The sequence below is a fragment of the Castellaniella sp. GW247-6E4 genome (genome assembly GCF_040276065.1).
GTDB lineage: Bacteria > Pseudomonadota > Gammaproteobacteria > Burkholderiales > Burkholderiaceae_B > Castellaniella.
In genome coordinates this window covers 1-57325 of the sequence record NZ_JBELOI010000006.1, presented here as the reverse complement: position 1 = coordinate 57325, position 57325 = coordinate 1, and the positions used below count along the sequence as shown (strand labels likewise).

At 66.4% G+C, this 57325-nt stretch carries 51 protein-coding genes and 2 pseudogenes (1 of these 53 cut by a window edge); 23 read left to right on the top strand and 30 right to left on the bottom strand.

Going from position 1 to position 57325, the window contains the following annotated elements:
- Positions 1–575: the 3' end of a methylenetetrahydrofolate reductase C-terminal domain-containing protein gene (locus ABS761_RS08850; protein WP_350407860.1), read on the top strand. Its footprint begins 982 nt before the window's first position; only the last 575 of its 1557 coding nucleotides appear in the window; its start codon lies off the left edge, out of view; the stop codon is at positions 573–575.
- On the opposite strand, the gene ABS761_RS08845 is transcribed toward ABS761_RS08850, so the two are convergent.
- Complete coding sequence (locus ABS761_RS08845; RefSeq protein WP_350407858.1) at positions 570–1514, bottom strand: LysR family transcriptional regulator; 945 nt, start codon at positions 1512–1514, stop codon at positions 570–572. The genes ABS761_RS08850 and ABS761_RS08845 overlap by 6 nt on opposite strands.
- Before the next feature lie 126 nt (positions 1515–1640).
- On the opposite strand from ABS761_RS08845, the gene ABS761_RS08840 reads away from it, so the two are divergent.
- The 6 genes from ABS761_RS08840 to ABS761_RS08815 all read left to right on the top strand — a co-directional run bounded on the left by ABS761_RS08840 (position 1641) and on the right by ABS761_RS08815 (position 6407).
- A complete protein-coding gene (locus tag ABS761_RS08840; protein ID WP_350407856.1) occupies positions 1641–2495 on the top strand; it encodes an ABC transporter ATP-binding protein in 855 nt (284 codons plus the stop codon).
- 11 nt (positions 2496–2506) lie between these two features.
- On the top strand, positions 2507–3340 hold the full coding sequence (locus tag ABS761_RS08835; protein ID WP_350407855.1) for a thymidylate synthase: 834 nt from the start codon (positions 2507–2509) through the stop codon (positions 3338–3340).
- Positions 3341–3405: 65 nt separating this feature from the next.
- Entirely contained in the window at positions 3406–4167 is a 762-nt protein-coding gene (locus ABS761_RS08830) for a sulfite exporter TauE/SafE family protein (RefSeq protein WP_350407853.1), read from the top strand.
- Positions 4168–4263: 96 nt separating this feature from the next.
- Complete coding sequence (locus tag ABS761_RS08825) at positions 4264–4683, top strand: group III truncated hemoglobin (protein WP_350407852.1); 420 nt, start codon at positions 4264–4266, stop codon at positions 4681–4683.
- Positions 4661–5923 (top strand): NnrS family protein, encoded by a 1263-nt coding sequence (locus ABS761_RS08820; RefSeq protein ID WP_350407850.1) that lies wholly within the window; start codon positions 4661–4663, stop codon positions 5921–5923. The genes ABS761_RS08825 and ABS761_RS08820 overlap by 23 nt, the downstream gene beginning before the upstream one ends.
- A gap of 25 nt (positions 5924–5948) precedes the next feature.
- Positions 5949–6407, top strand: a complete 459-nt coding sequence (locus tag ABS761_RS08815; protein WP_350407849.1) for an RrF2 family transcriptional regulator — start codon at positions 5949–5951, stop codon at positions 6405–6407.
- A 19-nt stretch (positions 6408–6426) separates the two neighbouring features.
- On the opposite strand, the gene ABS761_RS08810 is transcribed toward ABS761_RS08815, so the two are convergent.
- From ABS761_RS08810 to serA, 7 genes are all read right to left on the bottom strand, one after another.
- Entirely contained in the window at positions 6427–7173 is a 747-nt protein-coding gene (locus tag ABS761_RS08810; protein WP_350407847.1) for a peptidylprolyl isomerase, read from the bottom strand.
- Between the two features lie 18 nt (positions 7174–7191).
- Complete coding sequence (gene narI, locus ABS761_RS08805; protein WP_350407846.1) at positions 7192–7878, bottom strand: respiratory nitrate reductase subunit gamma; 687 nt, start codon at positions 7876–7878, stop codon at positions 7192–7194.
- Between the two features lie 9 nt (positions 7879–7887).
- Positions 7888–8592: a nitrate reductase molybdenum cofactor assembly chaperone gene (gene narJ, locus ABS761_RS08800; RefSeq protein ID WP_350407844.1), complete on the bottom strand. Its 705-nt coding sequence runs from the start codon at positions 8590–8592 to the stop codon at positions 7888–7890.
- Between the two features lie 10 nt (positions 8593–8602).
- A complete protein-coding gene (gene narH / locus ABS761_RS08795; RefSeq protein WP_350407842.1) occupies positions 8603–10147 on the bottom strand; it encodes a nitrate reductase subunit beta in 1545 nt (514 codons plus the stop codon).
- A gap of 10 nt (positions 10148–10157) precedes the next feature.
- The gene (locus ABS761_RS08790) at positions 10158–13913 is read right to left on the bottom strand and encodes a nitrate reductase subunit alpha (protein WP_350407840.1); all 3756 of its coding nucleotides are present in this window, start codon (positions 13911–13913) and stop codon (positions 10158–10160) included.
- Between the two features lie 51 nt (positions 13914–13964).
- Complete coding sequence (locus tag ABS761_RS08785; RefSeq protein WP_350407839.1) at positions 13965–15371, bottom strand: NarK family nitrate/nitrite MFS transporter; 1407 nt, start codon at positions 15369–15371, stop codon at positions 13965–13967.
- A gap of 217 nt (positions 15372–15588) precedes the next feature.
- Entirely contained in the window at positions 15589–16788 is a 1200-nt protein-coding gene (gene serA, locus ABS761_RS08780; protein WP_350407837.1) for a phosphoglycerate dehydrogenase, read from the bottom strand.
- 262 nt (positions 16789–17050) lie between these two features.
- Between serA and ABS761_RS08775 the strand changes: the two genes are divergently transcribed.
- Both ABS761_RS08775 and ovoA read left to right on the top strand, forming a co-directional pair.
- Positions 17051–17770, top strand: a complete 720-nt coding sequence (locus ABS761_RS08775; protein ID WP_350407835.1) for a ferredoxin--NADP reductase — start codon at positions 17051–17053, stop codon at positions 17768–17770.
- A 102-nt stretch (positions 17771–17872) separates the two neighbouring features.
- Positions 17873–20044, top strand: a complete 2172-nt coding sequence (gene ovoA / locus ABS761_RS08770) for a 5-histidylcysteine sulfoxide synthase (protein WP_350407834.1) — start codon at positions 17873–17875, stop codon at positions 20042–20044.
- Positions 20045–20083: 39 nt separating this feature from the next.
- Here the strand turns inward: ovoA and ABS761_RS08765 are convergent, their stop codons facing one another.
- The 3 genes from ABS761_RS08765 to ABS761_RS08755 form a co-directional block, all read right to left on the bottom strand.
- Entirely contained in the window at positions 20084–22108 is a 2025-nt protein-coding gene (locus ABS761_RS08765; RefSeq protein ID WP_350407832.1) for a TonB-dependent copper receptor, read from the bottom strand.
- Positions 22109–22196: 88 nt separating this feature from the next.
- Positions 22197–22589 (bottom strand): DUF2946 family protein, encoded by a 393-nt coding sequence (locus ABS761_RS08760; protein WP_350407831.1) that lies wholly within the window; start codon positions 22587–22589, stop codon positions 22197–22199.
- A gap of 72 nt (positions 22590–22661) precedes the next feature.
- On the bottom strand, positions 22662–23537 hold the full coding sequence (locus ABS761_RS08755; RefSeq protein WP_350407829.1) for a DMT family transporter: 876 nt from the start codon (positions 23535–23537) through the stop codon (positions 22662–22664).
- A 126-nt stretch (positions 23538–23663) separates the two neighbouring features.
- On the opposite strand from ABS761_RS08755, the gene ABS761_RS08750 reads away from it, so the two are divergent.
- Together ABS761_RS08750 and ABS761_RS08745 are read left to right on the top strand one after the other, a co-directional pair.
- The gene (locus ABS761_RS08750; protein WP_350407828.1) at positions 23664–25124 is read left to right on the top strand and encodes an aminotransferase-like domain-containing protein; all 1461 of its coding nucleotides are present in this window, start codon (positions 23664–23666) and stop codon (positions 25122–25124) included.
- On the top strand, positions 25121–25924 hold the full coding sequence (locus tag ABS761_RS08745) for a uracil-DNA glycosylase (protein WP_350407826.1): 804 nt from the start codon (positions 25121–25123) through the stop codon (positions 25922–25924). Before ABS761_RS08750 ends, ABS761_RS08745 begins: the two co-directional genes overlap by 4 nt.
- Here the strand turns inward: ABS761_RS08745 and ABS761_RS08740 are convergent.
- On the bottom strand, positions 25883–27085 hold the full coding sequence (locus ABS761_RS08740; RefSeq protein ID WP_350407825.1) for a GGDEF domain-containing protein: 1203 nt from the start codon (positions 27083–27085) through the stop codon (positions 25883–25885). The genes ABS761_RS08745 and ABS761_RS08740 overlap by 42 nt on opposite strands.
- Positions 27086–27208: 123 nt before the next feature.
- On the opposite strand from ABS761_RS08740, the gene ABS761_RS08735 reads away from it, so the two are divergent.
- Both ABS761_RS08735 and ABS761_RS08730 read left to right on the top strand, forming a co-directional pair.
- Positions 27209–28129 carry an EamA family transporter gene (locus ABS761_RS08735; RefSeq protein ID WP_350407823.1) on the top strand — a complete coding sequence of 307 codons (921 nt, stop codon included), beginning with the start codon at positions 27209–27211 and terminating at the stop codon, positions 28127–28129.
- Between the two features lie 96 nt (positions 28130–28225).
- Complete coding sequence (locus ABS761_RS08730) at positions 28226–28453, top strand: hexameric tyrosine-coordinated heme protein (protein ID WP_350407821.1); 228 nt, start codon at positions 28226–28228, stop codon at positions 28451–28453.
- Positions 28454–28459: 6 nt separating this feature from the next.
- Here ABS761_RS08730 and ABS761_RS08725 read toward each other — a convergent pair whose 3' ends face one another.
- Positions 28460–29374, bottom strand: coding sequence for a DMT family transporter (locus ABS761_RS08725; protein ID WP_350407820.1), 915 nt, complete (start codon positions 29372–29374; stop codon positions 28460–28462).
- Between the two features lie 158 nt (positions 29375–29532).
- On the opposite strand from ABS761_RS08725, the gene ABS761_RS08720 reads away from it, so the two are divergent.
- Genes ABS761_RS08720 through clsB form a run of 3 tightly spaced genes read left to right on the top strand, consistent with a single transcriptional unit; the run spans position 29533 to position 31802 of the window.
- Positions 29533–30222: an AzlC family ABC transporter permease gene (locus tag ABS761_RS08720; RefSeq protein WP_350407819.1), complete on the top strand. Its 690-nt coding sequence runs from the start codon at positions 29533–29535 to the stop codon at positions 30220–30222.
- Positions 30219–30539 carry a branched-chain amino acid transporter permease gene (locus tag ABS761_RS08715; protein WP_350407817.1) on the top strand — a complete coding sequence of 107 codons (321 nt, stop codon included), beginning with the start codon at positions 30219–30221 and terminating at the stop codon, positions 30537–30539. The genes ABS761_RS08720 and ABS761_RS08715 overlap by 4 nt, the downstream gene beginning before the upstream one ends.
- 27 nt (positions 30540–30566) lie before the next feature.
- Positions 30567–31802: a cardiolipin synthase ClsB gene (gene clsB / locus ABS761_RS08710; protein ID WP_350407815.1), complete on the top strand. Its 1236-nt coding sequence runs from the start codon at positions 30567–30569 to the stop codon at positions 31800–31802.
- A gap of 28 nt (positions 31803–31830) precedes the next feature.
- Here clsB and ABS761_RS08705 read toward each other — a convergent pair whose 3' ends face one another.
- A complete protein-coding gene (locus tag ABS761_RS08705; protein ID WP_350407813.1) occupies positions 31831–33045 on the bottom strand; it encodes an MFS transporter in 1215 nt (404 codons plus the stop codon).
- 164 nt (positions 33046–33209) lie between these two features.
- On the opposite strand from ABS761_RS08705, the gene ABS761_RS08700 reads away from it, so the two are divergent.
- Together ABS761_RS08700 and ABS761_RS08695 are read left to right on the top strand one after the other, a co-directional pair.
- Positions 33210–33581, top strand: coding sequence for an MbcA/ParS/Xre antitoxin family protein (locus ABS761_RS08700; RefSeq protein ID WP_350407812.1), 372 nt, complete (start codon positions 33210–33212; stop codon positions 33579–33581).
- Entirely contained in the window at positions 33578–34333 is a 756-nt protein-coding gene (locus tag ABS761_RS08695) for an RES family NAD+ phosphorylase (protein WP_350407810.1), read from the top strand. The genes ABS761_RS08700 and ABS761_RS08695 overlap by 4 nt, the downstream gene beginning before the upstream one ends.
- 107 nt (positions 34334–34440) lie before the next feature.
- Here ABS761_RS08695 and ABS761_RS08690 read toward each other — a convergent pair whose 3' ends face one another.
- The 5 genes from ABS761_RS08690 to ABS761_RS08670 all read right to left on the bottom strand — a co-directional run bounded on the left by ABS761_RS08690 (position 34441) and on the right by ABS761_RS08670 (position 38958).
- Positions 34441–35268, bottom strand: a complete 828-nt coding sequence (locus ABS761_RS08690) for an ABC transporter permease (protein WP_350407809.1) — start codon at positions 35266–35268, stop codon at positions 34441–34443.
- Positions 35269–35283: 15 nt separating this feature from the next.
- Complete coding sequence (locus ABS761_RS08685) at positions 35284–36360, bottom strand: extracellular solute-binding protein (protein ID WP_502881401.1); 1077 nt, start codon at positions 36358–36360, stop codon at positions 35284–35286.
- Between the two features lie 10 nt (positions 36361–36370).
- Positions 36371–37432 carry an ABC transporter ATP-binding protein gene (locus tag ABS761_RS08680; protein ID WP_350407808.1) on the bottom strand — a complete coding sequence of 354 codons (1062 nt, stop codon included), beginning with the start codon at positions 37430–37432 and terminating at the stop codon, positions 36371–36373.
- A gap of 21 nt (positions 37433–37453) precedes the next feature.
- On the bottom strand, positions 37454–38227 hold the full coding sequence (locus ABS761_RS08675) for an ABC transporter permease (RefSeq protein WP_350407806.1): 774 nt from the start codon (positions 38225–38227) through the stop codon (positions 37454–37456).
- Positions 38228–38301: 74 nt separating this feature from the next.
- On the bottom strand, positions 38302–38958 hold the full coding sequence (locus tag ABS761_RS08670; protein ID WP_350407804.1) for a TIGR00725 family protein: 657 nt from the start codon (positions 38956–38958) through the stop codon (positions 38302–38304).
- A 61-nt stretch (positions 38959–39019) separates the two neighbouring features.
- Between ABS761_RS08670 and ABS761_RS08665 the strand changes: the two genes are divergently transcribed.
- Positions 39020–39859, top strand: a complete 840-nt coding sequence (locus tag ABS761_RS08665; RefSeq protein WP_350407803.1) for a DeoR/GlpR family DNA-binding transcription regulator — start codon at positions 39020–39022, stop codon at positions 39857–39859.
- 1 nt (position 39860) lies between these two features.
- On the opposite strand, the gene ABS761_RS08660 is transcribed toward ABS761_RS08665, so the two are convergent.
- The 4 genes from ABS761_RS08660 to ABS761_RS08645 form a co-directional block, all read right to left on the bottom strand.
- The gene (locus ABS761_RS08660) at positions 39861–40430 is read right to left on the bottom strand and encodes a DUF924 family protein (protein WP_350407801.1); all 570 of its coding nucleotides are present in this window, start codon (positions 40428–40430) and stop codon (positions 39861–39863) included.
- A 105-nt stretch (positions 40431–40535) separates the two neighbouring features.
- Complete coding sequence (locus tag ABS761_RS08655; RefSeq protein ID WP_350407800.1) at positions 40536–41840, bottom strand: TRAP transporter large permease; 1305 nt, start codon at positions 41838–41840, stop codon at positions 40536–40538.
- Positions 41840–42391 (bottom strand): TRAP transporter small permease, encoded by a 552-nt coding sequence (locus ABS761_RS08650; protein ID WP_350407798.1) that lies wholly within the window; start codon positions 42389–42391, stop codon positions 41840–41842. Before ABS761_RS08650 ends, ABS761_RS08655 begins: the two co-directional genes overlap by 1 nt.
- A gap of 68 nt (positions 42392–42459) precedes the next feature.
- A complete protein-coding gene (locus ABS761_RS08645) occupies positions 42460–43431 on the bottom strand; it encodes a TRAP transporter substrate-binding protein (protein ID WP_350407797.1) in 972 nt (323 codons plus the stop codon).
- Between the two features lie 235 nt (positions 43432–43666).
- On the opposite strand from ABS761_RS08645, the gene ABS761_RS08640 reads away from it, so the two are divergent.
- The 3 genes from ABS761_RS08640 to lhgD are packed head-to-tail and all read left to right on the top strand — an operon-like array spanning position 43667 to position 46238.
- Positions 43667–44359, top strand: coding sequence for an MBL fold metallo-hydrolase (locus ABS761_RS08640; RefSeq protein WP_350407795.1), 693 nt, complete (start codon positions 43667–43669; stop codon positions 44357–44359).
- Positions 44356–45018 carry a GntR family transcriptional regulator gene (locus tag ABS761_RS08635; RefSeq protein WP_350407793.1) on the top strand — a complete coding sequence of 221 codons (663 nt, stop codon included), beginning with the start codon at positions 44356–44358 and terminating at the stop codon, positions 45016–45018. Before ABS761_RS08640 ends, ABS761_RS08635 begins: the two co-directional genes overlap by 4 nt.
- 35 nt (positions 45019–45053) lie before the next feature.
- Positions 45054–46238: an L-2-hydroxyglutarate dehydrogenase gene (gene lhgD / locus ABS761_RS08630; protein ID WP_350407792.1), complete on the top strand. Its 1185-nt coding sequence runs from the start codon at positions 45054–45056 to the stop codon at positions 46236–46238.
- Positions 46239–46261: 23 nt separating this feature from the next.
- Here lhgD and ABS761_RS08625 read toward each other — a convergent pair whose 3' ends face one another.
- Positions 46262–47524, bottom strand: a complete 1263-nt coding sequence (locus tag ABS761_RS08625) for an MFS transporter (protein ID WP_350407791.1) — start codon at positions 47522–47524, stop codon at positions 46262–46264.
- 120 nt (positions 47525–47644) lie between these two features.
- Here ABS761_RS08625 and yghX point away from each other — a divergent pair, with 120 nt between their 5' ends.
- Positions 47645–48538 (top strand): YghX family hydrolase, encoded by an 894-nt coding sequence (yghX, locus tag ABS761_RS08620; protein WP_350407789.1) that lies wholly within the window; start codon positions 47645–47647, stop codon positions 48536–48538.
- A gap of 23 nt (positions 48539–48561) precedes the next feature.
- On the opposite strand, the gene ABS761_RS08615 is transcribed toward yghX, so the two are convergent.
- The 6 genes and pseudogenes from ABS761_RS08615 to ABS761_RS08590 form a co-directional block, all read right to left on the bottom strand.
- Complete coding sequence (locus tag ABS761_RS08615) at positions 48562–49650, bottom strand: lipocalin-like domain-containing protein (RefSeq protein ID WP_350407787.1); 1089 nt, start codon at positions 49648–49650, stop codon at positions 48562–48564.
- A complete protein-coding gene (locus ABS761_RS08610) occupies positions 49650–52163 on the bottom strand; it encodes an ABC transporter permease (protein ID WP_350407786.1) in 2514 nt (837 codons plus the stop codon). The genes ABS761_RS08615 and ABS761_RS08610 overlap by 1 nt, the downstream gene beginning before the upstream one ends.
- Before the next feature lie 3 nt (positions 52164–52166).
- Positions 52167–52859, bottom strand: coding sequence for an ABC transporter ATP-binding protein (locus ABS761_RS08605; protein WP_350407784.1), 693 nt, complete (start codon positions 52857–52859; stop codon positions 52167–52169).
- 300 nt (positions 52860–53159) lie between these two features.
- Positions 53160–53267: pseudogene (locus tag ABS761_RS08600) on the bottom strand (molybdopterin adenylyltransferase); the annotation flags it as partial.
- 5 nt (positions 53268–53272) lie between these two features.
- Positions 53273–53962, bottom strand: coding sequence for an IclR family transcriptional regulator (locus ABS761_RS08595; protein WP_350408115.1), 690 nt, complete (start codon positions 53960–53962; stop codon positions 53273–53275).
- Between the two features lie 925 nt (positions 53963–54887).
- Positions 54888–55910: pseudogene (locus tag ABS761_RS08590) on the bottom strand (helicase C-terminal domain-containing protein); the annotation flags it as partial.
- Positions 55911–57325: the final 1415 nt, after the last annotated feature.

The window sequence follows — 57325 nt, the reverse complement described above, 5'->3', positions numbered from 1 at the left end:
GCGGCCTGTACATGTTCAACGGCGAGCGCCCCGCCCCTGGCAGCCTGGATGCCCTGCCCGACCTGGGGCAAGTGGGCCCCTCCGGGGAGGAAATGGCCAAGTACACGCGCATGTCGCGGATCCACCAGGCCATGTTCGACCCGGACGCGATCGGCGCCAAGGTGCTCAAGCCCCTCATGCGCGCGGTCAACTCGACGCAGCCCGGCAAACGCGCGCTGCTGAAGTTCGAGCACATGACGAAATCGGCCGCGCTCGGATGCGAGACCTGCGGATTCTGTCGCATCGAGCACCTGAACTACGTGTGCCCGGAGACCTGCCCGAAAGGCCTGGCCAACGGCCCCTGTTCGGGAACGGACGATAACGTTTGCGAGTTCAAGGACCGCGAATGCGTCCACAACCGGAAGTACCGCCTCGCCAAGGCGACCGGCCGCCTCAAGGAACTGGAAGAGGTCCTGGTGCCGGCGGTCGATGGCACGCGCGGCACCTCGTCCTGGATCAACTACTACGAGGGCACCGATCCAAAGGTCGTGCGCATCAAGCCCCGGGCCCGGAAAAAACCCAAGCCCGGCTCATGAAGCGGGCCGCCGGGCGACGCGTTTTGTTGACTGCGGCATTTCCTCGAGCGCGTACTGGATGAAGCGCTCGGCCGCCGGAGAGCGCATCCGCTCTTTGGGAACGACGATGCCGAAATGTGTGTATATCTGGAGCGGGGGGTTCAGCTTGATTTCAACCAGCCTGTTTTCACCACCACGCGCCCGGAAGGCTGAGGCGGGCCCGAGGACGATGATGTCGGTCGACAGCGCCACTTGTTCGAGCACCAACAGATTGTCACATTCGAAGCCGAGGAGTGTGCGAGGATCGCTCTTGAAGCGGAGCCCCTCCATCACCTCATTGACCCAGATATCCGGAAAACGGAACGCCCCCATGGGATATTCGTGCAATTTCTCGACCGGGACTTTGTGGCCGGATTTCAGGATCGGATGGCCGGCGCGGCAGAAACAGCCGATGTGCAATTCCGGCAGCGGGATGATCTCGAGGTTGTCGCTGCTCATCAATTCCCGGGTATCGGCGATGAACAGGTCGAGCTGCTCGGCGTCGAGCAGGCGCAACAGATTGCGCCAATGGGTGATCTCGACATGAGTGCGGATCTTTGGATGCTCGCGCACCATCCTGGAGACCATGGGGATCAGCAACATCCCCGCGGGGACCGGACCCATGCCGATCATCACCTCGCCGTACTCATGGGCCTTCATCAGCTCGACGTCGCGTCGCAGCCCCCGGGCCTCCTGGAGGATCTTGGTCGCGCGCGCGATGACGATCTTGCCGTAGGGTGTCGGGACGATTTTGCGCGTGCTGCGCTGGAAGAGCTTGACGTCGTACTCCTCCTCGATCGACTGGATGCTGCGGCTGAAGGCCGGCTGGCTCAGGTGCACCGCGTCGGCGGCCTGCGCGAATGTTCCGTATTTTCCAAGAGCCACCACATGGCTCAGTTTTCGCAGGTTCGCAGTCGTCATGTTCGTCGTATTCGAGTCTCGTTCGATCCAGGGAGGCTTTCGATATGATCCGATAAATCCAATGCAAAGTACACCCGATCACAAGAATAAGAGCATTGACTTCAACTGGAGGCTGGAGAAATGAAAATGAACGACTTGAAGCAGACTCGCCCATCTGGACACAACACCCCCGCGGACGGGGATCTCCGCAAGGACATGGTGGTTTTCGAGAACGTCTCGAAGACCTATCCCCGGCAAGGCAACAGCGGCGAATCGACCCTGGCCGTCGATTCACTGAACGTCCGGATCAAGGCGGCGGAGATCATCAGTATCCTGGGCCCCACGGGCTGCGGAAAATCGACCGCGATGAACATGATCGCGGGCTTCGAGAGCCCCTCCAGCGGCACCGTGCTGCTGGATGGCTCGCCGGTCTCCAAGCCCGGCCCGGACCGCTCGATCGTGTTCCAGCAGGCGTCGCTGTTCCCGTGGCTGACGGTGCTCGATAACATCACCCTGGGCGTGAAGTCCCGAGGCATGCCCGAGGACACCTATATGAAGCGCGCGCGCCAGCTCTTGCAGGCGGTGCGCCTGACGGGATTCGAGAAGCACTACCCGTACCAGTTGTCGGGCGGGATGCAGCAGCGCGTGCAGATCGCCCGCGCGCTGATCTCGGAGCCCGGCGTCCTCCTGATGGACGAGCCCTTTGGCGCGCTAGACTCGCAGACCCGCCTGATGATGCAGGAACTGGTCCTCGAGCTCTGGCAGCAATACCAGCCGACGATCATTTTCATCACCCACGACGTGGCCGAAGCCGTATTCGTATCCGACCGGGTGCTGTTGATGAGCCGGCGGCCGGGCCGGGTGAAGCTCGCGGTCGAGATCGACGAGCCCAAGCCCCGGGCCCAGGAATTCATCAGCAGCCCGCGCTTCATCCAGGTGCAAGGCGAGCTGCTGCACGCGCTCAGAAGCGAAGTGCAGGATGCGGTCAACCCCGCGGCATAAGGAGGCCAGCGGTGACGACGGAAAGCCACGAGGGGCGGCCCAATCCCGCCGAGAGTCAGTATCTCGAACGGCTGGCGGACATCCTGGCCCGGGGCGCGCGCAAGGCCGACCGCACGGGCACCGGCACGCTGTCCCTGTTCGGCATGCAGATGCGCTTCTCACTCGAGCGGGACTTCCCGCTGCTGACGACCAAACGCCTGCACCTGAAGTCCATCATCTATGAACTGCTGTGGTTCCTGCGGGGGGATACGAACGCCCGCTGGCTGCAGGAGCGCGGCGTCACGATCTGGGACGAATGGGCGCCCGAGGACGGCGACCTGGGCCCGATCTACGGCCATCAGTGGCGGCACTGGAAGGCCGCCGATGGCCGCGAGATCGATCAGATCGCCCGATTGCTGGAATCCCTGCGCAACGATCCCGATTCGCGCCGCCACATGGTGCTCGCCTGGAATCCGGGCGATATCGGCCGCATGGCGCTGCCCCCATGCCATGCCCTGTTCCAATTCTATGTGTCCGATGGTCGCCTGTCCTGCCAGCTCTACCAGCGCAGCGGCGATTTTTTCCTTGGGGTGCCTTTCAACATCGCCTGCTATGCCCTGCTGACCTTGATGGTGGCACAGGCCACCGGCCTGCAGCCCGGCGAGTTCGTGCATACACTGGGTGACGCGCACATCTATCTGAACCACCTCGAGCAAGTACGCGAGCAGCTCGGACGAACACCGCGGTCCTTTCCGCTCATGCACCTGAATCCGACGGTGGCCGATCTGTTCGCCTTCGAGTATGAGGACTTCACGCTGAGCGGCTACAATCCCCACCCGAAGATCATCGCGCCGGTCGCGATCTAGGACTCATCAACACCACGCAAGGAGCCGCAAAGCATGGTACTGGGTTCCCGCAAGCGGTGCCGGCCATGATCCCGGATTGGCTGATCACGCAGTTCCCAGCCTGGCCGGTCTTTCTCGCCCTGGCCGCGGCAAGCTTCGCCGGCTGCATGCTGCTCGGCTTCTCCGGATTCGGGGCCGGCCTGCTGATGGCGCCGATCTTCAGCCTGCTGATGCCTCCCACGGACGTCCTGGTGCTGGTGCTCGCCATCAGCCTGATCGTCTATTTCCCGATCCTGCCCGACGCCATGCGCCAAGTGGACTGGCGACTGGTGCTGCGCCTGCTCATCCCCTCGCTGTTCGGCATGCCGGTCGGGTTGGCCATGCTGCATTGGGTGGATCCCGCCACCATGCGCAAGACCGTCTCCCTCATGGTCGTCATTCTCGCGCTGCTGATGCTGGTCGGCTGGCACTACCGGGGGCGGCGCGGCCCCCTGCAGGACATCCTGGCTGGCCTGCTGAGCGGCACGATGACGGCGATCGCCGGCATCGGCGGCCCACCCGTGGTGCTGTACATGCTGTCGGACCGTGGCCTGGCCCACGCCGCCATGCGCGCGGCCAACATCGTGTTCTTCGTCCTGGGGCAGTCGGCCGCCCTGGTCCTGCTGGGCTTCGGCGGCGGCCTGACCCTGCAACAGGGCGTCTGGACCCTCATGCTGCTGCCCTTTGCAATCGCGGCAACCCTGCTGGGCGCCCTGCTGAACCGCAAAGCCGGCAAGCGCCAAGCCTTCCTCAGGCGGGTTTCCCTATTCGCCCTGCTGGGCATCGGGGTCCTGGCCTTTCTCGTTTAGAGCCACCGCCCCGGCAAGACGCTGCCCCGCTTTGCAGAGCGCATTAAGATAACTATAATATGAATCTTTAAAATTCACCGACCCGACGCCCTCCCCATGCCTGCCAACGACATCTGTACCGAGGACGAAATCACTGCGCTCGTCCACCGCTTCTACCGCAGGGTCCGCCGGGACGACGTCCTGGGCCCGATCTTCGACGCCCACATCGACGACTGGGACGAGCACCTCGAGCGCATGGTGCGCTTCTGGTCCTCGCTGCTGCGGCGCACCGGGTCCTACAGCGGCACCCCCATGCCCCGCCACATCGCCCTCCCCGACCTGCGGGGCGATATGTTCACGCGCTGGCTGGACCTGTTTCGCCAGACCACCGACGAATTCGACAACCGGCCCTTTGCCGCGCAGGCCAACGAGTTCGCCCACCGCGTCGCACGCAGCCTCTGGTACGGTTACCAGATCAGCCACGCGCCGGACCGGAACCCCACGGAGTTCGACCATGTCCCGACTGATGCAAATTGAAGAGACGCCGGCGGCCACGCCCACGCGGCCCTCGATGGAGGCTTTCCTCGCGCTGGGCTTCCGGCCGCTGTACCTCGCCGGGACGGTCTGGGCCCTGGTCTCGATCGCCCTGTGGGTTTATGCGCCCCAGCTCCTCGAGGCCCCGCTCGGGGGCGTGGTCTGGCACGCGCATGAGATGCTGTGGGGCTTCATCATCACCATCGCGGTGGGTTTCCTGCTGACCGCCAGCGCGACCTGGACCGGTTTCAATCCGCTCGAGGGCCGGGCGCTCGGCGCCCTGTGCGTGCTGTGGATCATCGCGCGCATCGGTTTCCTGGCGGGCGGCATGACCGGCTTCTGGATCGCCACGGCCGCCGAGCTGCTGTTCTTTCTGGGCGCCGCGATCAGCCTCATGCGCGTCATGGTCAAGGGCCGCAGCCGCCGCAACTATGGCCTGCCGGTGCTGATGCTGGCCCTGGGCGCCGCCGACCTGCTGTATCTGCTGGCCGCGCTCGAGGGCAACTACGCGCTGCTGATGCGCCGCTTCGATCTCGGCCTGATCGGCATGGCCATCGTCGCGCTGCTGATCGCACGGCGCGTGATTCCGTTCTTTACCATGCGCATGGTCCCCGGCCTGAAAATCCCCATGCTGACGCGCTCGGGCCATGTCCAGATGGTGTTCAGCGCGTTCGCCCTGATTGCCGGCTTGCTGGACCTGCCCAAGCTCATGGCCCCGGCCCTGGCACTCACCGGCCTCATCAGCCTGGCCCAGCTCGTCTACTGGAAACCCGGCGCCGTGGCGCGCAAGCCGATGCTGTGGATACTGTACCTGGGCTATGCGTTCATCGGCATCGGCTTGCTGGCCGCCGCTACGCAACTGAGCGGCCTGCTCGAGCCGGGCACCGCGCGCGGCCTGTTCGCACGCAACGCGGCCCACGTCCACCTGATCGGCATGGCGGGCTTCTGCGTCCTGATCATCGGCATGCTCAACCGCACCGCCCTGGGCCACCTCGGGCGCCCACTGGCGCTGGACGGCAGCATGCTGGCCAACCACTACTTGATGGTGCTGGCGGTCGTCCTGCGCCTGGCCGCGCTCTGGCCCTCGGCGGCCACGCAGCATCTGCTGCACCTCGCGGCGGCGGCCTGGATCCTGTCCATGGGCCTGTACCTGTGGCGCTTCGGCCCGATGCTGATCCGCCCACGTCCCGACAAGCCCCTGGTCGTCCCGGCACCCGTAGCGGCCGCCGCGACGAGCCGCTGAGCCCCACCGCCCAGGACACCCTGCCATGCGCCTGACCAACATGAGCGATTACGCGATCCGGCTGCTGATGCACCTGGGCACACATCCGGATCGCCTGTGCACGATTGCCGAGGTGGCGCGCGCCTACGGGATCTCGGAACCGCACCTGATGAAGATCACCCACCGGCTGGCGCAGCGCGGCTGGATACACACCGTACGCGGCAAGAACGGCGGCATGCAGCTCGCCCACGATCCCACCGACATCCCGCTGGGCGAGGTGATCCGCGACACCGAGAACGACCTGGCGCTGGTCGAATGCATGGGCCCGCACAATACCTGCGTGCTCAGCGGACGCTGCGGCCTGACACCCATCGTGGCGGGCGCCCTGCAGGCCTTCATGGACCACCTCAACCGGCACACGCTGGCCGACGTCCTGCGCCCGCCACCCCAGGCGGCCCAGGCGCCTTCCGAGGCCCCGACCAGGATCACGGCGCGGGCGCGCTGAGGACGCCGGGCCCTGCGCCCTATTGAACGAGGGGCGATTCCGCACCCTCCATAGGGATGCCCTCGATGCGGGCGCCGCCCACCAATCGCCGCAGATACTGGTGCACCGCACGGCGCTGGCTCGCATCCTCGAGCCAGTCCGCCAGCCGCTCGCGCACCTCGTCGAAGGGCAGCGGGCGGCCTTCGACCTTGTAACCGGTCCGCACGATGTGAAAACCGAAACGGGTCTGGATCAGTTCGCCCGCGAGACTGTCGGCCGGCAGGGCGAACACGGCCCGCTCGAACTCGGGCACGGCGTCGCCACGTGTCAGGATCCCGAGGTCGCCACCCTCACGCCCCGAGGGGCAATTGGAATATTCCCTCGCGTAGCGGGTGAAATGCGCGACGCCGTCCCGATGCAGCTCAGCCAGGATGACATTGGCGCGCCCGCGCAGGCGCTGCACGTCGACCCCCGCGGTCACCTGGAACAAGATGTGCCGGACCTCGACTCGATCGCCCTCGCGGAACTCGTCGGGGTGGCCTTCGTAGTAGCGCCGGCAACTCGCCTCGTCCGCCTCGGGCGTGCGCACGTCCCGCGCCAGCACGGTCTCAAGCGCCGAGGCGTCGTCGTCCACTGGCAGGCCCAGCTCCAAAGCGCGCTGGCGCACCAGCTCGCGCAGGACCAGTTCGTGGCCCGCCGCGAGCCTGGGATTGGGATCGGCCGCGTGTCTGGCGGCTTCCTCGAGGATGGCCGCCTCGGTGATGACGATGTCGTTGACGGTGATCATGGCGCCTCCGGGGCTACGTTACCGGGAGCGCACGATCTGGCGCGCGCGTCCGAGATAAGTCACCGAGGCGAAACCGCTCCAGACATGGACCAGGCGCGTGAACGGAAAGATCACGAACAGGGTCATGCCCAGCACCATGTGCAGGCGGTAGACGGTGGGCACGCCCTCGAGCGCCCCCACCGCGCCGCCGCGGAAGGTCACGATGCGCTGCGACCACTCGCCCAACTGAATCATCACCGCACCGTCCTTGTGGTGGATGGAGGTGAAGATCGAGACCAGGCCGATCACCAGCACCAGCAGGATCCACAGCAGAGTCACCCAGTCGGAGACGCGCGTGTTATGCGACACGCGGATTTCGATCCAGCGGCGATGCAGCAGCAGGACCAGCCCGACCAGGCAGACCAGGCCGAGGATCGCGCCCACCACGATGGCCATGATCTGCTTGAACTCGGTGCTCACGCCCATGGCGTGGTAGACCGCCGGCGGCGTCAGCAGGCCGACCAGGTGGGTGAAAAACAAAGAGATGATGCCGATGTGGAACAGGTTGCTGCCCCAGTTCAGCGAACCACGGCGCAGAAATTCGCTGGAATCGCTCTTCCAGGTATATTGCTCGCGCTCGAAGCGCACCAGGCTGCCCAGCAAAAAGATCGTCAGGGCGATGTAGGGGTAGAGGCCGAAAAAGAACAGATCGAAATAGGCTTTCATGGGCGTCTCCTAGGACTGGCCATCGGCGGGGCCGCGAGGCGAGCGCGGGCGCGGCGGATGGAACACGATGGGCTGCGCGCCGTCGGTCTTGCCGGCGCCGCGCATGATCGGCGGCTCGGTGCCGTCGGCCCCGGGACCGAAGGTCACCATGGTTTCCTCCATGTCCCCCTCGGGCGGCTCGGGCAGTGCCTCGGGCTCGACGGGGGTATGGCGGCGCAGCTCGGCAAAGAGGCAGGCATAAGGGCTGCCGGCCTCGGCCAGCTTGTCGCCCAGCCGCGCGAGCACATGGATGGCGTCGCCCAGCAGGGCCTGCGCCTCGGCCGCGTCGATCTGGCCGAGGAACTCGAGGAACAAGGGCACGTAGTCCGGCAGCTCGGCGGTCGCGGGCTCTAGCCCATGGCGCAGGTACTCGGCCCGCAGGTCCACCATGGCCTGACCGCGGTCGCGCGATTCGCCGTGTATGTGTTCGAACAGATGCAGCGAATGCGCGGCGCGCCGGTCGAAGGTCGCCACGTATTGTTCCTGCAGGTCGATCAGGTCGCCCGGGCCGGCCAGAAAACCGAATAGCGGCGCCAGGCGTTCGCGCGCATCGGGCGCCAAAGCGGCCGACAGCGCCGGCAGCTCGCCGAGCAGCGCCTGCCCAGGATAGCCGAGCAGGGCCGAGAGCACCGAATACACCGGAATCCCGGGGGAGGTCGTCGCGTTCGTTGTCATGCGCGCCCCCTCATGCCGTGCGCGTCGGATCGAGGAACACGACCGTGGGCTTGCGGCCCTTGCGCGACTTGGTCCCGAACAGGGATCCGCCCGACGTCCCGTCCGAACAGCCGTTGCCGAAGGTGAAGCCGCAGCCGCCACGCAGATCGAATGCGTCCTCGGCCGACTCGCGATGCGCCGTGGGCACCACGAAGCGGTCCTCATAGTCGGCGATCGCCAGGTAGCGGTACATGTCCTCGACCTGAAAAAGGGACAAGCCGACCTGCTCGAGGATGTCCAGACGCTCTTGACCGTCGACGGTGCGTGCGCGCATGAAGGCGCGCATGCCGAGCAGACGCTCGAGCGCCCGCGCAATCGGCGCCTCATCGCCCGCGGTCAGCAAGTTGGCCAGATAGCGCAAAGGAATGCGCAGTGACTGCACGTCGGGGATCTGGCCAAAAGTCCCGATCTGGCCGCTGTTGGCCGCGGACTGGATCGGCGAGAGCGGCGGCACATACCAGACCATCGGCAGTGTCCGGTACTCGGGATGCAGGGGGAAGGCAATCCGCCAGTCGACGGCCATTTTGTAGACCGGCGAGTTGCGGGCCGCGATCAGCCAGTTCTCGGGGATGCCGTCGGCCAGCGCCTGGCGAGCGACCTCGGGGTCGTCCGGATCCAGGAACAGGTCGAGCTGCGCCTCGTAGAGGTCCTTTTCGTCCGGGACGCTGGCAGCCGCCTCGATGCGGTCGGCGTCGTACAGTAGGACGCCCAGGTAGCGGATGCGGCCCACGCAGGTCTCGGAGCAGACCGTCGGCATGCCGGCCTCGATGCGGGGATAACAGAAGATGCACTTCTCGGCCTTGCCGGATTTCCAGTTGTAGTAGATCTTTTTATAGGGACACCCCGAGATGCACATGCGCCAGCCGCGGCACTTGTCCTGGTCGATCAGCACGATCCCGTCCTCGGCGCGCTTGTAGATCGAGCCCGAGGGACAGCTCGCCACGCAGGTCGGATTGAGACAATGCTCGCACAGGCGCGGCAGGTACATCATGAAGGTATTCTCGAACTGGCCGTAGATATCCTTTTGCACCGCCTCGAAGTTATAGTCCTTGGAGCGCTTGGAGAACTCGCCGCCGAGGATCTCCTCCCAGTTGGGCCCCCATTCGATCTTTTCCATGCGCCGGCCGCTGATCAGCGAGCGCGGCCGCGCCGTGGGCGGGGTCTTGCGCTCGGGCGCGGTCTGCAGGTACTCGTAGTCGTAGGTGAACGGCTCGTAGTAGTCGTCAACCTGCGGCAGGTTCGGATTGGCGAAAATGCGCGAGAGCAGCTTGAGCCTGCCCCCCTGACGCGGCTCGATGCGCCCATTGGCGCGGCGGCGCCAGCCGCCGTTCCAGCGGTCCTGGTTTTCCCAATCCTTGGGGTAGCCGATCCCTGGTTTAGTTTCTACGTTGTTGAACCATGCATATTCCATACCCTCGCGGGAGGTCCATACGTTCTTGCAGGTGATCGAACACGTGTGGCAGCCGATGCACTTATCCAGGTTCAGAACCATGGCGACTTGCGCGCGAATTTTCATGCGACCCCCTTCAAGCCTGCGAATGCACGGACAGCTCGTGCGATTCGTCCATCCAGTCGACCTTGCGGACCTTGCGCACCACGACGAACTCGTCGCGATTCGAACCCACGGTCCCGTAGTAGTTGAAGCCATAGGACAGGTGCGCATAGCCGCCAATCATGTGCGTGGGCTTGAGCACCGTGCGCGTCACCGAATTGTGGATGCCGCCGCGCCCCTTGGTGATCTCGGAGCCCGGGATGTGCACCAGCTTTTCCTGTGCGTGGTACATCATGGTCATGCCCTCGGGCACGCGCTGGCTGACCACCGCGCGAGCGACCAGCGCGCCGTTGACGTTGAAGACCTCGATCCAGTCGTTGTCGACGATGTCCGCCTTGGCGGCGTCGATCTCGGACATCCAGACGATGGGGCCGCCGCGCGAGAGCGTCAGCATGATGAGGTTGTCGGAATACGTCGAGTGGATTCCCCATTTCTGGTGCGGCGTGATGAAGTTCAACACCACGTGGGGATTGCCATTGCTGAACTTCTGCTCGAGCATGGGGCGGATGGTCTTGGTATCGACCGGCGGCCGGTAGACGCACAGGGCCTCGCCGAAATCGCGCATCCAGGGGTGGTCCTGGTAGAGCTCCTGGCGGCCGGTGAGCGTGCGCCAGGGTATGAGCTCGTGCACATTGGTGTAGCCCGCACTGTAGCTGACCTTGTCGGACTCGAGGCCGGACCACGTGGGCGAGGACAGGATTTTGCGCGGCTGGGCCAGCAAGTCGCGAAAGCGGATTTTTTCATGCTCGCTGGATTTCGCCAGGTGGGTGTGGTCGCGGCCGGTGATCCTCGAGAGGGCCGCCCAGGCCTTGACCGCGACATGGCCATTGGTTTCGGGCGCGAGCGCAAGAATGGTTTCGCAAGCATCGATGTCCGAATCGATGCGCGGCCGGTCCCGGCTCGCGCCGTCCGCGCGCTCGCGGTCGTTGAGATCGCCGAGGAACCGCACCTCGTCCTTGGTGTCCCAGGCGATGCCCTTGCCACCGTTGCCCAGCGTCTCGGCCAGGGGTCCCAGCGCGGTATAGCGCTTGTACACATTGGCATAGTCCCGGTTCACGACCATCAGGTTGGGCATGGTCTTGCCGGGTATCGGATCGCACTCGCCTTTTCGCCAGTCACGCACGCTGAACGGATCGGTAAGCTCGCCCGGGGAGTCGTGCTGCATGGGCTGCATGACCAGGTCCTCGTCGTCGAGCCCGGCCCCGGCCGCAAGTTCAGAAAACTTCCGTGCCAGATCCTTGTAGATTTCCCAGTCGCTGCGCGATTCCCAGATCGGGTCGACAGCGGCCGACAAGGGGTGGATGAACGGGTGCATGTCCGAGGTGTTGAGGTCGTTCTTTTCGTACCAGGTCGCCGTCGGCAGCACGACGTCGGAATACAGGCAGGTCGTGGACATGCGGAAATCCAGCGTCACCAGCAAGTCGAGCTTGCCCTGCGGGGCCTGGTCGTGCCAGGCCACCTCGAGGGGCTTGGCCCCGCCGTCCTCGCCCAGGTCCTTGCCCTGCACCCCGTGCTGGGTCCCCAGCAAGTGCTTGAGGAAATACTCGTGGCCCTTGCCCGACGAGCCCAGGATATTGGAGCGCCAGACGAACATATTGCGCGGAAAATTGTCGGGGTGGTCCGGGTCCTCGCAGGCGAACTTCAGGCGCCCATCGCGCAGGCCCTGCACCACATAATCCCGCGGATCGACGCCCGCGGCGCGCGCCTCGCGCACCACCGTCAGCGGATTGGTCTGCAACTGGGGCGCGGTCGGCAGCCAGCCCATGCGCTCGGCGCGCACGTTCATGTCGATCAGGCTGCCCTCGTAGCGCGACGCATCGGCCAGCGGCGACAGCAATTCCGAGACCTGCAGCCGCTCGTAGCGCCATTGATCGGTGTGCGCATAGAAAAACGAGGTGCCGTTCATGTGGCGCGGCGGACGCAGCCAGTCCAGGGCGAAGGCCAGCATCGTCCAGCCCGTCTGGGGCCGCAGTTTTTCCTGGCCCACGTAATGGCACCAGCCGCCGCCGGACTGGCCGACGCAGCCGCACATCGCGACCAGGTTGATGATGCCGCGATAGGCCATGTCCATGTGGTACCAGTGGTTCAGGCCGGCCCCCAGGATGACCATGGATTTGCCTCGGGTCTTGTCGGCGTTCTCGGCGAACTGGCGCGCCACGGTGATGACGTCGGCACGCTTGACGCCGGTGATGCGCTCCTGCCAGGCCGGGGTGTAGGGCACGTCGTCGTCGTAGGACGCGGCGGTGTTGTCGCCGCCCAGCCCCCGATCGATGCCATAGTTGGCGACGAACAGGTCGAAGACCGTTGCCACCAGGATCTCGCCCTCGACGGTCCGGATCCGCCGGGCCGGCAGATTGCGCACCAGCACCTCGTCATGGTCGGTGCCCTGGAAATAGTCGTGATGCCGCCCGCCGAAATACGGGAAGGCCACGGGCACCACCTCGTCCTGGGAGCCCAGCAGCGTCAGGCGCGGCATGACCTCATGGCCGCGCGCGTCCTTGAGCTCGAGGTTCCACTTGCCGGCGTCCCCGTCCTCGGCTTGCCCCCAGCGAAAGCCGACGGAGCCCTGCGGCACGATGATCTCGCCGGTGCGCTCGTCATAGGCGACGGTCTTCCATTCCGGGTTGTTGTCCTGCCCCAGGCGATCGGCAAAGTCCGAGGCGCGGACCATGCGCTCGGGCACGTAGCGGTCGCCCTGACGCACCAGGCGCACCAGGAACGGCATGTCGGTGTACTGGCGACAGTAGCCGTCGAAGTAGGGGCTGCGCCCCGCCAGATGGAATTCCTTGAGGATGACGTGGCCCATGGCCAGGGCCAGCGCGGCATCCGTGCCTTGCTTGGGATGCAGCCAGATGTCGCCGAACTTCGCCCCCTCGGCATAGTCGGGAAACACCGAGACGACCTTGGCGCCGCGGTAACGCGCCTCGACCATGAAGTGCGCGTCCGGTGTGCGGGTCTGGGGCACGTTCGAGCCCCACAACATGATGAAGCTGGAGTTATACCAATCGGCGGACTCGCTGACGTCGGTCTGCTCGCCCCAAGTCTGCGGGCTGGACGGCGGCAGGTCGCAGTACCAGTCATAGAAGCTCAGCACCGTGCCGCCCAGCAGCGACAGGTAGCGGCTGCCCGAGGCATAGGAGACCATCGACATGGCCGGAATCGGCGAAAACCCGGCGATCCGATCCGGCCCGTAGCGCTTGATCGTATAGATGTTGGCGGCGGCGACGAGCTCGTTGACCTCGTCCCAGTCCGAGCGCACGAAGCCGCCCAGGCCGCGCATGGTCTTGTACTGCGCCGCGCGTTCGGGGTCCGTGACAATGGCCTCCCAGGCCTGGACGGGATCGAGGGTCTTGCGCTGCTCGCGCCACAGACGCGCCAGCCGCCCGCGCAGCATCGGATACTTGACCCGGTTGGCACTATACAAGTACCAGGAGAACGAAGCGCCGCGCGGACAGCCCCGGGGCTCATGATTGGGCATGCCCGGCCGGGTCCTGGGGTAGTCGGTCTGCTGGGTTTCCCAGGTCACGATCCCGCCCTTGACGTAGATCTTCCAGGAACAGGAGCCGGTGCAGTTGACCCCGTGCGTGGAACGGACGATCTTGTCGTGCTGCCAGCGATTGCGATAGGCGTCCTCCCAGGTCCGGTCCTCGTGGACCACGCTGCCGTGGCCGTCGGAGAACGGCTCGGAGGTTCGGGTGAAGTATTTGAGACGATCAATGAAATGGCTCACGATGTTCGCTCCGTTCCTTGTTGAGTCGCGATGGGCGCCGCCGGGGGCGCTTCAGCAGGGCACCTCGGCCCCGCGGCGGGCGTAGTACCACCAGGTCACCAGGATGGAGACCACGTAAAACACCACGAAGAACACCAGGGCCGCGTAGGGCGAACCCGTCAACTCGATCGAGGTGCCAAAGCTCTTGGGGATGAAGAATCCGCCGTAGGCGCCCATCGCGCCGCTGAACCCCAGCACCGCGGCCGATTCCCGCGCGCCCTCGGCCTCGGCCCGCTCGCCGGAGAGGCGGCGCTGGGCCAAGGTGTTGAAGATCGGCGGAATCATGGCGAAGGTCGAGCCGTTGCCGATGCCCGACAAAAAGAACAGCAGCAGGAAGGCCAGCAGGAATCCACCGAAACTGCCGGGGGACCCGGCACCGGGCAAGGCCATCATCGCGCCGACCACCGCCAGCGCCATCAGCGCAAAGGTCCAGGCCGTCACGCGCGCACCGCCGATGCGGTCCGAGAGCCAGCCGCCGAACGGCCTGGCCAAGGCGCCCACCAAAGGCCCCAGCCACGCGTACTGCAGCGGTCGGACTTCAGGGTAAAGGAGCTTGATCAGCAGCGGAAAGCCCGCCGAAAAACCGATGAACGAACCGAAGGTCCCCAGGTACAGAAAGCACATGATCCAGTTGTGCTTGCGCCGGAAGATCACCGCCTGCTCGGAGAACGAGGCCCTGGCATCGGCGATGTCATGCATCGCCACCCAGGCCAGCATGGACACGATGAGGATGAAGGGGACCCAGATGAAGGCCGCATTCTGGGCCCAGACCTCGATCGGCCCGCCCTGCATCCCCGAGAGCCGCGCCTGCTGTGGGCCGCCAGCCCATGGGCCGAGCATGCCGATGGTGATCACGATGGGCGCGAGGAACTGGACCGAGGAGACGCCGAGGTTTCCCAAGCCCGCGTTCAACCCCAGGGCCGAGCCCTTGCGTTCCTTGGGAAAGAAGAAGCTGATGTTGGCCATCGAGGACGAGAAATTCCCGCCGCCCAGGCCGCATAGCAGCGCCAGGACCAGCATCGTCGAATAGGGTGTCGCCGGATCCTGGATCGCGAGGCCCACGCCGATCGTGGGCAGCAGCAGGCTGGCCGTGGTGAGCGCCGTCCAGCGCCGCCCGCCGAACACCGGCACCATAAAGGAATAAAAGATTCGCAGCGTGGCCCCCGAGAGCGCGGGCAGGGCCGCGAGCCAGAAGAGCTGGTTTTCGCTGTACTGGAATCCGAGATTGGGCAGGTTGACCGCGACGACGCTCCACATTTGCCAGACGGCAAAGGCGAGGAACAGCGCCGGGATGGAGATCCAGAGATTGACGTTTGCGATCGCATGGCCCTCGCGGACCCAGAATGCGCGATCCTCTGGGGTCCAGACCGTCAGCAGACGTCGGCGGCTGGCCGTCCTGAGGGAGGGGGGCTGGCTCATGCCGCGCTCCTTTTTGAAGGTCCCTCACCATAACCCTCACGGACGACCTGGGTACTGATCTACATCAATATACCCAACCCGAATAGAGAGTCATTCCGGCGAGCTCACCCGTCGGCTGGGACAGTCGGGAAACTGGTCTGGCCAGTATATGGCCGGCGCGCGGGAATGAATACCCCCTCGGGCGGCACGGTCATGGCCGCCGGGAGGGGGGTATTCCTCAGACCAGGTTACAGCGGATCGTGATGGGATGGGCGCGCAGGCCCTCGATCACCTGGTCGGTGACATCGCCGTCGACGTCGGTGATGGCATAGCCGATCTTGCCGCGGGTCTGGAGCTGCTGGCTGACGATGTTCAGGCCGTACTCGCCCATCAGATTGCTGAGCGCGCCCATGGCGCCCGGAACGTTCTGGTGGATGTGGATGATGCGGGCGGCGCCAGCCTGCTCATGGTAGGGAATCTCGGGAAAATTGACCGCGCCCTTGGTGGTGCCGCTGGTGATGAAGCGCTTGAGTTTTTCCGCAACCTCGCGGCCGATGTTTTCCTGGGATTCCTGCGTGCTGCCGCCGATGTGCGGGGTCAGGATGACGTTGTGCATGCCGCGCAGCGGGCTGTCGAGGGCCTCGTCGCGGCTCTTGGGCTCGAGCGGAAACACGTCGATGGCCGCGCCCGAGAGATGGCCGGATTTCAGCGCCCGATGCAGGGCCGGGATGTCGACCACCGTGCCCCGCGATGCATTGATGAGGATGGCACCGGGCTTCATGGCGGCGATCGCCTCGGCGTCGATCAGGTTGGCGGTGTCCCTGCCGCCGGGCACGTGCAAGGTGACCACGTCGGCTTGGGCGAGGAATTTCTTTAGTGACGAAGTGGCATGCGCATTGCCCAGCGGGAGCTTGGCCTCGATGTCGTGATAGAGCACCCGCATGCCGGCCGACTCGGCCAGAATGCCGACCTGTGAGCCGATATTGCCATAGCCGACGATCCCGAGGGTCTTGCCGCGCGCCTCGTAGGCGCCTTCGGCGGACTTGTCCCAGAAACCCTCGTGGACCCGGGCGTTCTTTTCGGGGATGCGGCGCAGCAGCAGGATGGCCTCGCCCAGCACCAGTTCGGCCACCGAACGCGTGTTGGAGAACGGCGCATTGAACACCGGGATGCCCTTCAAGGCGGCATTTTCGAGATCGACCTGATTGGTCCCGATGCAAAAGCAGCCCACCGCCCGCAGGTCGACCGCCTCGGCGAAGGCCGCCTGGTCGAGGTGTGTACGCGAGCGGATTCCGGCGATATGGGCGCCGCGCAAAGCCTCGCGCAACTCAGCACCAGTCAGCGCGCCGGGATACGTGATCACCTCGTCGAAGCCCGAGGCCACGAATACCTCTTTGGCGCTGGGGTGAATGTTTTCGAACAAGACGATCCGGGTCATGAGGCATTCCATCGTGTGCAAGGAAAACGAGTATTGTGACGCATTTCGGCCGCTTAGTCAGGGTCATCCCTGATGTTGCAGGGGTCAAGGCGTGGCAAAGGCTTCCTTCGCTCAGAGTTCAGTCCCCCCGGCGTATCATGGCCCGGGAACGCCAGGCGCGCGACGTGCATCCCATACACCGAGAATATGATGCGGCCGCACCCTCCCCCGCCGGGAACAGCACGCCGCGACAGGCCGTCCGCAAACCAAAACAGGAGCACCCATGCCCACCTATGACACCCGCCTGATCGACTGCAGCGCGGTCGCCCGCGACACCTCGGCCTTTCGATTCTCCAAGCCGGAGGGCTTCGTCTTCGCACCCGGACAGACGATTTCGCTGACCTTGCCACAATCGCCGGACGCCGGGGCCGACACCCCGCCCCTCAAGCACACCTTTTCACTCGTCAGCGCCCCGCATGAGGACACGCTATGTGTGGCGACCCGCATGCGCGGCACACCCTACAAACAGGCGTTATCGGCGCTGGCGCCACAGGCGGCGCTACGATTCGGCGGCCCCTACGGCAAGCTGACCCTGCCGGAGGCGGCCGGGCGGCCGCTGGTGCTGATCGCCGGGGGCATCGGCATCACGCCATACATGAGCATGCTGCGCCACGCCACGCACGCGGGCACGCCCCACCAATTCGTGCTGCTGTACTCGAACCGGCGCGCCGAGGATGCGGCCTTCCTCGACGAATTGCGCGAACTCACGCGCCTGAACCCGCGCCTGCGCCTGCTGGCGACCCTCACCGCGCCCGACGAGCACTGGGAGGGGCTGCGCGGCCGGATCGACGTGGCCGCCGTGCGCCGGGCGATCGACGGCCTGAGCGATCCCTGGATCTACATCACGGGGGCGCCAGGCATGATCGAGGCGCTGGGTGATTCGCTGACCGAGGCCGGCATCCCCGAGGCGTCCATCCGCAGCGAGGGCTTCTACGGCTACTGACTGATCATGGCACCCGCGGCGCCGACGGGTGTACCCTTAGCAAGACGGGACCGCGGCGCACACAGCACGACCGCCGCCCACGCACACCTACACGGACATTCCATGCCCTCGACCGCCAAGCCCACGACTCTCGCCACCACCGCCCCCGGGGCGGCCCCCGACCCGTCGCTCTTCTCGCGCACGCCGAACCTCGCCGACCCCGATGTCGAACGGCTGCGGGCCTCGCTCCGGCATTATTTCCTGGACACCTTCGATCGCTACGAGTCGCTGTTCGAGTGCCTGGCCTCCGAGGAGGCCTATATGGTCAAACCGATCGCGCTACGCCATCCGCTGATCTTCTACTTTGGCCATACGGCGACCTTCTTCGTCAACAAACTGCTGCTCACGCGCATGATCGACCAGCGTCTGGACCACCGGCTGGAATCGATGTTCGCCGTCGGCGTCGACGAGATGAGCTGGGACGATCTGGACGACACCCATTACGATTGGCCGACCGTGGCCGAGGTCCGGGCCTATCGCGGCCGGGTGCGCGCCCTGGTCCTGGACCTGATCGATCACGCGCCCTTGCAGTCGCCGATCAACTGGACCCATCCCTGGTGGGCCATCATCATGGGGATCGAGCACGAGCGCATCCACCTCGAGACCTCTTCGGTGCTGATCCGCCAGCAGGCGCTGAGCGACGTGCGCCCCTCGGCGGCCTGGGCGCCGCGGCGCGACACCGCCACACCCGCCCCGGCCAATGCGCTGGCACCGGTGCCCCGGGGCGCGGTGTCGGTGGGCAAGGCCTACGATTCGCCGCAGTACGGATGGGACAATGAGTACGGTCGCCACGAGGCGGTGGTCGAGGGCTTCCAGGCCAGCCGCTACCTGGTCAGCAATGCCGAGTTCCTGGAGTTCGTGGAGGCCGGAGGCTACTTGAACCACCACAACTGGGGCGACGAGGGACGCGAGTGGTTGTCGTTCAGCCACGCGCAGCATCCCACGTTCTGGGTCAAGAAAACCCAGGGCTGGGCGCTGCGGCTGATGACCGAGGAAATTCCGATGCCCTGGGCCTGGCCGGCCGAGGTCAACTATCACGAGGCCAAGGCTTTTTGCAACTGGAAGGCGTCGGAAACCGGGCAGCCCGTGCGCCTGCCGACCGAGGACGAGTGGTACCGCCTGTACGACGAGGCCGGCCTCGAGGACCTCGGCGAGGCGCCGGCGCATGCGAACATCCATCTGGACCACGGCCACTCGTCGTGCCCGGTGGATACCTGGCGGCACGGCGACTGGTACGACGTGGTGGGCAATGTCTGGCAATGGACCGAGACGCCCACCTACCCCTTCGATGGCTTCGATGTGCATCCCATCTACGACGATTTCACGACGCCGACCTTCGACGGCCGCCATAACCTGATCAAGGGCGGCTCCTGGATTTCCTGCGGCAACGAGGCGGTGCGCGCCTCGCGCTATGCCTTTCGGCGCCACTTCTTCCAGCACGCGGGCTTCCGCTATGTGGTGTCGCACGTGCCGGCGGTGGCACCCAGCGGGTACTACGAAACGGACAAGCTGATGTCCGAGTACGCCGAGTTCCATTATGGCGACGAGTATTTCGGGGTGGCGAACTTCCCGCGCACGCTGGCGGCCATGGCGATCGAGGCCATGGGCGAGCAGCGGCCGCGCCGCCGCGCCCTGGACCTGGGTTGCGCCTCGGGCCGCGCGGCCTTCGAGCTGGCGCGCGCCTTCGATTCGGTGACGGGCGTCGATTTCTCGGCGCGCTTCATCAGCCAGGGCGTGCAACTGATCCAGACTGGCCAATTGCGCTACACGCTGGTCGACGAGGGCGAGCTGGTGTCCTATAAGGCGCGCTCGCTCGCCGAACTGGACCTCGCGGAGACGGTCGACCGCGTGGAGTTCTACCAGGGCGATGCCTGCAATCTCAAGACCCAGTTCACCGGTTATGACCTGGTGCTGGCGGCCAACCTGATCGACCGCCTGTACGATCCGGCCAAGTTCCTCGACCAGATCCACACGCGCATCGTGGCCGGCGGCTTGCTGATGGTCACCTCGCCCTATACCTGGCTCGAGGAGCATACGCCGCGCGCCGCCTGGATCGGCGGATTCAAAAAGGACGCAGAGAACTACACCACCCTGGACGGCCTCGAGGATCACCTGGGCCGGCATTTCCGCCGGATCGCCGGCCCGCTCGAGGTACCCTTCGTGATACGCGAGACCCGGCGCAAGTTCCAGCACACGCTCTCGGAGGTCACGATCTGGGAGCGCCTGCCCGACTAGGGCCCTGGACGCAGCCAGGGCCCTGGGCACGGCGCGGGCTCAATCCAGTGCGATCTGCGCCTTCAGCCAAAAGACCCGGCCCGGCTCGTTGATCCGGGTGTCGGTGGGAAAGACGTCGACCCCGATCGAGGTGCCGGTCTTCGACAGGTGCTCGGCATAGGTTTTGTCCAGGACATTGTCCACGCCGGCGGTGAGGAGCACGGATTTGACCGGGCGCCAGCCGGCGTTCAGGGACAGCACGCCGAAGCCGGCGCTGGGCCCGATGTCCTTGCCGTTGGCGACGATGTTTCCGGAACCTTTGTCGTAGCGGTTCTGGGAGGCGGCGAGCCGCCACAGCACTCCGGCGGAGTAATCCCCCTGGGCATAGTTCAGGCCCAGGCGCGCCTCGAGCGGCGGCTGCTGCGCGAGCGGCTTGTCGTCGGTCCGGTTTTCGCCGCGCACATAAGCCAGGCTCGCGACCCCTTGCCACGCCGTGGAAAACTGCCAGGAGGCATCGAGCTCCCCGCCCATGACAACCGCATCCACGTTACGGGTCCGGCCCAGATCCCAATTGATGAGGATGTAGTCATCGATCCTGCCATAGAAGGCGGCGGCCGACAGGCCGAAGGGGCCGCTGCGCCAACTGGCGCCCACATCGAGCTGCGTGGTTTTTTCGGGCTTGGTGGACAAAAAGGCACTGTTGCCGCCGTCCGGGCTCGCCTTCATGCGCTCCCAGTAATCTGGGAAGCGCTCGGCATGGCCGATGCCGGCGTACCACGTGCCCCCCACGCCGAAATCACGCTCGTGGCGCAGGAAGCCGCTGGTCAGCGTACGCCTGTCCGTGCGGCCCGCAGTGGCGGAGGCCGCCGGGGCCCGCTTGTCCTCGGCCTCATGCCAATCGAGCCGCAGGCCGCCCACCAGCCGGCTCGCCTCGCTGGCATGCCAGGTGCTCTCGAGGAATACGCCGCGCTGCTCGAAACGCATGTCCTCGACGCGGGGAGCGGCCCGGTAGGCGGCATCGGCGGCGACCGCATCAGCCTGCCGCATGGCGCCGCGCGCACGATGCACGTCACGCTTGGCGTCCGCCCCCAGGACCAGATCCCAGGTCTCGGCCGGGCGCAGGGTCGCGCTCAGCCGCCCCCCGGTGGTTTTGCGATCGGGATTCATGACGTTGTACATCCCCGGCCGGGCCGGGCGCAGGCTGTAATTGTCCATCACGTGATCGACATCGTTGCGGTAGACGCGGGCCTCGATCTCGTCCACCAGGCCGCCGAGGCGTTTTTTCTCGAACAGCAGGGACACGTTCTCACGCCGGAATTTCGTGCCATCCATGGCGCGATCGGCGTAAGCCGCACGGCCATCGCTCAGCGCGGCCGACAGTTCGATGCGCGTGCGGTCGTCCGGGGTCAGGCCGATGGCCGCGTGGCTGCTCCAGCGCAGATATTCCGAGTGGATGCGGCGGCCGTCGCCGTCCTCGTAGTCGTCGGCCTGGGCCCGCGTGCCGCCGGCCCGGACATACGCCTGCGGGCCGCCCACGAGCACGTCGGCCATCTGGTCATTGCGCCCGAATCCGCCCAGCGTCAGGCTGCCGGCGGCGCGCCAGCCGAACACCGGCATGCGCTCGGTTTCACGCTCGAACAGTACCACGCCTGCGGACTGGCCCGCGCCGTAACGCACACTCTGCGGTCCCTTCAGCACCGTCACGCGATCATAGGACTCGGGATAGACATAGGCGGTGGGCGGATCCATCCGCCCACCGCAACCGCCGTAGATTTCCTGGCCGTCGAGGAGAATCCCGAGCCGCGAGCCGGAAAAACCGCGAAACACCGGATCGCCGTCGGTGCCGCCCTTGCGGATCACCGAGAACCCGGGAATGCTTTTGAGGAAATCCGCGCCGTCATGCGCGGGCACGGGTTGCCGCGGCGCCTTGGGGTCGGTGCGGACTACCAGCGGCGCCTCGGACGCGGGGGTGGTCACGACCACGGATTCGAGGGTCCGGATTGCCTGGGCATGCGAAATCGCAGGTAAGCCGATCGAGAGGAGGGTGCCGGGAATGGCGGCCACCCATGATCTTATCTTTTTCATACGGGACTCATTGTGTGAAATGTCCAGACGACATCCGTCGCCGCTCGAGGCCGGGCCTGAGCGGTTGCGGATTGAAGGAATCAGGGTTTCAGCGACAATGCGTCGGGGGGCTGCGCACCGGCGGCCGGGTCCAGGCCGCGACACGATGGCCGCCGCCCACCGGCGTGGCGACCGGCAGCAGGGGCTGGGCCCACGGCGCCACCGGCAGGGCTGCGCCGGAACCAGTGGCGGCCGGCAGCGCCGGCGTGGTCGCGCACAGCAGGCAGTGCCCATGCCGATGCGCGCCAAGCCGCCCGGGATCGGACTCGCCGGGCGACAATTCCACGAGCACCATGCCGGCCGGCGTGCAGGCCACGAGCTGCACACCGTCGAGCACGCCGGCCGGCGCAGGATGCGCGAGCACGGGCCCGAGGCCCTGGAGCCAAATGCCCAGAACCAGCAGCCAATGAATGCCGCGCGCACGCCAGCCCATGTGTCTCATGGCGGGGATTCTACCCACGACCCCCAGCGGCCGGTTTGACGCGCGTCAACGTAACGGCGGGCGCATCAGACGTCAGGCCGGCACGCGCGCGGCATGATGCTTGGCCCCCGCCACGCAGGCCACGACCAGGACCGTCACCGCCAGCATCGGCCAGGTGACCGCCTCGCCCAGCAATGCGGCCGCCAGCAACAGACCCAGGAAGGGCTGCAGCAACTGAAGCTGGCCCACGGCCGCGATGCCGCCCTGAGCCAGGCCGCGATACCAGAACATGAAGCCCACCAGCATGCTGAATACGGAGACATAGGCCAGGCCGAGCCAGGCGGGCCAGCCGATGCCCGCCCACGTGGCGGGCCGCAGGGGGATGCTCAAGGGCAAACTGAAGGGCAGCGACACCACCAGCACCCAGCAGATCACCTGCCAGCCACCCAGACGCCGGGCGAGGCGGGCGCCCTCGGCATAGCCGTAGGCGCAGGTGATGATGGCGGCCAGCATCAGCAGGTCGGCCCCGAGCGACGCCGACAGGTCCTGACTGAGCGCAAAGCCGGCCACCCCCACGGCACCCACGACGGCGAAACCCCAGAAGGCCGGCGAGGGACGCTCACCGACGCGCAGGGTACCGAACACCGCGGTCGCCAGCGGCAGCAGACCGACAAAGACCAGCGAATGCGCCGACGTAATGGTCTGCAGGGCCATGGCCGAGAACAGCGGGAAGCCCACCACCACCCCCAGGGCCACGAGAAACAGCGTCCATACATCGCGCCAGTCGGGGCGCGGGACGCGCAGCGCCAGCAGAACGGCCAGCGCGAGCAGTCCGGCGATGACGGCCCGCGCCACCGTCACGAAGAACGGGTCGAAGCTCAGCACCGCCACCCGCGTGGCGGGCAGCGAGCCGCTGAAAATGGCCATGCCCACGAATCCGTTGAGCCAGCCTTTGGTTGTTTCATCCATGATCGATCCCGCCCATCCCGCGCGCGACCGGATGGCCGCGAACCCATCATCGCTCGACAGGCCGTGGGTTTCCAGATACAGTCAGTACGATAATCAGAAACTGTACTGCTATAAATAACCATACGGATGAGCCTCCTCGCGACTCCAACCCTGCCCGGGCAAACTGAACGCGTCATGCAGGCGGTGCGCCAGGGCATCACCGCGCGCAAGCTGGTCCCCGGCGCGCGCCTGCCGTCGCTGCGGGCCATGGCCGACAGCCTGCGGGTCTCGAAATCCACCGTCGTCGAGGCCTACGACCGGCTGGCGGCCGATGGCACGATCCGCTCGCGCCCCGGATCGGGATTTTACGTCGCCGGCCACCTTGCGCCCCTGACCCTGGCGGATATCGGCCCCCGGCTGGACCGCGAGGTCGACCCGCTGTGGGTCTCGCGGCAGTCTCTCGAAACGGGCGCCCGCTCGCTCAAGCCCGGCTGCGGCTGGCTGCCCGCCGAATGGATGCCGCAGGATGCCGTGCGCCGCGCCTTGCGCGCCGCGGCCCGCGCGCCCGCCCCGGCCCTGAGCGACTACGCGCCACCGCTGGGCCTGCCGGCCCTGCGCCAGCGCCTCGCCCAGCGCCTGCGGGAACGAGGCGCGGACACGCGCCCGGATCAGATCCTGTTGACCGACTCGGGCACCCAGGCCATGGACCTGCTGTGCCGATTCCTCGTCAAGCCGGGCGACACCGTCCTGGTGGACGATCCCTGCTACTTCAACTTTCTCGCCCTGCTGCGGGCGCACCAGGTCCGGGCGATCAGCGTGCCCTACACACCCGACGGCCCGGACCTGCAGCGCTTCGCCCAGGCCCTCGCCGAACACACGCCGCGCCTCTATCTCACCAATTCCGGCCTGCACAATCCCACCGGCGCGACCCTGTCGCCGATCGTCGCCCACCGGCTGCTGAAACTGGCCCAGGCCCACGACCTGGTCATCGTCGAGGACGATATCTTCGCTGATTTCGAGGCCGTCCCATCCGCCCGCCTCGCCACCTTCGACGGACTCGATCGAGTGGTGCAGGTCGGCAGTTTTTCGAAAACACTGTCGGCCTCGGCACGCTGCGGCTACATCGCGGGACGACCGGACTGGGTCCAGGCCCTGGCCGACCTGCGCATCGCCACGGCGTTCTCGGGCGCCGGCCTGTCGCAGGCCTTGGTGCTGTCCATGCTGAGCGACGGCGCCTACCGCCGCCACACCGAGTCCCTGCGCCAGCGCCTGGCGCAAGCCATGCATCGGGCGGCCGACCTGCTCGCCAGGCTCGGCATCACGCCCTGGCTGGTGCCGCGCGGAGGAATGTTCCTGTGGTGTCGCCTGCCCGAGGGCGTGGACGGCACGGCCATGGCGCGCCAGGCGCTGGGCGAGGGACTGGTGCTGGCGCCGGGCAATGTCTTCAGCCTTGCGCAGTCCGCCGGTCGCATGATGCGTTTCAACGCCTCGCAAATGTCCGACCCGAGGCTGCCGGGCATGCTGGAGCAGGCCCTGGCGCGCGCGACTACAATTTCCCAGGAACCACTGCACACCGATCCCGCCTCGCACAAAGCCCTTCGACCATGAACCCCACCCCGGATTCCGCGCCCCGCCCGGACGACGGCCTCGCCCAGAACGCCTTTCGCGGCGGACTGCTGGCGCAGGCGCGCGACCTGCCTGACCCCTGGCGCGACGCCCTTGCGGCGCCGCACCTGCAAGCCATTCTCGGCAAGCTCGACCGCATGCTCGAGGAACGATTGGCGCAGGGCGCCCAGATCTTTCCGCTGCGCCCGTTTCGCGCCCTGATCGAGATTCCGCCCGAGGACGTCCAGGTCGTGATCGTCGGCCAGGATCCATACCATGGGCCGAACCAGGCCCAGGGCCTGGCCTTTTCGGTGCCGGACTTCTGCCCGACGCCGCCCAGCCTGCGCAATATGTTCAAGGAACTGGCGCTGGAATATGGCGAGCCGGCCGCGCCCCAGCGCAACAGCCTCGTGCGCTGGGCGCGTCAGGGCGCGCTGCTATTGAACACCTCGCTGACCGTCGAGGCGCACAAGCCCGCCTCGCACGCCCGCCTGGGCTGGGAGCACATCACCGACGCCCTCATCATGCGCGTGCTGCGCGAGGCCCGCCCCAAGGTGCTGTTGCTGTGGGGCTCGCACGCACAGGCGCGCCAGGCCCTGCTCGACACCCAGCCCGCGCACGGCCCGGTGCAGATCCTGCGCGCCAACCACCCCTCGCCTCTCTCGGCCCTGCGCCCGCCGCGACCGTTCATCGGCTGCGGCCATTTCCAGTCGGCCAACGAGTGGCTGCGGGCGCACGGCGAGACCGGCATCGACTGGATGCTAGGCAAGACGACCGCCGCCGCCCCCGGCTACGGAGGATAGCGACACGGCGGGCCTCTCGGCGGGCCCCGTCCAGGCCATGACGCAATCGCGTCCGGCGGCCTTGGCGCCATACAGGGCCTCGTCGGCCCGCATCAGCAGGCGGTCCAGGTCATAGTCCGCGTCGGCGGCCGAGGCGATGCCGATGCTGACGCTCAGGCATCCCAGGACCTCGGTCGACTGCTCGGCCAGACGGCCGCGGATGCGGTCGCCCAGCGCCGCCCCCTGGTCCAGATCCATCTCGGGCGCCAGGATGACGAACTCCTCGCCGCCGATCCGGGCGCACAGATCGCCGGGCTCGACCAATTCCCGCAATGCATCGCCGAACATCGCCAAGACCCGGTCGCCGGCCACATGGCCGCATTCGTCATTGATGCGCTTGAACCAATCCAGATCGCACATCAGCACGACGGCATCCCGCCGCCGGCTGCGCGTCTTGGCCAGCACCCCGGCCGCCCGGGCGAAGAACGCGCGCCGATTGTGCAGGCCCGTCAGGTCGTCGTGCAGGGCCGCGTGCCGGAACTGCCGCTCGGCGCGCTCACGCACCATCATGAGGATGACGAACGACAGGCTGATCGCGAACAAGATGCTCTCGAACATCGTCAGGGCGAATCCGGACTGATCCACGCCCAGGATGGGCGGCACCCGTTCCACCACCATGCGATAGAGGTAGAACAACATCTGCAGGCCGAGCACAACCAGCGCCGGCAGCACGCCGAACGCGCTCTGGCGGCGCAGGCGCCAGACCTCCCACAGTGCCAGTCCCAGGTACGCATCACACAGCACGGAATAGAATCCGATGCGGACGGCGGCGGAATCCTGGAACAGCGGCCACAGCGACAGCACGATCCAGGTCAGGCTGCCCGCCAGCATCCAGGCCGGTCGCTGCCGATGCCTGGAAAACGCGCGAAAGGCCGCCCATACCATGGCATGGCTGAGGATCAATACCGCATTGCTGGCGGCCACGGCAAAAGCGTTCAGATCCGGATCCGTGCGCAGAAGGCTCAGGAGCAGGCCGAACGCGCTCAGCAGCGCGCCGAACGCCGTGAAGAGGAGCGCCTTCTCGCGCTGCCCCTGGAACGCCGACACCAGCAGCAAGGCGCCGAGCAACGCCAGCACATAGGCGTCGACGACGACCAGGGTTGGAGCATCAAAATTCCGCATGCGGGCGCATCCCTGAATGTATGCCCACAATATAGCTGAAAGCCCTCGAGCGGCGGTCATCGCGGACGGCGGGGCGTCGGACAACTGATACACTCGCTTTTTATCCAGCCGCTCGACCGTCCCATGCCGTCATCCGCTCGACCCGACCATTTGCCGCGCCACCTGGCGGTCGGGATGCTGCTGTTCATCGGCTGCACGTTCGCCACCAATCACATCGCGGCACGCATCGCATTCGACGACGGGACCGGCCTGCTGCTGGCGCTCATGTGCCGCTCGGGGCTGAGCCTGCTGACGCTGGTGGGCCTGGTCCTCTGGCAACGAGGTTCGCTGCGCCTGCCCGCCGGACTGGGCCGCTGGCAATTGGTCCTCGGCCTGCTGATCGCCCTGCAGAGCCTGTGCCTGTATTCCGCCGTCGCCCGCATCCCCGTGGCGCTCGCCCTGCTGATCGGCAACCTGTTCCCGATCATGCTGGCCCTGCTGACCTGGGCGCTGGGCGGCCAGCCGCCCACCCGCCGCGCGAGCCTGTTGATGGGCATCATCCTGATCGGGCTGGTCCTGGTGCTCGATCTGCCCGCCTGGATCGCCTCGGATCAGGACATGGGGCCAGACTGGGTGCCGGGCATACTGTTTGGCTTCGGGGGCGCCAGCTTCTTTGCGGTCGGGGTCTGGATCACCGAGCATCGCCTCTCGACGCTGGCCGGGCCGGTGCGCAGCCTCTACACCATCCTGATCGTGTTCAGCAGCATGGTCGCGGCGGGCGTTGCCGGCGTCTTGCCCGGCGGCATGGACACGCCGGCCAGCGGCACGGGCTGGCTGGCGCTGGCAGCCCTGTCCATCCTGTACACCACGGCGTTCTCGCTGCTGTTCATCTCGATCCCCCGGCTCGACATGGCGCGCAACGCGCCGGTGATGAATATCGAGCCCGTCGCCAGCCTCATCATGGGCTGGCTCCTCTTGAATCAGTTCTTCAACGGCCGCCAGTTGATCGGCGGCGCCATCGTCCTCGGCTGCATCGTCGCCCTCGCCTACTCGAAAAAACGTTGAGGCACCGCAAGACCACACTCACCGTGTGGCCTTAGCGGCAAGCCCGATCGCTTTCATGCCATGCTGGCGGGTCCAACTCAAACCGGAGGACACCCCATGGCCGACACCTGGCTCACCACCCTGATCACCGCAACGCCTCAGGAAGGATTCGAACTGGCGATCAAGCTCGCGCGCATGGGCGTCAAGTACACTCAGCCGTCGGCCGAGGTCCGCGACAAGCTGCGGTCCGTGTATGGCGAAGACGCCGATGCCTTGATCGCCTCGTCGCAAGTCGTCGCCACGAACTTCCAGACCATCGCGGCGGCCAACGGATACTGGAAATAAGGGGCGCTAGGGCCGGGTGGCGCCCGGCCGGCCACGACCGCGCCGGGGCCACGACCACCCCAGGCGCATGCCGGCCGCGGCGACCAGGATGGCCGCGACGCCGATCCACTGAGGCCACTGCAGCCGATGGCCAAAGGCGGCCCAGTCCACCAGAATCGCCACCACCGGGTAAATGAAGGACAGCGCGCCGGTCAGCGTCGTGGGTAATTTCTGGATCCCGCCGTACAGCAGCACGTACATCACACCCGTGTTCACCACGCCCAGCACCAGCAGGCTCGCCCAGGCCGAGAGCGGCTGTGCGCCAAGCGCCGCCGGATGCGCAAAGGGCGCCAGCATCGCGATTCCGACGCACACTTGGATCAAGGCGATCAGATGGGGGATCAGGGTCAATTGCTTGACCCACAACGCCGCCAAGGCATACAGGAACGCAGCCGCCAGGGACAGGCCGATGCCCGCCAGATAGCCGCCCGCCTGCCCATAGACCGGGGTATCGTGCGCCTGCGTGATGGCCAGCATCCCGACAAAGGCCAGGGCCAGCCATAGCACTTTATCCAGCGTGATGCGCTCGCCCAGGAACAGCGCCCCCAGCGCCACCAGCATGAAAGGCTGGGTGTTGTAGACCGCGGTGGCGATCCCGATCGAAGCCCGGGAATAGGCGGCAAACAGCAGCAGCCAATTGCCCACGATGGCGGCGCCGCTCGCCACCGCCAGCCCCAGGGCGGCCAGGCCCGCACCGCGCAGGCGCAGCAGCCCCATGCGCCAGCAGATCAGCCACAAAGTCGCGGCCCCGAACACGCAGCGCCAGAACACGACCTCGAGGACGGGCTGCCCCGATAGCATCACCAACCAGCCAATGGTGCCCGAGATCACCATGGCCACGGTCATTTCCAGCGAGCCACGCCGGATTCGATCGTCCACCATTTCTTGCCACTCCTTGCGGGAAGCGTTCCAGTCTAAACCGATTTCAGCCGCACAGAGGGGCGGCGAGGCCGAGCCTTGGCATACAATCGGGTCTTCGACGGCCCCGGCGGGGTCGCCGAAGACCCTCGATTCCCACCGTGCCGCAGGCATCCCCCGCCATGTCCCGATCCACGTCTGCCCACCACTCCATCGCCAGCCTGACCGCGCCGGTGGCCATGGGCTACATTCCCCTGGGAGCCGTGTTCGGCTTCCTGTTCGTGCAGGCGGGCGGCGCCGCTTGGCTGGCCATCCTGTCCAGCCTGCTGGTCTACGCCGGCGCCGCGCAATTCATGATGATCCCGATGCTGGCGGCGGGCGCCTCGGTCGGCGCGATCGCGCTCGCCACATTCGTGCTGAACCTGCGCCATGCCTTCTACGGCCTGTCGCTGCTCAACAGCATGCCGGCCAAGCGCTGGCAGCGCTGGTACGCGGTCTTCGGCCTGACGGACGAAACCTATTCCGTGCTGACCGCCCTGCCGTCGGACGTGAGCGCCCGGCGCATGGCCCTTGTCACCGCACTGAACCAGGGCTGGTGGGTGCTGGGCACCACGCTGGGCGCCCTGGCTGGCGCTCGGGCGCAGGTTACGCTCGCCGGACTGGATTTCGTGCTGGCCTCCTTGTTTGCGGTCCTCGCCGTCGAGCAGTGGCGCGCACGCGCCGACGCCGTCCCGATCTGGCTGGCGCTGGCGGCCTACGCCATCGGCTATGCAATCGCCCCTGGCCAGGCCCTGGCCCTGGCCATCGCACTGAGCCTGCTCGCCTGCGCCTTGCGGCCCGATCCGGCCAAGCACCGCAAGGAAGCCTCATGATCGATCCGGGCTACATCCTGGCCGCGATCCTGGCGATGGCCGCGGTGACGGCGGCCCTCCGGGCCCTGCCCTTCGTGGCCGGACGCTGGCTGCGCCGACACTCCCTGGTCCGCAAATTGGGCGACACGCTGCCCCTGTCCATCATGGTCCTGCTGCTGGCGCACGCCGTGGTCGGTTCGGCGCGCGACAACCCGCACGGCCTCTGGCAGGAGCTCGTCGCCGTGGCGATCGTGACGGCCTTGCAATGGCGCACCCGCCAGACCCTGCTGAGCATCGTCGCGGGAACCGCGGCCTATGTCCTGCTGCGCACCCTCTGACGCCGGCTTCGCGGCCGCGAAGCCGGCATGAGAAACCCTCTGCAAAAGATCCCCTGGCGCGACGGCAACCGGCTCGACCTGTTGCGCAGCGGCGAGGCGTTCTTCCCCGCCCTGTGCGCGGCCATCGATGAGGCACGCCGCAGCATCCATCTCGAGACGTATATCTTTGCCTGGGACCCGACCGGGCAAAAGATCCTGGAGCACCTCGTGCGCGCCCGCGCCCGCGGCGTCAAGGTGCGCCTGGTCATCGATGGATTCGGCAGCCAGGAGGCCACCGGGCGCCTCGCGCAGGCCTGCGCCGAGACGGGCGTGTACCTGAGGATCTACCGGCCCGAGCCCTCCGGACTGATGCGCTTGCTGCGGCTCAGTCCGCGGCGCTTGCGGCGTCTGCACCGCAAAACCGCGGTCATCGACCGGCGCGTGGCCTTTATCGGCGGGATCAACATCATCGACGACTACGACACCCTGCCCATCGATACCGGCCCGCCCTTGCCAAGATTCGACTTCGCCCTGCGCCTGAGCGGCCCCATCGTACGCGACATCACTTTGATCCAAGGCGCCCTGTGGCTGCGCATGGCCTGGCGGCGGCGCGCCAACTGGCGGGCGTTCTACGACCGCGTGCGGCATTTCGTCCGGCGCCTGCACAAACGCCTGCGCGCCGCCTCGCCGGCGCCCGCGACCGGCCCCTCGCGCGCCATGCTGCTGCTGCGCGACAACATGCTGCATCGCCAGACCATCGAGAACGCCTACCTGCAGTTGCTGGCCGGCGCGCGACACCGGGTCCTCATCGCCAATGCCTACTTCTTTCCCGGCCGCCGCCTGCGCAAGGCCCTGGCCGACGCGGCCCGCCGCGGCGTGCACGTCGAGCTGCTGCTGCAGGGGCAACCCGAATATCCCCTGCAATACCGGGCCGGCCGCTACACCTACCAAGATTTCCTCGACCAGGGCCTGGTCCTGCACGAATACATGGCGAGCTTCCTGCACGCCAAGGTGGCGGTGATCGACGACCACGTCATGATCGGCTCGTCCAACCTCGACCCTTTCAGCTTGTTGCTGGCGCGCGAGGCGAACATCCTGAGCGACGACGCCGAGATCGCCCAGGCCTTGTCCGAGGCGCTGGACCACGCCATCGCCCACGACTCGCGGCGCATCCAGTCCGAGGCCCTGAGGCGGCGCGGCTGGGCGCAACGCCTGCTCGACACCCTCGCCTACGCGGCGCTGCGCGCCGGGGTGCTGCTGACGGGCCGGGCGTCACGGTATTGAGCCGGCGCGCCCCGATGCGGCTCGCGGCTCAGGCGCGACGCCAGCGGATGCCGGCGATCGCCGCCACCACCATGACCAGGGGCACGAACGAAACCCACAGCACGGTGTCCCAGTCGTAGGCCGCCAGTACACCGCCCGACGCAAACGAGCCGACCGCCACCGTGCCGAAGACGATGAAATCGTTAAAGGACTGCACCTGGGTCTTTTCCTCGGGGCGATGGCATTCGAGCACCATGGCGGAGGCCCCCACAAAGCCGAAATTCCAGCCGACGCCCAGCAGCACCAAGGCCAGCCAGAAATGCGCCACATCCAGGCCGGTCAAGCCGACCGCCGTGGCGCACCCGGTCAGCAGCAACCCGGCCGCCACGATGCGCCCCGCGCCAAAACGCGTGATCAGCCGCCCGGTGAAAAAACTGGGCCCATACATCGCGATCACGTGCCATTGCAGGCCCAGGTTGGCGTTCTCCTGGGAATGGCCACATAAATGCATGGCCAGGGGCGCCGCCGTCATGAGGAAATTCATCAACATGTACGACACGGCGCCGCACATCACGGCGGTGATGAATCTCGGTTGACGTGCGATGACCGCCAGCGGCCGCCCCCCGGCGGCTTGCCCCGGCGCCGGCATGGGCAGGCGCACCCCCAGCAGCACCAGGGCCGAGAGGACGGCGACCGCGGCCTGCACGAGGTAGGTCGCGGCAAACAGATGCGGTGGCCAGAGATACATGGTGTACGTGACGAGCTGCGGCCCCACGACGCCCGCGGCGACCCCGCCGCCCATCACAAAAGAGAGCGCTCGGGCCCGCAAGGCCGGTGATACGCCATCGGCGGCGGCGAAGCGAAAGGAGAGCACCACGGCCGCATAGGCACCGCCAAAAAAGGTGGCCAGGCAAAAGAGCCAGAACGAGCCCAGCAAGACGGCGGCCGCCGCCAGCAGGCCGGCCAGCACTCCGCATCCCGTCCCGGCCAGGAAGGCCGCGCGCCGACCGTGACGCCGCGCAATCGCACCGGTGGGCAGAATGCAAGTCGCCATGCCGACGACAAAGATGGAAATGGGCAGAGTGGCCAGCGTCTTGGACGGCGCGAGCATATTCCCGATGATCGCCCCGGTGGCATAAATCACGGTCGTATTCGCACCGGCGAGCGCCTGGGCCAGAGTGAGCCGAAAAATGTTGCCGCGCTGCTCGCGCCGCGAGAGTTCGGGGGTGGGATCGAGCGGCGATGCGGATGCGATATTTGACAAAATCGGCCTCGGCCGGAAAACGCGTGTTCCCACGCGGAGCGACGACGAAAACCAGAAGGATACCGGCAATGCATATTTTTAGCGCGGCACCCTCTTGTTCTAATTGTTCATTTCGCACATATACAATACAATATGTGCGTATCAAACATTTCTATCCAAATTCCATGACCGCTCTGCCAAACATCGCCCCCTCACCGGACGCCGTCCTGGCCAAGGCGCTGCTCAGGGCCGCCGCACAGCTCGGCCTGCGCCAGGCCGACCTCGCGGCGGTGCTGGGCATCCACCGCACGGCCATCAGCCGCATGAAACAGTCCGCCTCTCTGGATCCCGATTCCAAGCAAGGCGAACTGGCCCTGCTGCTGATCCGCCTGGCGCGCGCGCTGTTCGCGCTGACCGGGGGCGACGCCCAGTGGATCGAGCACTTCATGCGCACGCCCAACACCCTTACGGGCGGCACCCCCGCCCGACAGATCGAAAGCATTCAGGGCTTGGTGACCGTCCTGCAATGTGTGGACGCGCTGCGGGGCAAGGTGTGACCCCCCCCATCTGGGAGGACTGCGACGGGCCCCGGCACATCGGCGCGATCCAGGGCATGCTGCACCGCCTGGTCGAAAGCCAGGAATACATCGCCACCCTGGGCTACGTCGATACCCTCGAAGAACAGGCCATGCTCGAGGCCATGCTCGAGGATTCCAAGCCGCCCTACCGCTCGGGGGGCGAAGGCGACCACTATCTGCTGCGGACACCCTTCCGCTATCCTCCCCTGCCCTGGGGGTCGCGCTTCGGCGGCCGGCACGAGCCCGGCATCCTGTACGGCGGCCTGGGCGCGGGCGCCGCCCTGGCCGAATCCGCATATTACCGATTCGTCTTCCGGCACTCGATGCAGGCCGCGCCACCCAAGGAAACAATCCACAGCCAGCACACGCTATTTACCGTCGGCTATAAAACCAATCGGGGCGTGCGCCTGCACCTGCCGCCCTTCGACCGGCACCGGACGCGCATCACCCAGCCGCGCGATTACGCGGACACCCAGGCCTTGGGCGGCGCCATGCGCGCAGCGGGCGTCCAGGTGTTCGAATACCCGTCCGCCCGCGACCCGGCGCACGGCCTGTGCGCGGGCCTGTTCGCGCCGCAGGCCCTGGCGCAGCGGCGACCGCGGCACATGCACCCATGGCTATGCGAGACGGGTGCGCATGAGGTATCGTTCAAGCAAGTAGGATCCCGCAACGTGATCTCGTACCGGCTCGGGGATTTCCTGGTGAACGGGCAACTGCCGACACCCGCATAGTGGCGGCTTATCGCCGAGCCTTCGGGGGAATGCCATGCCGCATGCCGACGCCACGACCCGCCGCACTCTCGTCCTGCTCTGCCGGGGCAAGCCCCACGAGGGCGCCCTCACCTTGCCGCGTGCTTTTCCCGCGAGGACACGAACCACTCGCCCAGCGTGATCACGATACAGCACAAGGCCATCAGCACGAGAGAGATCGCCGCCGCCGCCGGCAAGTCGGAACCCGCCTCGGATATCTTGCTGTAGAGCAGCAGCGGCAGGATGTTGAGCTGGGTGCCGACCAGGGCCAAGGCGGTGCCATAGGCCCCCATCGCCACCGCCGCCGTCAGGCAGAAGGCCGCGACCAGACTGGGGAAAATCTGCGGCAGCATGATCCCCACGATGGTGCGCAGGCGGCCGGCGCCCAGTGACTGCGCCACCAAGAGCTGCACCATATCGAAATTACGCACGGCGGGCAGCAGAATCATGACGACCCGGGGTATCAAATAGTAGGAATATGCAAAGCCCAGGCCCGCGGGCGTGTAGATCAGCGCGCCGACCACCGCCGGATCGAGTCCCGCCAAGGCCAGCAGTTGGGTGATGAAGCCCGCGCGGCCGAACCCGAGGATGAAGCCATAGGCTACGATCAGGCCCGAAAACGTCAGCGGCAGGGAAATGGCGAACAGCGTCGCCGTGCGCATCCCCGGCCGCATGCGGTTCAGACCCATGGTGACGCAGAATCCGACAAGCACCGAAAATAGCGGGGTCAAGGTCCCGAGAATCACCGTCCCCCACAGCCCGCGCTGGAACAGCGGATCGGACAGTGCCCTCGGAAAAGCACTCTCGTCCGACAAGGCCTCGCCCAGGATCAAGGCGACCGGCAGCACGAAAAACAGGCAGAACAGCGCCAGCGCCGGCAGGGTGAACAGGGCGAAGCGTCGCCGCGAGAGCCGCATGACGTCGGGCCCGTCCTACTGGTTCAGCACGGCGCGCGCCCAGCCCTGGTCGATGGCCGCCTTCTGGGCCGTGGCCTTGGCGATGTCGATGGGCTTGATCTGAGGCGCCGCGGGCAGCTTCTCGGCCACGTCCTTGGGCAACTCGACGCCCGGCACCGACGGCCGCACGAAGCCTTGCGCAAAGGTCACCTGACCCGGCGTGGTCATGATGTAGTTCAGCCAGAGCTTGCCGGCGTTCGGATTGGGACCGTTCTTGACCAGGCTGATCGCATAGGGCGCGGCCGCCGAACCATCCTTGGGCACGACCACCGCCACGTCATCGCCCATGCCATCGAGGTACTTGGCCTTGAGGCCATCGTTTTCGTAGCCGATCCAGATGGGAATCTCGCCCTTGAGGAATTGCGCATACGGGGTGGTGCCCACCACGCGCAGCACGTTGCCCGCCGCCTGGAGCTTGCCCAGATAGTCGATGCCGGGCTTGACCTCATCCATCGAGCCCTGATTGGCGAAATTGGCCGCCAGGACGATGACCTGCCCCTGGCCCGTCGAACGCGGATCCAGATAGACGATCGAGCCCTTGTACTCGGGCTTGAGCAGATCCTGCCACGACTGCGGCACCTCCTTGACCAGCTTTTTGTTCACCAGGAAAGCGACGTTCAACGTGTGAATGGTGAACCACTTGCCGTCCGGATCGCGCAACGTCTCGGGCAGCTTGTCGAAATTGACCGGCTTGAAGCCATCGACCACGTCCTTGGACACCGCGTCCAGGGCCGAGGCGGCGAAATAGTAGGCCGTGTCGGCTTGCGGCCGGTTGCGCGCCTTGTCCAGCGCGACGACGGTGGCCGCTGACCCCAGGTCGTTGTAGACCAGCTCGACGCCGGGATAACGTTTCTTGAAGGCATTGAACTGCGCATTCCAGTTGGCCCAGGTCGGACCGGTGTCGAAGGACACGACCATGCCTTCCTTCTGGGCGGCCTCGTACAGGGCCTTTTCACCCTGATAGAGCTCGGGCCCCTCGAAGGCGTGGGCCGCACCCGCGGCCAGGCATAGGGCAGCGGTGAGAGCTGTGCCGGCGATCTTAAAAGCGTTCACGTTCGTTCTCCTAGATGGAATTGACGGAATCCGAGACGGGCTCGGGGGGAAGCAAACGAATTGATTTGGGCGGCACCACAATGGTGTCGAAAGGCGCCCTGGAATGGGTGTCTATGCGCACGAGGCCCTCGCCCACCGCGAGATCGACGCGGCGGGCGGACCCGAGGAAGCGGTCGGACCGCACCTGGCCGCCCAGGACATTGACGCCCGCCGGGGCGAGTTCGCCCGGCAATATGGCCTCCGGCCGGATCAGCACCGTCACCGGCGCATCGGCCGGATGGTCGCCCGCGTCGCAGGCCAGCACGCCGATGGGCGTGTGCACGCTGCGCCGGTCCGGGCCGATGCGCCCCTCCCAGAGGTTGGCCTGACCAATGAACGAGGCGACCCAGCGGTTGACCGGCCGGTCGTAGAGATCCTTGGGCGTGCCGATCTGGACGATCCGGCCGGCGCGCATGATGGCGATGCGGTCGGCGATGGACAGGGCCTCCTCCTGATCGTGAGTGATGTGCAGCGTGGCGATGTTGGCCGCGCGCTGCACGCGCAGGATTTCCTCGCGCATCTCGACCCGCAAGGCGGCATCCAGGGCCGACAAGGGTTCGTCCAGCAAGAGGGCGCTGGGCGAGAACACCAGCGCGCGGGCCAGCGCGACCCGCTGCTGCTGGCCGCCGGACATGGCCGCGGGCATGCTGTGCGCCCATTGCGAGAGGCCGACGCGCTCGAGCGTCTCCTTGGCACGCGCGCGGCGCTCGGCGCGGGCCTGCCCGCGGATCTTGAGGGGATAGGCCACGTTGTCCAGCGCGGACATGTGGGGAAAGAGGCCGTAGGACTGGAACACCACCCCGAGCCGGCGCTTTTCCGGCGGCAAGTCGGTGATGTCCCGGCCGTCCACGATGATGCGTCCGGCCGAGGGCCTGGCGAACCCCGCCAGCAGCTTGAGCAGGGTCGTCTTGCCCGAGCCCGAGGGGCCGATGACGGCCAGGAACTCGCCGTCGCCGATGGCCAGATCGATGTCGGACACCCCATTGGCGCTGCCGGGGTAGCGATAATCGATGGATCGGAACTGGATGGGCATAAAGGGCTCCCGGGTCTGGGCTCAAGCGCGCCGGCTGGAGGCGGTGGCCGTCAGCGAGCTGGCGCAGGAGGCCAGGATCGCCAACAGCAGCAACACCACCGTCGCCGCGCAGGCGAAGCCCGTGGCGCCGTAGAAAGCCTGCAGCAGCACGACCGGATAGGTACGGGACAGAAAGCCCGAGATGAGGTTGGAAATCTGGAACTCGCCGATGGACAAGGCGGCGACGATGAGCAAGGAGGACAGCACGCTGGTGGCGAGCAGCGGCAGCACGATGTCCTTGAGGCGTGTCCAGAACGGAGCGCTGAGGGTGGCCGCGACCTGCTCGTAATCATGCAGCCGCAATTGCTGCATGTCGGCCAGCACGGTGTTGACGGTATAAGGCAGCGTCAGAATGACATGCGCGGCGATCAGCAGGCCGATGCTGCCCAGCCACGGCGCGGCATCCGACGAGAACACCAGGATGAAGCCGAAGCCCAGCACCAGGTCCGGCACCGCGATCGGCAGCAGGGCCATGATCTTGGCCGCCAGCCGCACCCCGCGCCGCGCGCTGGAATAGATCGCGTAGGCCAGCGGCAGCCCGATCAGGACATTGAGCACACAGGTCGCGACCACGACCTTGATGCTGGACGCGAAGGCCCGCTGGAAGCTCGGATCGGCGGCCACCTCGAGGTACCACCGGTCGGTGAAACCGTGGGGCAATATCGTATTGCTCCATGACTCGCCGAACGAGCCGACGAACAGTAACGCGATCGGCGTGGCGAGGAACAGCAGATAGGCAAAGGTGATCAGCAGCATCGCATGGCATCCGCACGGCCCGCCCCCGGGCTTGTGTCATATTACTTACATTATGGCCGCACTGGAAGTCACCTTCATGACAAGGCGGCATCCGCCTCGGAATCGGTGCGCAGCAGGTGCTCGGCGGTGCGCCGGATGGCCTCCTCGACCGACTCGCAGAAGACGACGCCCGGCATCTTCGGCGCATCGCCCAGCGCCAGGACCATATGGTCAAAATGCAGGCCGAAGGCGATCTCGGACATCGTGCCATAGCCCCCGCCGACCGCGATCAGCACCGGACAGGACTGAGCGATGATGGCGTTGCGCGATTTGCCAATGCCGGTGGCGATCGGGATGCGGACATAGGGATTGGCGCTGCGCCAGTCGCTGTCGGGCAGCAGGCCGATCGGCTGGCCACCCGCCTGCAGATGACCTTTGGCCGACGCCTCCATGACACCGTTGCGACCGCCGCACAGCAGCTGCAAGCCATGGCGCGCCAGCGCCGCGCCCAACGCCTCGGCCGTCCGATATTCCCACTCCGAAGCCTCTCGCGGGCCGATCACGGCGATCGGCACCAGGCGCGCCATGCCCGTGAGCTCACGCAGGGCCCCGCAGGCATCCACGGCCTGGAGGTCCGCCGGCGCCTCCTCGCGCACGGGCGCCCAGCGCCAGGCCCAGGGATCGAAGCGCAGGGCGCCGCCGGCATACAAGGCACGGGCCTGCCGCGACCAGAAAAGGGGTGTAGTGCTCATGTCGACCGCCAAACGAGGTAGGATGGGAGGATACCCATAATGTAAATTATCTTACATCACGATGCCACATGCTTCCCCGGAACCCGCCCGCCTGAACGAACGGCAGGCCAAGATCCTCAGGATCGTCACGCGGCAGGGTTACGCCACCATCGACGCCCTCGCCGGCCGGTTCGACACCTCTCACCAGACCATCCGGCGCGACATCATCCTCATGGATCGCGCCGGCCTGCTCAAACGATTCCACGGAGGCGCCGGCATCGTCGATGGCCGGGAACGTCCCCACTACGACGACAAGCGCCACCTCGCGATCGAGGCCAAGCGCGCGATCGCCGCCGAGGCCGCGCGCCGGATCGGCGACAGGATGACGGTTTTCATCGATGTGGGCACCACCGCCGAAGCCCTTGCCCAGTGCCTGCTGCCGCTGCGGGTCCAATGCCGCGTCGTCACCCCAAACCTCAACGTGGGCCTGGCTCTGGCCGGACACCCGACGATTGAGACGGTCGTGGTTGGCGGCACGGCGCGCACCCGGGACGGCGCCCTGGTCGGCCCGCTGGCGATCGCGCTCATCGAACAGTTCAGCTTCGATTACGCATTTATCGGGTTCTCCGGTTTCGACGCCGATGGCGCGCCGATGGATTTCGACCTGGACAAGGTGCTGGTCAAGCGTGCTGCGATGGCCCGCGCCGCGACCACGGTGGGCATCGTCGATGCCAGCAAGTACCGGCGCCAGGCGAGCATCCGGCTCGCCGAGGCCGGCGACCTGGAGCAGTTGCTCTCGGACCTGCGCCCGCCGGCCGCGCTGGCACGCGTCCTGGGCGATGCGGGCGTGGAAATCGTCCTTGCCCGGGAAACGCGGCCCGCCGCGCTCTCGCCCCCCCCGCCGGCCACACTGGGCGGCTGACTCAACCGGCGAAGCCGCCCTCATCGAGGAACCGTCGTTCCTCGGGTGTGGTGTCCCTGCCCAGCACGGCGTTGCGATGGGGAAAGCGTCCAAATCGCTGGATGATGGCATGGTGCTCGATCGCCCAGTACAGCGAGTCCGGCACCTGCGCGGTGTACAGGGCGACGGATTCCTCCTGCACGCGCAGGGTCTCGGCATGCATGAATGGCAAGCAGACGAAATTGCGCAGGGCCGGCTCGATACGGGGCAGGAAATCGGCCGCCAGGGCCTGCCGCGCATAGCGCAGCGCCAGGCCATCGGTGGCGAACATATGGCCGGTGCCGCGGAAAGCGTTGCGCGGATACTGATCCAGCAGCAGGATCAGGGCCAGCGCCGACCCGGGCTGCAGGACCCAGCTCTCGAGGTCCAGCCGCGCCGCCGCGTCATGCGCGTCGCGGAAACGGCCCGCGAACGCCGCGTCGAAGGCCTCGTCCTTGGCGAACCACCGGGACGGGCCCGCATCGCGCCAGAAATCCAGCAATTCCCGCGCGTCGCGAGGCATTGCGCGATCGGCCTGCAGGTCTTGGCTCATCGTCCATCCTCCAGAATCATCCGCCCCAAGGGTACCCGGCGCCCCGGACCGATACCCGCCCTCCCCCGGACAACGCCGCGGCGCCGGAAACAGCCGGATGCGGCACTATCCGCCATACATCATCCGGGGCAGGCTCAGGACGATGTCGGGGAAAGCCGTCACGAGCGCGACGGCCGCGATCAGCATCAGGAAAAACGGGAATGCCGCCTTCGAGATGTAAAGGATGTCACGCCCCGTCATCCCTTGCAAGACGAACAGGTTCAACCCCACCGGGGGCGTCAATTGCCCCATCTCGACGACCAGCACCAGGTAGACGCCGAACCAGATCGAATCGATGCCCGACGCCTGAACCGCCGGCAGCAGCACCGCGGTGGTCAGCACCACGATCGAGATGCCGTCCAGGAAACAGCCCATCACGATGAAGAACACGGTCAGCGCCGCCAACAGGGCGAAATGGCTCATGTTGATGTCGGTGATCCAGCGCGCGATGGTCGCGGGCAGGCCCGAATAGCCCATGGCGATGGTCAGGAACGCGGAGCCGGCCAGAATGAACGCGATCATGGAGGAGGACAGGGTCGCCGAGATCAGCCCGTCTTTGAAAGTCTGCCAGTTGAGGTCGCCGAACAACCAGCTCATCAACAGCGCAATGACCACCCCGACCGCGGCCGAATCCGTCGGGCTCGCCAGCCCCAGGTAGATCGACCCCACCACGCCGACGATCAGCAGCGCCACGGGCAGCAGGGTCCGCGAGGCCTTGAGCTTTTGCCCGAACGACAGCGGGGGATCCTTGGGCGGCGTCTTGACCCGGCCGGTCGCCGACCAGATCGCGACATAGGCCATGAACAGGCCGATCACCAGCAGGCCGGGCAGCACGCCCGCAATGAACAGGCGCGCGATCGACTGCTCGGCCGCGACGCCATAGACGATCAGGATGATGGACGGCGGGATCAGCAAGCCCAGGGTGCCCGAGCCCGCGATGGTGCCGAGCACGAGGCTCTCGTCGTAGCCACGCGCCTTGAGTTCCGGCACCGCCACCTTGGCGACGGTGGCGCAGGTCGCCGCCGAGGAGCCGCTCACCGCCGCAAAGATGCCCGAGGCCAGGATGCCCACGTGGCCCAGGCCTCCGGGCATCGAGCGCATCCACGGCGCCAGCCCCGTGAACAGGTCCTTGGACATGCGCGAGCGAAACAGGATCTCGCCCATCCAGATGAACAGGGGCAGGGCCGCCAGCGACCACTCGGAGGACGAGCTCCAGATATTGGTGGCCAGCACATTGGTGAGCGGAGCGCTGGAGAACAGCAGCACGCCGACCAGGCCCGTGATGAACAGCGCAACCGACACCCACAGGCCGATCGCCAGGCCGCCGAACAGCGTGGCCAAGAGGATGAAGGACATCATGGCGTCGGACATTACAGCGCCTCCTCGGCAGGGCTCTCGATGCGCAAGGCCTCGCTCTCGCCGCGCCGCAGGACCTCGACCAACGTGTCGAGCGCGGCGATCAGAAACATGAGCGCGCCCAGGCACAGCATCGATTGAGGAATCCACAACGGAATCCTCAACAGGCCGGAGGCGCGATCGCCCCACATGAAGGACTGCACGGCCAGCTCGCCCAGGCTATAGGTGAAGAGCAGCCCCATGGCCACCCCGATCAGCATCACGACCGTCAGCGTGGCGCGCCGGGCGCGGGGCGGCAGGCGCGACTCGACCAACGTCACCCGGATGTGCGAGGCCCGGCGAAAACCCAAGCCCAGCGACAAAAAGGTGGCGAAGGCCAGCGCATAGCCGGACAACAGCGAATACGAGGGAATCAGCAGGCCGTAGCTTTCCCCGAAAAGGGCCATCGACGCATAATCGATCAGGTTCAGCAGGACCTGGCCGAATACGATGACCGTAATGCCGACGAGAGAAAAAGCGGCCAAGCCGCCGCTGATCCGATAGACGGTATCCAGAAACTTGCGCATCACACGGTCCTTTTGCCTGGGGAGGCTTGCGAGCGGGGGGAGCCCCCCGCTCGGCGCCGGCATGGGCTTTATTGGGCTCGGTAGGCCTTCAGGACGGCTTCGCCGCGCTCGCCGGCCTCTTTGCTCCACTCGGCGGCCATTTTCTTGCCGATGTCGTGCAGAGCCGCATTCAACGCCGGGCTGCCGTCGCTGACGACGATGCCGTGCTCTTGCAGCACCTTGCGCTGGGCGACGTGATCGGATTCCGCCATTTCCCAGCCGCGCTTCTCGGCGGTGGCCGCGGCGTCAAGCACCGCCTTTTGAGTCGCCGGATCCAGCGCATCGAAGATCCGCTGGTTCACCACGACGATATTCTTGGGCAGGAAGGCGGCCACATCATAGAAGTACTTGAGGTAGTCCCAGGCCTTGGTGTTCACACCGGTCGAGGTGGAAGTCAGCATGGCGTTCACGCGCCCGGTGGTGAAGGCCTGGGCCAGGTCCGGGACCTCGACCTGCGTAGGCACGGCGCCGGCGAGCTGCGCCAGGCGCTCGGTCTGCGGGCTGTAGGCGCGGAATTTCAGGCCACGCAAGTCCTCGATCTTGTCGATGGGGCGGTCCGTGTACAGGCCCTGGGGCGGCCAGGCCACCGAGAACAGTACTTTGAGGTTCTGGCGTCCGAGTTCCTCTTCGAGGGCGGGCTTGGACGCCTTGTACATTTTGCGCGAATCCTCGAACGACACCGCAACGAACGGCACCGAGTCCAGCGCGAAGATGGGATTCTCGTTCGCCAGGTTCGAGATGATGAACTCGCCGATCTGGATTTGCTGCGAGCGCACGGCGTTCTTGATTTCCTGGTGCTTGATCAGGGAGCCCGCCGCGTGCACGTTGATCTGCAGCTTGCCCTGCGTGGCAGCATCGACATCCTTGGCGAACTGCTGGATGTTTTGGGTGTGGAAGTTCGATTCCGGGTATGGCGTGGCCATTTGCCAGGTGTCGGCATGGGCGGCGGCCGTGGACAGAACCAACGCCAGGCCCGCGATGATCGTTTTGCAGAAACGCATGTGTCCTCCGATGATGTACGAAATGAAATGAGTCTGTGGCTGCATGATATTAATAATAGTATCGATAAATTTTTCCAGGCAAGCCGGAATCTATGTTTAGCGGGTAAACCCCGATTAAATCTGGCTTTAAAATAGTTGAACCCTCTGATTCATCATACGGGTTTGCCATAGGCGAGGTGCAAGCATACACTATCGATAATTTTATTAATAATATTGGCTACGCATGGAGGACACCATGGCCATTCGCCACCACACGCTCGTCGAGGGCAACTGCCTGAGCTTCAAGGGCGGGTTCTTCGGCTTTTCAGCAATCGTCCTGATCGAAGCCGACGGCCACGGCCCCATCCTGTTCGACACGGGACACCACACCACCCGCCTGCTGCTCCTCGAGGCCCTCGAGGAAAAGGGGCTGGCCCCGCGCGACATCGAGACCATCTTTCTGTCCCACCTGCATTTCGACCACGCGAACAACATCGACCTGTTCCCCGGCGCCGCGTTCTACGTGGGGGCCGTCGAATGGGAATACGCCCATCGCCCCGCAGCGGAAGACGTGTTCTGCAGCCTGAGCATGAACGACTACCTCGAGCGCCAGGACCTGCGCCTGATCCATGAATCCGAGGGCGAGCTCGTGCCGGGGCTGCATTACCGCCACGTCCCGGGCCACACGCCGGGCAGCTACCTGCTGCATTACACCCGCGACACCGGCGAGCGCGTGGTCCTGGCGGGGGATGCCTGCAAGACCTATCGCGAGCTGGCCATGCTGAGTTCCGCCAATGAATACGACCACGAGCATCGCGCGACCGAGTCGCTGCGATGGATCGCCGACAACGCCGATATCGTCGTGCCCGGCCACTTTCCCGAGATGCGCCGCAGTCCGGGGGGCTGGGTATGGGACCAACCCTCGCGGCTGGAGCTGATCGTCCGATGAACCTCGACAGCCGCGCGATGGCGCCCTCCACGGCATGCGTCGTGGAGCAGCTCGAATCAGACATCATTTTCGGGCGCCTGCGTCCACACCAGGAGCTCGTCGAGGACGCGCTCATGGCCCGTTTCGGTGCCAAGCGCCACATCGTGCGCGCCGCGATCCAGGAACTCGCCGCCCGTCGGATCGTCGTCAAGCCCCGTTCGAAATCCGCGCGCGTCAAGGACTTCACCTCCACCGAGGTCGAGGAGATCTACTACATGCGCGCGCTGCTGCAACGCGAGGCCGCGCGCATCATGCCGCTGCCGTCGGCGCCCGACGCGCTCAACGCCCTCAAAGAGGTCCACGTGCGCTATGTGGCCGCCGCCTCGGTGGGCGCCGATCAGGATCTCATCCACAAGCTGAACGACGAATTCCACCTGCGATTGTTCGCCCTGTGCGACAACAAGATGCTCTGCAAGGCGATTGCCTTTTACACCGAGGCCTCCAATCCGATCCGCTCGTACGGCATCACGGACGCGAGCTGGCTGCGGCGGGCCATCGCCGAGCACACCGCCATGATCAAGGCCATCGAGGACCAGGATCGGGGAGCCCTCGAAACCCTGGTGGTCGAGCACATGCAGCCCTCGCGCCAGCGATGGGAAACCATGCGCGCCGGCGCATGACCGCCCCCCGACACACGCCGCACCGGAACCCCGTCATGACCCACGACTACCTCATCATCGGCGCCGGCATCGTCGGCGCCGCCCTGGCCGCCGAGATCGTCCGGCGCAAGCCGGGCACCCGCGTCCTGGTCGCCGAAAAAGAGCCGGGCGCCGCCTGGCACCAGACCGGCCGCAACAGCGGAGTGGTCCACTCGGGCGTCTACTACACGCCGGGCAGTCTCAAGACCCGCTTCTGCCGCGAAGGCATGGCGATGACCAAGGCCTTCTGCGCCGCGCACGGCATCGGCTATCAAGAACGCGGAAAACTCCTCGTCGCCACCAGCGACGCAGAGGAATCGAACCTGGACAAGCTCGAAGAGCGGGCTGCGCTCAACGACGTGCGCACCGAACGACTGGACCTCGCGCATCTGCGCCGGCTGGAGCCTGCGGTCACCGGCCAGGCCGCCCTGCGCATTCCGGTCACCGCCATCACGGACTATGCCGGCATCACCCGTGCCCTGCTTGCCGAGGTCGAGGCCGCCGGCGGCGCCGTGCGCTTTGACGCCCCGGTGCGCGCCGTCCGAAAAACGGGCGACGCCTACGAGGCGACGGTCGGCGCGGACACCGTATCGGTGGGGCGCATCGTGGCCTGCTCCGGCCTATCGTCGGACCGCGTGGCGCGCATGCTGGGCATCGACCCGGGCATCCGCATCCTGCCATTCCGAGGGGAATACTTTGTCCTGCCGGCCGCACTGAATACCCTCGTCCACCATCTGATCTATCCGGTGCCGAACCCCGCCCTGCCGTTTCTGGGCGTGCACCTGACACCCATGATCGACGGCACGATCACCGTCGGGCCCAACGCGGTCCTGGCGCTGGCCCGCGAGAAATACACGCGCTTTAGCGTCGACGCCCGGGATGCCGTGGACACCCTGGGCTTTCCGGGCCTCTGGAGGATGCTGGCCAAGCATCCCCGCGCCACCTTGAACGAACTGAAAGGCTCGCTCTTCAAGCCAGCCTACCTGCAGGCGGTGCGCAAATATTGTCCCAGCGTGCGCCTCGCGGACCTGGCCGTCTACCGCAGCGCCAACCGCGCCCAGGCCGTGCGCCCCGACGGTACGCTGGTCGACGATTTCCTGATCGAACGCATGGGCGGCGTCACCGCCATCCTGAACGCCCCTTCGCCCGCCGCCACCGGCGCCATGCCCATCGCCCAAAAGATCGCGGACGACATCCTGTAACGCGCACACCGAAAGACCGGACGTCAGCCCGAGGGCGGGACTGGCCGCGCTACGGGTCCGGGCATAAAGCGCCAGGCGAGCAGCCAGCCAACGGCCTGGGTCGCGACCAGGGCCGCGACAGTCCCCGGCCACCCCCCCAGGGCGTAGGCAATGCCACAGACCCCGGCCCCCATGAAACCCCCGCAATAGTAGGCGGTGTAATACAAGCCGCTGGCGAGCGAGCGACCATGGGTGATCCGATGCGCGATGAAACTCATGGTGGATGACTGGGCGATGAACATTCCGCAAGCGGCCACCGCCAGGGCCGCCACGATGCCCCAGGCCGAAGGCGCAAGCGAACCCAACACGCCCAGCATCGAAACAGCCACCGTCAGCAGCACCGTACGGCGAGCGCCGATGCGTGAAATCACACTCCCAGACAGGGGGGTGACCAACACACCCAGCAGATACACGCTGAAGATATTGGCCAGATCGCCCGGGCCGAAGCGATACGGATCAGCCGCCAGGTGCAGATTCACAAAGGTGAACAGCCCGACCAGGGAAAACAGGATCGTGAACCCCAGGGCGCAAGCGACCCGCAGCGCAGGATTGCGCAACAACTGGCCCAGCGTGGCCAGGCTGCTGGACATCCGCGTATTGGCGACGAAATGGCGCGACGCGGGCAAGCCGCGCCATACCAGCCAAGCCCCCGCGAGGTTGAGCGCCGCCATCACGCCGAAGGCCGTGCGCCACTCCATGAACTCGGCAAAATGCCCCATCAAAAAACGCCCCAGGAAACCTCCGAGCACCGTTCCGGCCACATAGCCCGTCATGATCCGCACCATCGCAGTCCCGCGGAATTCCTCGCCGATATAGGCAATCACCACCACCGACACCCCGGGCACGGCCAGCCCCTGCAGAAACCGCAAGATCAAAAGCCCCTGGACGGTCTGCACCTGCGTCATCAGGGCCGTCGGCACGGCCAGCGCAAAGACCGAGGCCACCACCAGCCACTTGCGGCCCCAGGCGTCGGACAGCATGCCGATGAAGGGGGAGATCACGGCCACGGCCAGCACCGTCATCCCCACCGCATTGCCGATCTGTACCACCGAGGCATTCAGGTCGCGCTGCAGCTCGGGCAGGATCGACTGGACGGAATAGACCTGGAGGAAGGCGAACACACCGGTCAGCGCCACGGCCAGCACCACAGGGAGGGTCGGGCGATAGAAGTCGTCCGGAGTCGTGGCGGCGGAGACGCCGGAGGAACCAGGGCGCCTGGGACGCGGTGATAGATGAACCTTGAACATGACGTGCGGCCGTATCCCATTCAATGTAAGGCGGCTGAAACATCCCGGCACTTTACCTCAGCTCCAGGCTCACATAATATGATTTCCCACCATGGCCGTTTGCGGGCCGGGAGGATCATCATGCGCCGATTGACCGCCAAGGACTTTGCGCCGGAGCTGCTGGAGCTCTACGATCACTATGCGCACGGCCTCATCAGCAAGCGGGAATTCCTCGGCCGCGCGGCCCGGTTCGCCGTCGGCGGATTGACCGCCACCGCCCTCCTCGCCTCACTCAGCCCCGACTACGCCCTGGCCGAGCAGGTCTCGTTCACCGATCCCGATATCCTCGCCGAGTACATTGCCTATTCCTCTCCCAAAGGCAACGGCACCGTGCGCGCCTACCTGGTCAGGCCCGCCACGGCCGCGGCCGCCGACAAGGTCCCCGGCATCGTGGTCGTCCACGAGAACCGCGGCCTGAATCCCTACATCGAGGACGTCGCGCGGCGCCTGGCCAAGGCCGGCTTCATGGCGCTCGCGCCCGATGGGCTCAGCGCCAAGGGCGGCTATCCCGGGAACGACGACAAGGGCCGGGAACTGCAACAGCAGGTCGACCCCGAGAAACTGATGAACGATTTCTTTGCCGCCGTCGAGTTCCTGCCCACCATCGCGGGGGCGTCCGGCAAGACCGGCATCATCGGCTTTTGCTACGGCGGCGGCGTCGCCAACGCGGCGGCCGTCGCCTACCCCGAACTGGCGGCCGCCGTGCCATTCTACGGCATGCAGCCCCGCCCTGAGGACGTGCCGCGGATTCAGGCGCCCCTGCTGCTGCATTATGCCGGGCTCGACGACCGGGTCAATGCCGGCTGGCCGGCCTATGAGGCGGCGCTCAAGGCCGGCGGCAAGATCTACGAGGCCCACTTCTACCCCGGCGTGAACCACGGATTCCACAACGACTCGACCCCGCGCTATGATCGGGACGCCGCCGAGCTGGCCTGGCGCCGCAGCATCGACTGGTTCCATCGATATCTGGCGTAAGCCCGCCCACCGGGGCCGCTCGCTCAGAAATCCAGCGGCTGAAAGTATCCCGTCAGCTCCAGGTAGCCGCGGCCGACCCGCTGGCCGCCGCGCGATGCCGATACCGCACCCTCCCAGTAGACGCCGCCGGTGCTGGCGCGGGAATCGAGCTCCTGGTCATCCATCAGCGGATCCAGATCCAAAACGAGATCCCCTGCCCGCAGCCGCAAGGCGACCGGGTAATTCGCCTCGGTCCGCGGCGAACGCCAATGCCGCCGCGGGCTGAACTCGATCGCGTCGGGCGCGAGCGCGGTCGCCCCGCCATCCGCTCGGCGCACCGTGCCGCCCGCCCAGAGCGGGGTGCCGGCCCGATCCCGAATTCTAAAGGCCATCACGGCGCCGCCGTCGTCGAGATTGATGCCGGTCCAATCCCAGCCGACGCCGTCCGCGGCCAGGATTTCCGAGGACCACTCATGATCGAGCCACGCGGTCCCCGTGACCTCGGTCCGCCGCCCGTCGCGCTCCACGTGGCCGCCGACCGCGAGCTGCGGCTGGCTGTAGTAGTAGCTTGCCTGCGCCGGCAACGGGCCTTTCCGGCTGTAGCCGGCATCGCCCTCCAGCAGGATCGGGCCCGTGGGCGCGAACGCCAGGTCGAGCGTGAACGTTTGCGCCTGTATGAGGCTGCGATACCGGCCCTGCGCGTCCCGCGCAAGCGACCAATCGCCGATATGCACGCGGGTGTCGCCCACGGCCGCCTCGGCCAGGCCGAAGCCCGCGCGCGCCGCGCGCTGGTCATGCCGCAAGCGACCGATCGCCGGATCCGCGAGGGCCGCATGGGCAAAGAGCAGTTCCGCGGGCGCGAAGCGGCTGGGGTTGCGCGGATCCAGCGGTGGGCGCGACCGAAAGAACGTCAACTGAAAACCGATCGGCGCCTCCCCCTGCGTCCGCAGCCAACCAGTGATGTACCACCACTCTGTGCGGAACGCGGGATGCGCGCCATGGTCCTGGGGGAAGCGCAGCACATAGCCCGGCGTGACGGCGGGATAATCGGGCAGACCGCCGGCGGGCGCCACCGCCTGAACGGCCAGCAGCAGCGCGCACGCCAGGAGGCATCCCCGCAACCGCCGCGCCATCACCAGTCCTCCCGCACCGCGCGCACCGCACCCGCCGACATGGCGCGCCGGCCGCAGGCCAGCGCGGTCAGCGACGCCGCCGCGATGAGCGCGGCCAGGGCCGTGGCGAGCAGGCCCCAGGGCATATGCATCGCCATCGTCCAATGAAAGGACTGTGGATTGACGATGTCCACGAGGATCCAGGCGATGCCCCCGCCCAGCGCCAGGCCCACGGCGCCGCCCAACGCGCCGAGCAGCGCGCCCTCGAGTGCCAGCATCGCGCCGATCTGGCCGCGCGTCACGCCGATATGCCGCAACATGCCGAATTCGCGCGAACGCGCGAGGGCCTGCGCACCGAAACTGACCCCCACGCCGAACAGGCCGACGACAATCGCAACCACCTCCAGCAAATACGTCACGGCAAAACTGCGATCAAAGATGCGCAGGCTCGCGCGGCGGATTTCGCCGGGCGTCCTGATTCCGATGCGATCGGCCCCGGGCAGCCGCTCTCGAATCTCGCGCGCCACCTGCGCGACCGCCACGCCCGGCACAAGCCACAAGGCGGCCTCGTCCGGGCGGCGCTCGCCCATCATCCGGTACGCATGCTCCGCATCCACCACGATCGCGCCATATTGGCGAGCATAATCCCGCCAGACCCCCGCCACCGTGAAAGCGTACCGACTGCCCTCCAGTGGCAGCTCGATGCGCTGGCCCACCGCCATGCCATACAGATCCACCATCGCCTCGCTCACCCAGGCCGCGGGCGGCCCACCCGGCGGAGGCTCGATGGCGGCGCCGACGATTGCCAGCCGCGACTGTGGATGTCGCGCGTCGACGGGCCGCAGGATCAAGGCGACCGGCGGCAGGCGCGGATCCAGCACCAATCGATCCGTCTGCATGAACTCGGTCCGCGCCACCCCGGGGGACGCCTCGATGAGGCGCCGCTCGCGATCCGAAAAATAGCCGGCGGCATCGCCCGCGCTTGCCCGCACATAGAGCTGCGCCGGCACCACGGTATCGAGCCACTGATCGAAGGACAGGCGAAAGCTGTGCACCATGATCGCCATGGCCGCCATCAGGCTGAAACTGGCCACCACCCCGGCCAGGCCGATCGCCGCGCGCCCCGGGGCCGCCGCCAGCTGCGCCAGGGCCAGGTGGGGCACGATACGGCGAGGGCGGGGCATAGTACCGAACACTCGGCGCGCCACCCAGGGCATCCACAGGATCGCCCCCGTCAGCAATACGCCGATCGCCAGGTAGGCAAAAATCGGCAGGCCTCCGAGAGGCCCCGCCTGAGCCAGCGCGGCGCCCCCAATCATCAAGGCCAGCGCCGGCCAAGGGGGACTCGGATGCGCGAGCGCATTCTCGTCGCCGGCCTTGAGCGCCCGCGCCGGCCGCGCCCGCGACGCCTCCCATGCGGGTGCGAGGCCGCCCAGCACCGCGGCCGCCGTTCCCAGCGCGGCAAACGCCAGGGCCGCCGGAGCCGAAAACCGCAGCGCCGGCCGCAGACCCGAGAAATATCCGGCACCCAGATCCCCGCCGCCATAGCGCAGCGCCGCTGCCGCAAGCGCGGCGCCCAGCGCAATGCCCGCCAGGGACCCGGCCACCCCCAGGGCCAAGGTCTCGGCCAGCACCAGCCGCCGCAGCCCACGGCGCGTCATGCCCAAGGCGCGCAGCAGGGCCAGTTGCGCACGCCGTGACACGACCGACAGGGCCTGTCCCGAAAACACCAGAAACGCCCCGGTGAACAGCGCCACCAACGCCAGCACATCCAGATTGACGCGATACGCCCGCGACAGATTCGACGCGACACTCTGCGCATCCTCGGGCGTGCGGGCCGTCACGCCCGGCGGCAGCAAGGCCCCGAGCTTCTGTCGGAAAGCCTCTGGATCCACACCTGGGCGCAGCTTGAGATCGATGCGCTGCAGCCTGCCCAGTTGCCCAAACCGCCATTGCGCCGCACCGATATCCATGACGGCCAGGCGCACACCCGCCACCGACAGCGTGCCGGCCACCCGCAGGGACACCGTGTCCGATCCCGCATGGGTCTCGATGCGGCCACCAGGCTCCAGGCCCAGCCACGACAGCGCCGCGGGCGACAGGAACACCACGTCGGGGTCCAGGGTGTCCAGGCGCGCGGAGGGGTCCGACGAGCGCCCCACGAGCCCGGGATTGATCGCCCGCGCGCGAAACACATCCACGCCCAGCAGCCCGAGCGTCTCACTGCGCCCCGGCAAGGGGATCTCCGCCTCGACGACCGGACTGGCGACGGCCACCTCCGGCAAACCTGCCAGGCGCGGATACCACTGCTCGTCAAAGCCGCTGCGCGGCCCGCGCACCTCCAGGTCGGCCTGCCCGGCCAAGGTGCGCACCGCCTGCGAAAACTCGGCCAGGGCCGCATGATTGATCAGGAAGACGGCATACCCCATGGCCACCCCGATGGCGATCGCAATCACGCCCATGGCCGCGCGGCCTGCGTGGGCACGCAGCTCGGCGGCCAGCAGCACACGAAAGAGCGGCGGTGTGAGGCTCATTGCTCAGCGCCGCGTCGGCGGGTCGAGCGGCGCCAGGCCCTCGGCGGTCAGCCGCAACACCCGATCAGCGCTCGCCGCCGCGCTGGCCGAATGGGTGACGAGCAGCCCCATCGCCCCCTGGGCGCCTTCCGCCTTGATCCGCCCGCGCAACAGGGACAGGATCTGCGCGGCGCTGCCCTGATCGAGATTCCCGGTGGGCTCGTCGGCCAGGATCAGGCTGGGCCGGTGGACCAGCGCGCGCGCAATCGCCACCCGCTGCATCTCGCCGCCCGAGAGCTCGCGCGGCAGGCTGTCGCCCCGCCCCCCCAAGCCGACATCATCGAGCGCCGCCTGGACGCGCGCCCGCGCCTCGCGCCGGCCCACGCCGAGCAGCAGCAGCGGCAGCTCGACATTCCCGGCGACGCTCAGGTGCGGCAATACGTGGAACGCCTGGAACACGAAACCCATGGCGCCCCGCCGCAGGCGCGTCGCCTCGTCGTCATCCAGCGTATGAATGTCCCGACCATCCAACACGATGCGCCCGCCGTCCGGCCGATCCAGGCCCGCGATCAAATTCAACAGGGTCGATTTGCCGACCCCCGATTCACCCATGATGGCGACGTACTCGCCGGCCCGCAGCTCGAGATCGAGCCCGCGGAACACCGTGCGCGAATGCGCGCCGCCGACCGTCTTGGCCACAGAGTCCAGCAACAGCATGGCGCCCTCCTAGCGGTCCCCGATCCCGCGGGATCATTGTACTGGCGCTGCGTCGCACCGGGCGGCACCGATACGGATCGTTTGCCGCGGAACGGCTCGAACCAACCGCCGCCGGCGCGTGCCGCGGGCCCGATCCATGCCGCACGATGGCCGCGCGAACCTGGCTAATGCAGCCAGCGCAAGGGCACGAGGACGAGACTCGGAAACGCAATGAGCAGGGCCAGCGAAAAGCGAGACTGCCGGAGGCCTGAGGCGACCGATCTGCGGTGAAGCCTGCAATAGCCGCAATCGCCCTCCCGGTCAGCGTCTAGCGGATTTGGGCCGAAACGCGTCGACGACCGTCGCATGCGTTTCCACACAAGGCCCGCCGATCAGGTCCAGGCAATACGGTATGGCGGCGAACACCCCCATCCCTACCCCCTCCGATACCCCAAATTCGCCGAAATCCTCTCCCCCGCCCGCTTCAACGCAAGCAGATACCGTGGTGGCGGCTGCCGCCCGATGAACTGTACAAACCCCACCAACCCCAGCGTCCCGACGCAATCGCCGCTCTCGTCCATGATCGGTACGGCGATCGCATTCAGGCCGAGGATCATCTCCTGAGGCGCTGTCGCCCAGCCCTGCGCCCGGATCTCTTCGATCTCGGCTTCGAGCTGGTCGTGGTCGCAGAGAGTGTGTTCGGTGAAGCGCTCCAGCTCGCGGCCGCGCACCCACTGTATCAGCGGCTGGCGGCTGAAGGCCAGGGCGACTTTGCCCTGCGCGGAGGAATGGAACTGCATTTCGGTGCCGGGGCGCACGCCGATCTCGAACACGGAAGTGCCGAATACGGTGTCGAGGACGATGACGCCGCGGGTGCCGACGGCCGAGATGGTGACGGATTCGCCGGTTTCCTCCCTGAGTTCGGCGATGGCCTGCTGGGACTGGGTCAGCAGGTCGACGCGCTGGGCGGCGGCGCGACCCAGCAGATGCACCCGCACGCCGAGGCGGTAGCGCGAGCTGGCCATGTCCTGGGACAGGTAGCCGCGATCGAGCAGGGTGCGCAGGTGCCTGAATATAGTGGCTTTGGTAGAGCCCAGCCTGTCGGCAAGCTCGGAGACGCCCACGCCGTCTTTGGTCGCCGAGATGGCCGTAGCCGCATTGGCTGCACACCAACGAGGCAATGGTGGCCAACTGGCTGTTGCCGGAAATGTGGTCTGTATTGCCTACGTTGAGTTTGGCACGCACCACGCGGTACATGCGGCCCTGGTGATAAATGAGGCTGCGGGGACCGAATTCGGACAGGGCCAGGAAGCGCGGCCGGCTGACCATGCTGCCTTCGTCATCCTTGCCATTGACGGCCTGGCCGCCACGGGCGGGAATCCAGGCCATCAACGGTAGGCGCGGGAAGTTGTAGCCTGGCAGGAAGCCTTGGCTGGCCAAGTAGCGATAGGTATAGAAATCATTGTTCTGGCCGTTGCCGGACTTGAGCAATACGGCGTACTGGCGCGCGGCGTCGCCGTAGCGGCGCTGGGCATTTTGGCGTTCCGTGTGCGAGGCGGTATGGCTCTTGACGATGCGATCAGCCATATCCATCTGTTGGCGGGTGGCATCGAACAGCACGCGCCAGCGCTCCAACGCCCCAGAGAACGCTTGCGCCGCGTTGTCGATGACCTGGCGCACATAGTCAGGAGTGAACCAGGCGCTGCCTTCAAGCTCGCCCTCAAGCTGGTCGATGACCCGTCCGGCACTGGCCAAGGCACGCTGCTGGACAGCCTGCGCCCGCAGTGCTTCGTGCAAGGGCTGTTTCAGTGGTTTACCGGGCTGGTCGAGATCCAGCATGGGCGCAATGCTGTCGTCCAGTGGCACCTGGGTACTGGCAAGCCAGACCGCTTGCAGGTGGCTGTCGATGAGATCACGATTGCTCAGATCGAGGGTTGGCGCGCGCACGACGCCATGCACCATCTGCTCGGCATTGTGGAAGAACCACTGGTCATGCGGACTGAGCGCCGCGCAATAGGTGATGACCAGCGCCTGCTGACCCGAGCGACCCGCACGACCGCTGCGCTGGGCGTAGTTGGCGGGGGTCGGCGGCACATTGCGCAGGTACACGGTGTTGAGCGCGGAGATATCCACGCCAAGCTCCATCGTGGGGGAGCAGAACATCACCGGCAGACGTTCCAACGGCGCTTCGTGGGCCGGGTTCTGCGCCCAGTCCTGCCTGTCTTTTTCAGTGTAGCGAAAACGCTGCTCCAGCAGTTGCCGGCGTGGCGCATCCACCTGGGCTGTGTGTTCCTGGGCCTCGAAGTCGAACAGCGGATGCGAAGGCTGACGCAGCAGGTCGGCAATTCCGAGATACAGGGTGCGGAAATACTGGTTGATTCGATTGCTATCAGTTTGCGGCTGATCGGCAATCAGGCACCAGTCCAGGGCAGCCGCGTTCAGGCGCCAGCCTGCGAGCTGGGCGTCGATAGGTTGGCGCTGCACATAACCATAGTCCTTGGCGGATTCCAGCAGCGCTTCGATCAGCTTAGCCCACTCGACATCTTTCCACTGCACGACCTCGCTGGCGCAGGCGCTGTCGCGCCAGAAGGCGGCCGTCTTTATTTGCCGTAGCAGACGGGAGCGTGGACCACCTGTCACCAAGTCGGTACGCGGCTTGCCCTTGTATTCCGGGCGCTTGCCGAGGACGAGATAGCGGCCGGTATCGAGTTTCTCGTCTGGAGCGAAGGCCCAACGTTCATTCAGGTAGGTGTGGGCGCTGGTGCGTGCCTTGTCCTGCTCAACCGGGTCGAGGTAACGACTTTCCAGGCACAGATGGCGGCGCAAGGCGTCGAACAGTAATTCGAACAGAACTGTCCGTTGCACTGCCGTCAATTTGGTCAAGGTGCTGTTTGCAGCAAAGATACTGGCGTCAGCGCAAAAGGCATCTAGGTCTCGATACCGAATCTGCAACAGGCCGAGTTGATCCAGATTCGGATTATTGAAACGCCAGCCACGCCGCAGATCACGCAGTAGCCGGTAGGCGATGATGAAGCGCAATGTGCGTTGCGCTTCTTGTCGGGCCAGTCCCATGAGCTTGGGGGTGCGCAGATACTCCACCAAGGTCGCTTCATCGACCCCTTGAAAGCCGAGGGCCTTGAATACGCTTTCGGCCAAGTGTTCTTCATCGAGTTGGCCGCCGCTGCCCTGTAGTGCACCGATCAAGCCGGCACGCAGCGTCAGCAGGAAAATGAAGTCGTTGAAATGTCCCGCCTGCAGAGCGGCATCCTGGCGGTTGTCGGTAAACCCAAGCAACTTGCGTGGGTCAGGCTGCCCTGGCGCAGGTTCGGAAAGTGCGAACAATTGCTGCAAGGCCGCCAGGGCAATCATGGTAGTGGCCGAAGAGCGGCCTTCGCCGGACAGACTGGAGAGGCGGTTGGCATCCTTGCCGTGGGCTTCGTGTGTCGTGCCGCAGTTCAGGCAGAAGCGGAACTTTCCTGGAATGAACCAGAACTCCGTCCCCGAGCCCGTTTGCCCTTTGGCATCGACCGTGACCATATAGGGAACGGCATTCTTGTAGGCTGGCTTGATTTTGGGTTCGCTACGGCTGAGGTCGATCCAGGTTTCCGGCAGGTCTTCGAGCAGGCCGCCGTATTGCTGCCCGGGCACCAGAGGACACAGGAAGCCATAGCTGGCGTCGTCTTCTGCCGCGATATCGTCGATTTCACGTGAGCTGAAGCCGACCGGTTGCTGTGCGTGCCAGACAGGTAGGTACTCCTGGCCGCAATCGCGGCAGAAGTGCGTCGGGTAAAGCAGCACATTCTCTTGCTGTCGCCCCGGCGCGAAACGCTGAGCATCGAGCGTGACATGGCGCTTACCTCGTGCCTCCAGCGTGGTGAGTACCTTGCCGGGACCGCTGATGAACTGGTGCAGCTTGAACGCGAAAGGCGGCCTGCCCTGGGGCGTGCGTACATCATGGGCAGCCACTAGGAAGCGCTGCAGGGCGATGCGAGCGGCTTCAGGCTGGCAACCCGCGTCTTCGGCGAGACGGCGGCTGGCCTCTTCCAACATCATGGGTCTCGCCCGCCTAGGAGGCTCGTCGGCAGGTAGTTCGATACCCAGGTTCAATTCCACCCAGATGGATAACGGATCATTGCGAAAGGCGTCGAAGTCAGCCCAGATATCCTGCTTTCGCGTAATGGCCGCCGGTAGTTCTGTGCGGATGGCGTTGACGTCCTTGAGCGGGTTGGTGACGCGCTCCAAGGTCTCGCCGATGACGTCATGCTCGCTGATCTGGGTGCCAAAAAGTTTGCTAGCCACATCGGCCACCACGCGGTTGCGGTCGGCTTGGCTATCAGGCGCAGCGATGCGAACGAAACTGCGGGAAAAGCTGCCGTATCGTTCGATGAGTTGGTCGCGGAATTGGAAAAGGGGGGTGTCAGGAATTCCGTGTTCAAGGCGAGTTGAACATCAGGCGACAGGCCTGACGAATCGCTCTTCATAGAGCA

Coding starts and splice junctions, on each gene's coding strand:
- ABS761_RS08720 (WP_350407819.1), top strand. CDS start 29,533: ATGTCCCGATCCACGTCTGCCCACCACTCCATCGCCAGCCTGACCGCG.
- ABS761_RS08750 (WP_350407828.1), top strand. CDS start 23,664: ATGAGCCTCCTCGCGACTCCAACCCTGCCCGGGCAAACTGAACGCGTC.
- ABS761_RS08735 (WP_350407823.1), top strand. CDS start 27,209: ATGCCGTCATCCGCTCGACCCGACCATTTGCCGCGCCACCTGGCGGTC.
- ABS761_RS08775 (WP_350407835.1), top strand. CDS start 17,051: ATGCCCACCTATGACACCCGCCTGATCGACTGCAGCGCGGTCGCCCGC.
- ABS761_RS08700 (WP_350407812.1), top strand. CDS start 33,210: ATGACCGCTCTGCCAAACATCGCCCCCTCACCGGACGCCGTCCTGGCC.
- narH (WP_350407842.1), bottom strand. CDS start 10,147: ATGAAAATTCGCGCGCAAGTCGCCATGGTTCTGAACCTGGATAAGTGC.
- ABS761_RS08650 (WP_350407798.1), bottom strand. CDS start 42,391: ATGCGCAAGTTTCTGGATACCGTCTATCGGATCAGCGGCGGCTTGGCC.
- ABS761_RS08845 (WP_350407858.1), bottom strand. CDS start 1,514: ATGACGACTGCGAACCTGCGAAAACTGAGCCATGTGGTGGCTCTTGGA.
- clsB (WP_350407815.1), top strand. CDS start 30,567: ATGAGAAACCCTCTGCAAAAGATCCCCTGGCGCGACGGCAACCGGCTC.
- serA (WP_350407837.1), bottom strand. CDS start 16,788: ATGACCCGGATCGTCTTGTTCGAAAACATTCACCCCAGCGCCAAAGAG.
- ABS761_RS08730 (WP_350407821.1), top strand. CDS start 28,226: ATGGCCGACACCTGGCTCACCACCCTGATCACCGCAACGCCTCAGGAA.
- ABS761_RS08655 (WP_350407800.1), bottom strand. CDS start 41,840: ATGTCCGACGCCATGATGTCCTTCATCCTCTTGGCCACGCTGTTCGGC.
- ABS761_RS08740 (WP_350407825.1), bottom strand. CDS start 27,085: ATGCGGAATTTTGATGCTCCAACCCTGGTCGTCGTCGACGCCTATGTG.
- lhgD (WP_350407792.1), top strand. CDS start 45,054: ATGACCCACGACTACCTCATCATCGGCGCCGGCATCGTCGGCGCCGCC.
- ABS761_RS08815 (WP_350407849.1), top strand. CDS start 5,949: ATGCGCCTGACCAACATGAGCGATTACGCGATCCGGCTGCTGATGCAC.
- ABS761_RS08605 (WP_350407784.1), bottom strand. CDS start 52,859: ATGCTGTTGCTGGACTCTGTGGCCAAGACGGTCGGCGGCGCGCATTCG.
- ABS761_RS08785 (WP_350407839.1), bottom strand. CDS start 15,371: ATGAGCCAGCCCCCCTCCCTCAGGACGGCCAGCCGCCGACGTCTGCTG.
- ABS761_RS08625 (WP_350407791.1), bottom strand. CDS start 47,524: ATGTTCAAGGTTCATCTATCACCGCGTCCCAGGCGCCCTGGTTCCTCC.
- ABS761_RS08810 (WP_350407847.1), bottom strand. CDS start 7,173: ATGATCACCGTCAACGACATCGTCATCACCGAGGCGGCCATCCTCGAG.
- ovoA (WP_350407834.1), top strand. CDS start 17,873: ATGCCCTCGACCGCCAAGCCCACGACTCTCGCCACCACCGCCCCCGGG.
- ABS761_RS08635 (WP_350407793.1), top strand. CDS start 44,356: ATGAACCTCGACAGCCGCGCGATGGCGCCCTCCACGGCATGCGTCGTG.
- ABS761_RS08615 (WP_350407787.1), bottom strand. CDS start 49,650: ATGGCGCGGCGGTTGCGGGGATGCCTCCTGGCGTGCGCGCTGCTGCTG.
- ABS761_RS08675 (WP_350407806.1), bottom strand. CDS start 38,227: ATGCTGCTGATCACCTTTGCCTATCTGCTGTTCCTCGCCACGCCGATC.
- narI (WP_350407846.1), bottom strand. CDS start 7,878: ATGAAAGCCTATTTCGATCTGTTCTTTTTCGGCCTCTACCCCTACATC.
- ABS761_RS08645 (WP_350407797.1), bottom strand. CDS start 43,431: ATGCGTTTCTGCAAAACGATCATCGCGGGCCTGGCGTTGGTTCTGTCC.
- ABS761_RS08670 (WP_350407804.1), bottom strand. CDS start 38,958: ATGAGCACTACACCCCTTTTCTGGTCGCGGCAGGCCCGTGCCTTGTAT.
- ABS761_RS08610 (WP_350407786.1), bottom strand. CDS start 52,163: ATGAGCCTCACACCGCCGCTCTTTCGTGTGCTGCTGGCCGCCGAGCTG.
- ABS761_RS08760 (WP_350407831.1), bottom strand. CDS start 22,589: ATGAGACACATGGGCTGGCGTGCGCGCGGCATTCATTGGCTGCTGGTT.
- ABS761_RS08680 (WP_350407808.1), bottom strand. CDS start 37,432: ATGCCCATCCAGTTCCGATCCATCGATTATCGCTACCCCGGCAGCGCC.
- ABS761_RS08840 (WP_350407856.1), top strand. CDS start 1,641: ATGAACGACTTGAAGCAGACTCGCCCATCTGGACACAACACCCCCGCG.
- ABS761_RS08745 (WP_350407826.1), top strand. CDS start 25,121: ATGAACCCCACCCCGGATTCCGCGCCCCGCCCGGACGACGGCCTCGCC.
- ABS761_RS08755 (WP_350407829.1), bottom strand. CDS start 23,537: ATGGATGAAACAACCAAAGGCTGGCTCAACGGATTCGTGGGCATGGCC.
- ABS761_RS08715 (WP_350407817.1), top strand. CDS start 30,219: ATGATCGATCCGGGCTACATCCTGGCCGCGATCCTGGCGATGGCCGCG.
- ABS761_RS08825 (WP_350407852.1), top strand. CDS start 4,264: ATGCCTGCCAACGACATCTGTACCGAGGACGAAATCACTGCGCTCGTC.
- ABS761_RS08725 (WP_350407820.1), bottom strand. CDS start 29,374: ATGGTGGACGATCGAATCCGGCGTGGCTCGCTGGAAATGACCGTGGCC.
- ABS761_RS08660 (WP_350407801.1), bottom strand. CDS start 40,430: ATGAGCCAAGACCTGCAGGCCGATCGCGCAATGCCTCGCGACGCGCGG.
- ABS761_RS08820 (WP_350407850.1), top strand. CDS start 4,661: ATGTCCCGACTGATGCAAATTGAAGAGACGCCGGCGGCCACGCCCACG.
- ABS761_RS08640 (WP_350407795.1), top strand. CDS start 43,667: ATGGCCATTCGCCACCACACGCTCGTCGAGGGCAACTGCCTGAGCTTC.
- ABS761_RS08665 (WP_350407803.1), top strand. CDS start 39,020: ATGCCACATGCTTCCCCGGAACCCGCCCGCCTGAACGAACGGCAGGCC.
- ABS761_RS08690 (WP_350407809.1), bottom strand. CDS start 35,268: ATGCGGCTCTCGCGGCGACGCTTCGCCCTGTTCACCCTGCCGGCGCTG.
- narJ (WP_350407844.1), bottom strand. CDS start 8,592: ATGACAACGAACGCGACGACCTCCCCCGGGATTCCGGTGTATTCGGTG.
- ABS761_RS08765 (WP_350407832.1), bottom strand. CDS start 22,108: ATGAAAAAGATAAGATCATGGGTGGCCGCCATTCCCGGCACCCTCCTC.
- yghX (WP_350407789.1), top strand. CDS start 47,645: ATGCGCCGATTGACCGCCAAGGACTTTGCGCCGGAGCTGCTGGAGCTC.
- ABS761_RS08830 (WP_350407853.1), top strand. CDS start 3,406: ATGATCCCGGATTGGCTGATCACGCAGTTCCCAGCCTGGCCGGTCTTT.